This window comes from Glycomyces artemisiae (assembly GCF_003002955.1).
Taxonomy (GTDB): Bacteria; Actinomycetota; Actinomycetes; order Mycobacteriales; family Micromonosporaceae; genus Glycomyces; species Glycomyces artemisiae.
Genome location: NZ_PVTJ01000009.1, coordinates 1 through 54929, shown reverse-complemented (window position 1 = coordinate 54929; position 54929 = coordinate 1). Strand labels below are relative to the sequence as shown.

The window sequence follows — 54929 nt, the reverse complement described above, 5'->3', positions numbered from 1 at the left end:
CCGCGGCGGATCTGTGTGGATTGGGCGCGGAGCTCATCTCGGGTCGCGATCAGTTGGTCCCGGGTCGGAGTGATCGGGTTGACCATGGTGGTTCCCTTCAGGTCAGGCGGTGGCGTCGAGGCGATCGAGGTAGGAGTCCAGGGCGGCCGCGAGCCGCCCGGCGCGGTCGTCGCCGTGGAGTTCGGCGATCCGGTCGAGGTAGGTGTTGAAGAGGGCCTCGCACGTGCCGTAGAAGACGTCGGCCTTGGCGCCGGGGTTGAGTCCCTGCTCGGCGCTCCGTTCGGCGGCGAAGCGGGTGGCGGCTTCGGTGACCACGTCCACGAGGGCGGGGATGTCGGTGTCGGTGTCGGGGATGGTGTCGAGCAGAGTGGCGGGGACCTGGTCGCGGGTGAACATGGCGCTCCTTTGGCGGTGGTGGGCCCCGGTCTCCCGGGGCCCGGTTGGCTAGCGGATGGAGGGGAGGGCGGCGAGGTGGCGGTACTCCCCGCCGAGCCACAGGGCCGCGTTCCAGTCAGCGTCGGTGAGGGTCTTCTGGTTGGACTCGGGGATGAGGATGATCTTGCGGGCGGTGACGAGGTCGGTCAGGGCCTGGTCGATGCGGTCCCGGGCGATCGCGGTGCCGAACTTCGCTCGGAGGCCGGCGAGCGAGGCCCAGGTGCCCGTCTTGATGAGGGTGAGGATCGCGGCCTGAATGTGCTCGGTGCCAGTGGCTCCCTCGACGTGCTCGGGGCCGGCGAACTCGACCTCGGTGAGCGGGTGGCGCTTGAACCACGCGGCCGCGGCGACCTTGGAGCCCTGGGTGGTGGCGTAGCGGTCCTGGTGGAGCGTGGTCCGCGTCCCGTCGTCGCCGGTGCTAGTGATCGTCAGCCAGGAGACGAGCTCGCCGCCAGCCATGGAAAGGGCGGTGGTGATCACGTAGCGGCGGCCGTGACGGTCGATGGCCTGGTGGACGGTCTGGAAGGTGTCGCTCTGGGTGTTCTGCCAGTCCAGGACGGTGGTGGCGGTGGTGGTCATTTCGGGGCTCCTCTCGGGGGGTATGACATAAGCATAGCCCATGAGTTGACCCGGGTCAACTAGAACATGCAGTTCAGGGCAACAATTGACCGAAAGTATGAGAGACCCCAGGTTGACCCGGGTCAACTAATCGGAGTAGGCTCAACCCATGCCACGAACAAGCCCTGAACTTCCCGAACTTGTCTCCATCCCCGGCGCCGCCGCGATCCTCGGCTACTCCAAGCAGTACGTCCACCGCCTCGCCGACCGCGGTCAGCTCGTCGGCACCCGCATCGACGGCAACGGCGGGTGGGCGTTCGTCAAGAAGTACGTCGAGGAGTACGCGAAGATGCTCAAGGGCGCGACCGAGGATGATCGGTAACATGCCCACAAAGGCGCCCGTGAACAGGCCCTCAACAAGCAAGATGCCCCGCTCCCTCATCAGGGAGCGGGGCTTCGTACGTGCGGCGCGGATGTCTCCTATTGGCTGCTGTCGCGGAGGGTCCCAGGGCATCCCCTGGTACTGCTTCGTCGGTCGAGCCGCGTCCAACTACGCCCCTCATCGAGGAGGGCCGGGTTCAAACCGGTTACGCCGCACCCTCCATGATGCACGCCGCTCGCGGGCCGGTCAAGGCCCTTCCGCAGTCGTGGATCTGGGGGCACGAATGAGCCGGGTCGGCCCCACCATGGGGCCGACCCGGCTACTCTGGGTGCTAATGCGTGGTTGTTGCCGTCGTTCGTATGATCCTGCCGGGGGCGCCGGAAGGTCAGCGGGCGGCGCGCAGCAAACTCTCGAAGTCGCCCACGGCGAGCCCGAGGATCGGCGAGTCGTCGCCGAGCTTCGAGTCGCGCACCTGGAACCCCCCGGCTCCCGGCCGCGCCTCGACGCAGTTGCCGCCGTTGCCCTGGCTACGACTCGACTTACGCCATGGCCTAGACGTGCTCATTCAGGTACTCCTCAATCGAAACGGACATTTCCCAAGTCCGCGAGAACGCGAACTCGTACCTAGACGTTACGTCCGCGTCCTCCAAGTACCGGCACCCATCCAGGTGGTCGGTGTAGACGATCGGCGGGAAATCCTCGGGATCGTTGAGGATCACGCAGTTCCCCGCGGCGAGCGGGTGCAGCTGCATGACCACTCTGATCTCAACCCCGGCCATCCGCGCCGTGTCGGTCAGCCGCGCCAGCTGGCCGTCGCGGACCTCCGCGGGCAGCTGCATCAGGGTCCGGATCACCGACTCGCCGAGGAGGAACTGCATCTGCGGCATGTCGGTCCGGTTCGCGAACAGCGCCTGACGGCGCTCGCGCAGCAGCCCGACCTTCTCGGCGACCTCGTGCGGGATCGGCAGCTGCACCCGCTGGAGCCAGCGGAGGTACTCGATGGTCTGGAGGAGTCCGGGGACGAGTTCCGCCTCGTAGCAGCGGATGAGGGTCGCGATCTGCTCGTACTCCAGGAACATCGGGAAGTCCGGCCTCGTACCTTCCTTGGTGCCCTTGTCGATGTAGTCCTCCCACCAGCCGCGCTCGGCGCCGCGGACACGGAGGCCCAGGAGGTAGCTGGCTTCGTCGCCGGGGATCTTGTAGTGCTCGATGAACTTCTCGATGGTGGTCTGCTTCGTGCCCTGGGTGCCTTTTTCGATCCGCTGGATCGACTTGTACGTGTAGCCCAGAAGCTCGGCGACCTCTCTCTCGGACAGGCCGATCTCCTGGCGTCGACGTTGAAGCCGGATGCCCATCCGGCGCCGGGACACCGTGGGCCGCGTCATGGTGGTGCTCATGAGGAGAGTGTCGCACCGCGGCGCCTCAGATGGAACCAGCGCCCTGGACATTTTGTCCCGGGACAAAATGTCCAGGGCGATTCCTCTTCCCAGACCGCGTCATCGGCTCCTACCGTCAGAAGTGGGCCAGCGCCGTCGTGTGCTGGGCGGGCTTCGCGTACCACGCAAGTTGCGAATGCCCGAAGCCCCGCCGGACAGAGGCCGGCGGGGCTCCCATGGCACACGAGAGTTAGGGCCTCTCATGCACAAGAACAGCGTAGAAGCACGACCATCGGAGCCGCAAGCGCCCATCAAGGTGTGGCAGCGCGACTCGACCAGGATCACCCTCGTGCCCGCCGGGGCCGGCGCCGCGGGCCTGGTGGTCGACACGTACTGGGGTGACGGGCCCCGGGATGCCGGGAACGTGGATCTCGTCGACGGCGCGTACGTCGCGGTCCTGAACGAGGTCGGCCACGACCTCGTGGGGCAGGGCTGGGTCGACCGGGTCGCCGAGGAGATCGACACTGCGATGACGGAGTGGATCGCCCGATGAGCCCCGCAACGCCTGCCACTGCGGAGGTCACCTCGGCCCCCGAGGACCTGGACATCGAGACCGAGTGGCCTGCTGAGTCCCCCACGGGCCGACCGGAGATCGTCGAACTGTGGTGCCGCGCCAACGCAACCCGCCGGACCGGTGGCGAGGTCCGCATCGTCAACAGCATCGTGGTCGGGACGATCGCCAAGCTCGGTAGCCCGGACGAGGAGATCACCCCCTCTCCAGCTGCCGTCCGCGCCTATGGGGAGGAGTGGGTCGCCGGGCAGCTGGCCGTCGCGATCGAGAAACTCACGCGGGGTGTCCGGTGAGCGGCCAGGCCGCACGTCGGCGCGGCGCGGACGCCCCGGCTCGTCTGGAGGAAGAGGTCCCGCCGGAGTACCCGCGGCGGTCCCGGGAGTGGTACATCGCCCGCAGGCTCGGCTGCCTCGATAGGTACGAAGCGGAGCACCGCAAGCCGTTCGCCGTCATCGACGCGGTCACCCTGGAGTCGGTATGAGCCGATCCGTCGAAATCTCCGCGTGTGGCCTGGACCTGCGGGTCGTGGACGTCCCGGTGCTTGGGCACGTCCACCCGGGTGACTCCCGCACGATCACGTACGTGTACGAGCGCGGCACCGGGAACGCGCGGGACCCGCTCGTGGCAACGGCGGGCCTCGGCGCCCTCATGCCCACGCAGGCATACCGGCACCTCAACCTCGACGAGCTCTCTGCGGCCCTTGACGAGGCGCTGCGGGTGGCGGCATGACGTCCGTGGTGGAGGAGCTCGCCGACCCGCCCGGCCGGGTCTTCATGGCTACGTGGAGGACCGGCCCCGCGGACGCGATCATCACCGTGCAGGTGTGGGGGCGCCGGGAGCGCCGCGATGCGCTGTTGCGCTTCCGGCACGACGGGGGCCACATAGACGCCGGGACGCTCTCGGGCGGCGGCACTGACGACGCTGCGGTGGTCTGGACCGACAAGGCCAAGGAGGCGTACGCGGAGGACTGGCTCGACACCCAAGAGCGCGAGGCGATCAAGGCGCTCTCGATCAGGTGGGGCACCGTATGACCGTCCTGCGCTTTCCCGACAGGGCCGCCCTGCTGGCGCGGCGGTCCGTCCCTGGGCCGTCGCGCGGCGCACTCGCGTGGCGACCCTCTCAGACTTCGGGTAGTGATTCTCTCCCGGAGCAGGCCGCAGCGGTTCATCCCCGGACCGGCTGCGGCCACCTCAAACTCGGGCGCGGGCGCGGAGTCGCCGTTCGCGTGGGGACCGCGCCCGTGACGTCTGGCCGTGGCGGGGTAAACGCCGCGGCCAGATCGTTGCCGCCCTTGCGCGGCAGTCGCGGCGTCGTCCTCCCGACGGGCCGCCGACCGCGGACGGCCTGGCTGGCGCCGTCTGGCGGTACGAGGGCCTCTGAGCCGCCCTCCCCCGGCGCGGGGCCGCATCTCTTGGCCCCGCGCGCCTTCGGTGGGCCGCCGCTTCCGGGCATTGGCGGCGGCCCACCCCCAGCCCGGGCGCGGCTACTGGTGGGCTTCGGCGGCCGCGCCCGGCCTGTCACTCGACCGGGTGTCATACCCACCGAAGATGATCTTGCATGACATGTCTGGGGAACCCCTCCCAGGCGCCCGAGCCGAAGCGCACGGCGAGGGCAGAGCGGCCCGGGGTCAACTGGGGGTTCAGTCCCCCGGGCCGCTCCTTTTCCCCGCTAAGTGGACGTAACCCGCGGCCGTTCGGTTGATGACAGGTAGCGTTACCAGCGAGGACAGTGAGAGACGGGTACCAGTTGAAAGACTGGGAACAGGGCCGCCGCCCGGCGTTTCGCCGGGCGGCGGTTGTCAGATCCATTCGATCGCGATCCGCTCCGGCTCGAACCGGCCGTACGGGGGCGTCGCGCGCTTCACGGTCACGGATTTGACGAACAACTCCAGGAACGCGCGCTGCTCCAGCAGCTCCATCGAACCCCAGGCGCGCGGGTCCTTGAGCGCGGCCGCGTCGAACCCATCCGGCGGCGGAGGCGTCATCGCAAGCTCTGAGCGCAGGCGCACCTCGTCCTCGTCGAGCCCCCGCTTCATGATCCGCCACTCCTCGGTGCCGAGTTCCCGTGCGCCCCACATCTGGGCGAGCTCGGTCCGGCGGTTCTCGATCGTGCTCAGCTCGTCGGCGAGTTCTTTTCGCCGGTCAGCGTGGTCGTCGCGCAGGAACGCGTCCAGGCGGCCCGGCTTGGCGAGCTCCTCGAACATCTGCTCCACGACGTACTCCTCAAGCTTGGTCCCGTCGATACCCACGCACCCTCTGCCGCCGACCTTCGGGTGGCACGAGTAGTACGGGATCGACTCCTTGCCCTTCTTCTGCTTCAGGCTCGCTACCAGCCGGGCATTGCAGACGCCGCATACGGCCATGCCGCCGGTCAGCAGGTAGCGGCGCCTGGTCCGCCCGGTGCGGTCCATCGGTGCGACCGGGTACATCCGGCCGTTGGGCATGAGCACGTCCCGTGGTGCGTTGAAGTGCGCGCACAAGCGTTGGCGGGTCTCTTCGGAAAGGATCGCCTCCCAGTTGCCCTTCCCGACGATTTCCTTCCTGTAGACGCGCAGACCCGCGATCGACGGGCTGATCAGAGCGTTCCTGAGCATCTGCGCGGTCAGCTTCGATGGCCGGGTTACCGGCTCCCCGGTGGCGAGGTCGATGACCGGCTCCTTCGTTTCGGGGTCGATGACCTTGCGCCGCTTGGGCCCGTGCATCCCGCGCGAACGCAGCTCCTGCGCGCAACGCTCGGTGCTCCACCCGCAGTTGAGGATCATGTCGGCCGCCCATTGCAGCGCCTCAGCCTGCTCGGGCACGATCGCATAGGTCCGGGTCCCGACCGGGGGCCGGTGGTGCCGGTACCCGAATGGGACGCTCCCGGGCGGGAGTCCGCGCATGGCGTTGTCCAGGTTGCGGTCGTTGACGCGCTTCTTGACCCGGCGGACCTCGCCGGCGCCGAGGACGGCGCGGATGCTGGCGACGTCGTCGTCGACGCGGATGATGCCCTCTCGGCGGGTGTGGATCTCGGTGATGCCGGCGGCGTCGAGCTCGACGGCGAATCGGAACCACTCAAGTTCCTGGCGGACGAGCCGAAACTGCTCGATGCTCCAGATCTGGGCGATCATGCCGTCCTTGAGCCAGCGCCGGAGCCGCTCGAACTCGGGACGCTCCACGTTGGGGTCGGCGGCGGTGATGTTGTTGTCGGCGAAGACCTCGATCGGCAGGTCCGGGAAGACGTCGGCCCCGTAGCCGCGGCCGTAGCGTTCCTGGACTTCGACGCCTTCTCTGCGCCCGAACCTGTCAATGGTGATGCGGGCATAGATCGCGAGCACCGCGTTGGGGGAGATCGGCATTTGCCCAGCTTAATCGCTTACGCCTTAAGATGCAATAGGGTGGTTCACCGCTTGAAAAAAGACCTGCGCGGCGGGGGCGGTCCCGGCCGGGACGGTCCCGGCGCCCGCGAGGCGGGCCGCTTCGCCGTTGCCGAGGACGGAGCCGGTGACGTGCGTGCCGTGGCCGGATTCGACGTCGGCGGGGCCGTCGTCGTGGGCGGGCGGGTCGTTCGTGAAGGGCGCGAGCACTGAGCGCGTGGGCCAGGAGGTGATCCCGGCGACGCGGCCGCGCACGTCGGGGTGGAGGGTCTCGGGGTCGCCGTTGTCGAGCCCGGAGTCCGCGATGCCGACGATCTGCCCGGCCCCGGTGAGCCCGACGGCCTCGGCGACGGCGGGCACGCCCATGACGGCCGCGGCGCGGTCGTTGCTGGTCTGCGAGAACGCGTACGGCACGATCGCCTGCACCCCTTGGAGGTCGGCGAGGTCGGCGATGACGGTGCGGGGCAGGCTGGCGACGACGGAGGAGGGCAGCACCGTGAGGACGGTGCCGCCGGACTCGCGGATGCGGCGCACGAGCGCGCCGGAGTCCTCGCCGGGGAAGACGGAGACCTCGACCATCTGGAGGGCGTCGTCGGTGAACGCGTCGGCGTCGACGGCGGCGAGGTAGGCGGCGTCGAGGTCGCGGCGGGGCCGCGGGTGGAGTTTCGGCGAGACCTTCATGGCGGGCCGGTACGGGGTGACCTCCTCGACCCGCGGGAGGTCGCGAATCGCCTGCACGCGTTCGGGAAGCGCGCCGACGAGGAGCGTGAACCCGGAGAGGCTGCCGTGGATCTCGGCGCCCGCTTCGGTGAGCTCGCCGAGCCAGTCGGCGGTGGGCGGGCCGATGAGCTTGACGAGCCAGTAGGCGGTGCGGCCGGGCTCGGGCTCGATCGCGGCGGTCTCCTGGGCGTCCACTGCGGCGGCGAACTGGAAGGAGGCGCCCGCGGTCTGGACGGGCTGCTCGGGGAGCGGCGCGGTCTCGACGCCGCGGTCGGCGAGGTCGCGGGCCTGGCCCGAGGTGGACGTGACGAGCAGGGAGTCGGGGTATTCGGCGAGGACTTCGACCCCGGTGTCGCGCACCGCGTCGCGGTCGCCGGGGGTGCGCAGGGTGACGAGGAGCTTCGGCATGGGTGCCTTCTTCCGGAGGGGAGCGCCGGGTGGCCGTCCTCTCAGGCTACGCGGAGGCGGTGACGGCGTGGGTGCGCTGCGTATCCGCCGAACGGCTGAAACCGGCGGCCGCGTGCGCGGGGAGGGCCCGCTCGGTGCGCAGCAGGAGGAGCCCGCCCGCGAGGACCGCTGCGGCGAGGACGGCCCACAGCTGCCACGTCCCGGCGTCGAGGAGCAGCCCGAGGACCAGGGGCGCGACGGTGCGGCACAGCGACCACGACAGCTGGTAGACCGCGAGGTAGCGACCGCGGACGTGGTCGCGCGCGGCCTGGACGGAGAGGCTCTGCGCGGGCGCGGAGTGGATGAGCTCCCCTGCGGTGTAGACGATCGCGACGATGAGGACCGCGACGATGCCGCCGCCGAGGGCGGGCAGTGTTGCGAAGGCGGCGAAGGAGGCGGCGAAGACGGCGGTGCCGAGCGCGGCGCCGCGGGCGCGGCGGGCCCGGGCCATGGCGCGGGCGACGGGCACGCCGAGGACGGCGACGAGCGCGGTGTTCACGGCGAACACGCCGCCCGCCAGCGCGCCGGGGAGGCCGACGTCGCGGGTGAGGAACACGGGCAGGGCGATGGCCTGCGCGGTGTAGCCGAAGCCGATGAGGAAGTTCGCGGCGGTGATCGCGAGGTAGGGCCGGTCGGCGAGGACTTCGCGGTAGCCGCCGCGGGCTTCGCGGGGCGCGGCGGTGACGCGGCGTCGGACCGGGATGGTGGTGACGGTGAGCGCGGCCGCGGCGCAGGCGGCGGCGAGGAGCGCGGCGGCGGCGAAGAAGCCGGCGTCGCCGTCGACGGCGAGCATCCCGGCAGCGGCGAGGGCCCCGAATCCCATGCCGCCGTTGCGCAGGCTCCGGTCCCAGGCGAGGAGCCGGTCGCGTTCCGCGCCTTCGGCCATGTCGCCGATGAGGGACTGCTGGCTGGGCGGGGCGGCCCACATGGCGACGGCCACGACGAGCGCGACGGCGAGGAACGCGGGGTAGGAGTGGGCGAGGGGGTAGAGCGCGAAGCCGATGGCGCGCAGGGCGAGCGCGGCGGCGTAGACGCGCTTGCCGCCGAAGCGGTCGACGAGGGCGCCGACGGCGGGCATGGAGGCGAGCGCGCCGAGCCCGGCGAGGGTGAGGCCGGTGCCGATGGCGGTGAGGGTGAGTCCGGTGAGGGCGTGGACGAAGAGCATGGTGAGGGGCACGTAGACCCCTTGGCCGAGGGCGTCGGTGAAGCTCGCGGCGATGAACCGGCGGCGCGCCGAGGAGGAGTTGTCTTCCATGGAAGACATTTTATCTTCCTTGGAAGGTAGAATGCAAGCCATGCCGAACGACAGGAACGACGCCGTCGCCGACATGGTCGCCCAGTGGCACCGCGAGCGCCCCGACCTCGACGCCTCCCCGATGCTGGTGGTGGGCCGCCTGTTCCGCCTCGCCGACGGCTTCGACCGGGAGCTGCGCCCGCCCTTCGCCGAGGCCGGGCTCGGCAACGGCGACTTCGACGTCCTCGCGGCGCTGCGCCGCTCCGGGGAGCCGTACGCGCTCTCGGCGGGCGACCTCTCGCGCACGGTGCTCGTCACCACCGGCGCGATCACCAAGCGCGTCGACCGGCTCGAAGCGAAGGGCCTCGTGGAGCGGTCGGTGGCCGACGAGGACGCGCGCGGCCGTCAGATCTCCTTGACGCGCAAGGGGAAGGAGATGACCGACCGGCTCATGGGCGTGCACCTCGCGAACCAGGCGCGGCTCCTGGAGCCCCTCACCGCCGCCGAGCGGCAGACCCTCGCCGGGCTCCTCGCGAAGCTCGCGCGGGCCGCCGGATAAGGCGGCCCGGAGCCGCTCGGCGAGGCGCCGCAGCTCCTCGCGGAGCTCCTGGGGCGCTTCGACGCTGAACGGCAGGCCGAGCCCGGCGGTGAACCGCGCCAGGTCCTCCAAGGAGTCGCTGCCGGTCTCCCACAGGCACGCGTCCGCCCCGGCCGCTTCGAGCACGCCGCTCCCGATGGGCAGCCGCTCGGCGGCGGCCTCCAGCGGCACGTGGAACCGGACGCGGGCCCGGTGCTCCCAGGCGGTGCGCCCGATCCCCTTGAGCACGTGGTCGACCGCGCCCTCCGGGGGCTCGCGCGGGGCGAACCGGGGGCCGTTGGGAATCCGGGGCCGGATGCGGTCGGCCCGGAACGTGCGCCAGTCCCCGCGGTCGACGTCCCAGGCGAGGAGGTACCAGCGCCGCCCGGTGTACACGAGGCGGTGCGGCTCCGCGCGCCGCCGCGTCTCCTCCCCCGCCCGGTCGAGGTAGTCGAAGCGCAGCTGCTCGCACCGGTGCGCGGCTTCCGCGATCGAAGTGAGCACCTCGGCGTCCACCGCGGGACCCGCCGCGGTCGCCGCGGCCGTGGCCGACCGCAGCACCTCGATGCGCCGCCGCAGCCGCGAGGGCATCGTCTGCTCCAGCTTGGCGAGGGCCCGCAGCGAGGTCTCCTCGATGCCCGCCACCGACCCCGACGCCGCCGCGCGCAGCCCCAGGGCGACCGCCACGGCCTCCTCGTCGTCCAGCAGCAGCGGCGGCAGCTCGCTGCCCGCTTCGAGCCGGTACCCGCCCGCGCTCCCGGTCGTGGAGGCGACCCGGTACCCGAGCTGCCGCAGCTTGTCGACGTCGGCGCGCACGGTCCGCGTCGACACGCCGAGCCGTTCGGCGAGGTCGGGCCCGGTCCGGTCGCGGCGGGCCTGGAGGAGGGCGAGGAGGCGCAGCAGGCGCGCGGAGGTCTCCAGCATTCCCGGATTCTCGCACGCATTGCGGAAGCTGATCTTCCGCAATGGCCCATAGCGTGGGGTGCAACGACAACGAAGGAGCACCAATGCTGCGGGGATTCGCCACCATCACCTACTTCGCCGAGGACCTGGAGGCCGCGAAGGCCTGGTACGCCGAGCTGCTCGGCCTCGGGCCCTACTTCGAGGTCCCGGGCGGGTACGCCGAGTTCCGGATCGGCGACCACAGCCAGGAGCTGGGGATCATCGCCGGGGCCTGGGCGCCCCACGAGCCGCGGCCCGGCGGCGCCATCGCGTACTGGCACGTCGACGACCTCGACGCCGCGATCGAGCGGCTCACCGCCTTGGGCGCCAAGGAGTACGAGCCGCGGAAGGTCCGCGGGGAGGGCTTCGAGACCGCCTCGTTCACCGACCCGTTCGGGAACGTCCTCGGCGTCATGTTCAACCAGCACTACCTGGACGTCCTTGCGGGAGAGGCGAAGTGACGCCCCTGGAGTTCGCGGACCGCGCCGCGTGGGAGGACTGGCTCGAAGCGCACCACGCGGACGGGACCGAGGCGTGGCTGCGGATCGGCAAGCGCCGCACGGCCCTCGCGCTCGTCCGCATCGAGGAGGCGCTCGACGCGGCCCTGTGCTTCGGCTGGATCGACGGGCAGCGCAAGGCCCTCGACGCCGACTCGTTCCTCCAGCGGTACACCCCGCGGCGGCCCGCCAGCGCCTGGTCGCAGGTCAACCGCGCCAAGATCGAGGCGCTCACGGCCGCGGGCCGGATGCGCCCGGCGGGCCTCGCGCGGGTCGCGGAGGCGAAAGCCGACGGCCGGTGGGCGGCGGCGTACGAGCCGCAGTCCACGGCCGCCGTCCCGCCCGAGCTGACCGCGGCGCTCGACCCGGCCGCCGCGGCGGCGTTCGATGCGCTCCCCCGCAGCGAGCGGTACACGCTCATGCTCCCGCTGCTCCAGGCCCGCACCGCGGCCTCGCGGACGCGGATCGCGGCCCGCATCGCCGCATCGCTGGGGGCGGCGGCGCCGCGACGCGACTGAGCGGGAATGATGGCCGGGTCCGCTAAGGAGGCGCTTCATGGACCGCACGGGCCCGGCCGTACCCCAGACCACGATCTTCACCGTCATGTCGGCGCTGGCGCTGGAGCACCGCGCCGTGAACCTCGGGCAGGGCTTCCCCGACGAGTCGGGCCCCGCCCGCGTGATCGAGGCCGCGGCGGCCGCGATGCGGGAGGGCCGCAACCAGTACCCGCCGCTCGCGGGCGTGCCCGAGCTGCGCGAGGCGATCGCGGCGCACCAGCGGCACTGGTACGGGCTCGAACCGGATGTCGACGACGGGGTCGTGGTGACCGCGGGGGCCACGGAGGCCGTCGCGGCGGCGATGCTCGCGTTCGTGCGGCCCGGCGACGAGGTCGTGGCGATGGAACCGTTCTACGACTCGTACAAGGCGTCGGTGGAGCTGGCGGGCGGCACGATCGTGCCGTGGCGCCTGGAGGCCCCCGCGTTCCGTCCGGATCTGGTGCGGCTCAAGGAGATCGTCACGGACCGGACCCGGGTGCTGCTGCTGAACTCGCCGCACAACCCGACCGGGACGGTCCTCGACCGCGCCGAGCTGGAGGCCGTGGCGCGCGTCGCCGCAGAGCGGGACCTGCTGGTGGTCACCGACGAGGTGTACGAGCACCTGGTGTTCGACGGCCTCGCCCACGTGCCGTTCGCGTCGCTGCCGGGCATGTGGGAGCGGACGGTGAGCATCGGGTCGGCCGGGAAGACGTTCTCGGTGACGGGTTGGAAGATCGGCTGGGCGACCGGCCCCGCGGACCTGGTCGGCCGGCTCAAGGGCGTCAAGCAGTACCTGACGTTCGCGTCGGGCACGCCGTTCCAGTACGGGATCGCCGAAGCGCTCGCCTCGGGCCCGGAGTTCTACGAGGAGTACGTCGCCGACTATGCGGAGCGGCGCGACCTGCTCGCGTCGGGGCTCGCCGACCTCGGGTTCACCGTGCACCGCCCGCAGGGCACCTACTTCGTGACGGCCGGCGCCGCGCCGCTCGGGTACGCGGACGGCCTGGCGCTCTGCCTGGAGCTGCCCGAGCGGTGCGGGGTCGTGGCGATCCCCAACCAGGTGTTCTACGCGGACCCCGCGACGCCGCGGCCGGAGGTCCGCTTCACGTTCTGCAAGCCGCGGGAGGTCCTCGAAGAGGGCCTCAAGCGGCTGCGGGACGGCCTGCCTAGATGATCGTCGACAGGATCACGAAGAAGATGACGAACAGGATGATGACGGCCGCGCCGGTCACGAGGACGGCCGGCTCCTGCGTCAGCGGGCGCTTCGCGGGCTGCTGCTGGTAGACCGGCTGCGGCTGGGGCGCGGGCTGGTAGTTCGTCTGCGGCGGCAGCATCTGCGGCGGGGCCTGCGGGGCCTGCATCGACGGCGCCTGCATGGGCGGGCGCGGCACCGAGTGCCCGGCGGGCGAGACGGGCCCGCCGGAGGTCGGCCGGGTCAGCGGCTGCTGGTCGGTCGGGGCCGGGCCGGACGCGGCGCGCACGGCCCCTTCGACGACGACGGTCTCCGGCTGCTCGAACGTCTGCGGCGGCACGCCCAGCTTCGAGTGGATGAGCTGGGAGATCATCGGGATGCGCGAGGAGCCGCCGACGAGGAAGATCCCGACGAGGTCGGCGGGGTTCATGCGCGCGGCGCTGATGGCCCGCTGGAGGCAGTCCACGGTCCGCTCCAGCGGCGGGCGGGCGATGTCCTCGAACTCGGCGCGCGTCAGGTGCGCGTCGACTTCGAGCGCGGGCAGGTGGATGTCGGCGCTCGCGGTGCGCGAGAGCGTCTCCTTGGCGCCGCGCACGTCCTCGTAGAGCATGCGGCGGTAGCGGCGGTCGCGGTCGTCGGCCGGGCTCAGGAGCCGCTGCCAGTCGGCCGCGTGGGACGCGCCGTAGGTCTTGCCGAGGTGCTCGACGATCCCGTGGTCGAAGTCGAGGCCGCCGATGTCGCCGACGCCCTCTTCGGCGAGGACCTCGAAGCCGGTCTGGGTGCGGCGCACGACGGTGGCGTCGAACGTGCCGCCGCCGAGGTCGTAGATCGCGAGCGAGCGCCCGGGCGGGACGGCGGTGCCGAGCACCGACGTGAAGTAGGAGGCCGCGGCCACCGGCTCGGGGATGAGCTGGGGGGCGGGGAGCCCGGCGAGGCGCGCCGAGTCCACGAGGATCGCGCGGCGCCGCTCGCCCCAGCGGGCGGGGTGGGTGAGCCGGACCTGGCCGGGCATCTGGCCGGCCTGGCGCTGCGCCTCCAGGGCCACCTGCTGGAGCACGTACGCGAACACCTGCGGCACCGGGATCTCGGAGGTGCCGAGGAACAGCGAGCCGTCGTCGATGCGGCGCTTCGGGTTCGGCTCGAACCGCGCGGGGTCCATGCGGGCGTTGCGCTCGGCGTCGCGGCCGACGAGCATGCGGCCGTCGGAGTTGTAGTAGACGGCCGAGGGCAGGATCGGGGCACCGTCGAACAGCAGGGGGCGTACGCGTCCGTCGGCCGAGCGGAGCACGGCGACGGTGTTCGAGGTTCCGAAGTCGATTCCAAGCACGTGCATGTGAGAACTCCTTGTCTGGTGCACACCTTACTGTGCGCGTCCCCGCCGGATGCGACCCGTTCGAGTTCACCAGTCGCTCACGCACCGTTCGCACCGCATTCTTCCCGGTTGCGAGCGGCATCTCACGTGCTCGCCCGCGCGGATCGGGGCCCGTGTTGTGTCACACTTCAAGGGGACGCCCGTGGCGGCCGCGGCCGCGCCGGGCCACACTTGGGGGTCCGCGTCGGAACGGCTGCATCAGCGGACGGCGGTGCCGGGAAGGATCCGGCCAGGTCCCGGCGTTGTACGAAGCGAAAGCCCCCCGATTCGGCGTGATCGGCGGGGCGCGCAAGCAGCGGGGGCCGACCGGTCCGGCTGCGAGGGTCAGGGCAAGTGCTCAAAGGAAGTGCAGGGGAACATGGGCGACAGAATGCTGAGGGGCTCCCGTCTCGGCGCCGTCAGCTACGAATCGGACCGCAACACGGAGCTGGCGCCCCGCCAGACCCGTGATTACGTCTGCCCGCAGGGCCACCGCTTCGAGGTGCCCTTCGCAGTCGAAGCGGAGATCCCGCTCACGTGGGAGTGCCGCCTGGACGGGACGACGGCCAAGCTCGTCGACGGCGAGGAGCCGGAGACGAAGAAGGTCAAGCCGCCGCGTACCCACTGGGACATGCTGCTGGAGCGCCGTTCGATGGAGGAGCTCGAAGAGATCCTCGACGAGCGCCTTCAGGAGATGCGCGCCCGCCGCGGCGAGCGCTAAGTCAGCGAGGCTCACGGACCCTGGTCGATCGACCGGGGTCCGTTGTCGTACCGCTTGGGCTCGTCGTCCGGGAACGGCGTGTCCGCGTAGTCCCGCTCGTCGACCACCTCGCCGTCGATGACGTCCCCGCCGAAGCGCATCACGGGCGTGCGGGCCGCGATCCAGCGCCCCAGGCCCCGGAACAGGAACCGGGTCGGCGGGAACAGCAGGAGCAGGCCGATGAGGTCGGTGACGAAGCCCGGGATGATGAGGCAGAACGCGCCCGCGAGCGCGTACCCGTTGGGGAGTTCGCGGGACGGGTCGCCGCCGGAGTTCAGGTAGTCGCGGGCGGCCCGGAAGGACTTCGCGCCGACGTACTGGATGAGCGCGATCCCGAGGAAGGTCGTGCCGATGAAGATCATCAGGGTGTACGCGAAGCCGATGAGGTAGGCCAGCCCGAAGAAGGCGGCGGCCTCGGCGACGATCCACACCGCCAGCGCGAGCCTGACGGCGAACGGGGCCCGTTTGGGTGCCTGCGGCGGCTGCTGGTGCGTCACTCCTCGATTCTGCCACGCGTGAAGGCGCGCCGCAGTTGCCGTGCGCGGTGGGCGAACCCCCACACGGTGACGTTCCACAGGGCTTCGATCGTGATGGCGCCGTTCATCTTCGACGCCCCGGCGCGCCGCTCGGTGAACACGATCGGGATTTCGCTGATGGTAAAACCGGCCTTGACGGCCCGCCACGTGAGGTCGATCTGGAAGCAGTACCCCACGGAGTTGACGGTGTCGAGTTCGAGCTTCTGGAGCGCGTCGAGGCGGTAGGCGCGGTATCCGGCGGTGACGTCCTGGACGCGCAGGCCGAGCATCGCGCGCGTGTAGATCCCCGCGCAGCGGGAGAGCGCGAGCCGGTGGAGCGCCCAGTTGCGCACGGACCCGCCGGGGATGTACCGCGACCCGATGGAGAGTTCGGCGCCCTCTGCGATGGCGTCGAGGAGCCGCGGCAGGTCGGCGGGGTCGTGGGAGCCGTCGGCGTCCATCTCGACGACGACGCGGTAGCCGCGCTCGGCGGCCCACGCGAACGCGGCGAGGTAGGCGGCGCCGAGGCCCTGCTTCTCGGCCCGGTGGAGGACGTGGACTCGGGATTCGCGGTCGGCGATGGCGTCGGCGATCTCGCCGGTCCCGTCGGGCGAGCTGTCGTCGACGACGAGCACGTCGATGCCGGGGCAGCCGTCGAGGGCGGCCCGGACGGCGGACTCGATGTTGTCGCGCTCGTTGTACGTCGGGATCGCGACGACGGCCGGACCGGCATCGCTGCCGGGGGTGTTCCGGTCCGGGTTCTGGGACATGGCGTCGGCTTTCTAGACCTGGCCGCGGCGGTGCCGGATGTTGATGGCGATTGCGCAGGCCAGTGCCACCAGTGCCGCTCCGGTGAGGACCGCTTCAGGCAGGATACCCACTACAGCGGCGGGAGTCGAGGCGTCCGAGAGCGTCAGGTCCGACTGGATGACGGCGGCGGTGTTGAACTCCGTGGCCTGCGAGACCGCTCCGGTGTGGTCGGTGAACGCGGAGACGCCCACGGTGGAGGCCATGAGGCCGTCGCGGCCGTGCTCGATGGACCGGATCTGGACCATAGCGAGCTGCTGCTGCGCCTCGTTGGTGTCGAAGGTCGCGTTGTTGGTCTGCACGACCATGAGCTGCGCTCCGTTGAGGACGGAGTCGCGGGTCTCGGCGTCGAAGGCGATCTCGAAGCAGATGAGCCCGGTGATCTCCGCGCCGTCGACGGGGATCACGCCGTCGCTCTCCCCCGCTTCGAATCCGGCGACGCTGTCGAGGCCCTCGGACATGCGCGGGTCGATCCAGCCGGCGACGGTGGAGAAGAAGTCCTTGTAGGGCACGAGTTCGGCGAACGGCACCGGGTGGCGCTTGGAGTACATGTGGACGGGCCCGTCCTCGGGGTCCCACACGATGCTCATGTTGGAGACGGTGCCGTCGTCGTTGTGGACGATGCCGCCGAGGACGATCGGCGCGCCGATCGCGGCCGCGGCCAGGCTGATCTCGTCGTAGGCGTCCTGGTTCTCGATCGGGTCGATGTCGGAGGCGTTCTCGGGCCACACCACCAGGTCGGGCCGCTCGGCGCGGCCCTCGTTGACGGCGTCGGCGAGATCGAGGGTGGCCTGCACGTGGTTGTCGAGCACGGCGCGGCGCTGCTCGTTGAAGCCCAGGCCCAGGCGCGGGACGTTGCCCTGGACAACGGCGACGTTGACGGTCTCCCCCGCGGGCGCGGTGGTCCCGATCGGCAGCGCGAGCGGCGCGATGGTGGCGACGGCGGCCGCGGCGATGAACGCGGCGGCCTTGCGGAGCCCGCCGAGGCGGCGCGTCACGACCGCGTACCCCGCGACGAGGAAGAACCCGCCGGTGAGCGCCACGAGGAAGCTGAGGAGCGGCGCGCCGCCGAGCCAGGCGGCGGCCGCAGTGGGAGCGTCCGCCTGGCTGAACGCGAGGCGGGCCCAGGGGAAGCCGCCGAAGGGCTGGCGGTCGCGGAGCGCCTCCTGGGCGACCCAGGCGACGCCGGTGAGCGGGGCCCAGGTCCAGCGGTGGCGGTCGATGAGGCGCGAGCAGACGGCGAGCCCGGCGCCGAGGATGCCGGTGCCGAGCGCTTCGAGCGCGGACAGGAAGATCCAGGGCCACTGGCCGACCTGCGTTGAGGACCAGGCCAGGAGCGGCATGAAGAACGCCATGCCGTACACGAAGCCGACGCCGAGGCCGCCGCGCAGGCGCCTGCGGTGGACGGCCGCGCCGAACCCGGCGACCGAGACGGCCGCGAGCGGCCAGACCCCGTAGGGCGGGAACGCGAGGACGGCGAGGAGGCCGGAGGCGATCGCGAGGACGAGCGCGGCGGGGAGGCTCAGGTGGCGCCCGAGCGGCGAGTCGACCAGGAGGAGGCCGCGGCGGGCCTTGACGGGCTGCGGCGCGGGGGCGTCCTCCGAGGGAGGCGCGTCGCGGTCGTCGTCGATCACGGTGCTCAAGAAGGGCGCTCCTCGCTCGTGCGCTGGCCTGGGATGCGACCGGCGCGAGCGGAATTCGCGCCCGGTGGGGCTCTAGCGTACTGCGGACACGGCAAAGGGGCGTAGCTGTGTCCGGCTACGCCCCTCGCACGGGTTTCTCCCAGTCCCTGTACGGCCGGTGTCCCCTGCCGCGTTCACCGGTGATCTTCGGACCAACTCGCACCCGTCTGGCTGAGCGTCTACGAGCTGTTGTCTAGGGATCACCTGCATCCGCCGCGGGTCCACCACCGGCGACCGGCCCGCCTTCCTCCGCCGACCCCCGCGATCTGGACCTGGCCGCCGGTGACAGTGCGGCCGCGCTGTCACCTTGTCCAGTCTGCGTGGGAGCAAAGCAAGTCGAGTCGCCCCCGACGTTCGGCGGGCCACCGTTTCAGGTCGTCCGCCGAGGACCAGACCACCGTAAGCCAAACAGCGCCGAGGGCGTCGACCGGGTCGGAATTTTGGTCCAGCAATTTTTCTCGCGTCAGCACCGCCGCAAGCGCAGTGCCAGGTCAGGCGCGCGTGTACACGAGCGATCCTTCGGCGACCGTGAGGCGGCACTCCGGCTCGGGGGCATCGGGATCACTCAAGTCGGGGAGACCGGTCCCGGTGAGGTCCCACACTGTGAAGTTCGCTCGGGTGTTCGGGACGAGCGACCCGGAGTCGTCGATCCCCAGGGCCCTCCAGCCGCCTCTGGTGGCCGCCGCGAACGCCGCGGCCATCGGGAGCCGCGACACCGGGTTCCAGTGCCGCACGGCGGCCCTCACACCGCCCCACGGGTCCAGTGCGGTCACCGGCGAGTCCGATCCGAACGCCAGCGGCACGCCGACCCCGGCGAGCCGCGAGAGCGGGTTCGCCGCCAGCGCCCGGTCGCGCCCGAGCCGGGCCGCGTACATGCCGTCGGGGCCGCCCCAGGCGGCGTCGAACGCGGGCTGCACGGACGCGTGGACGCCGTGGTGGACCATCCGGGCGATGAGCTGCGCGTCCAGCAGCTCGGCGTGCTCGATGCGGTGGCGGGCGTGCCGCACGGCGTCGAGCCCGATCTCCGCTTCGACCCGGTCGAGGCCGTCCAGGACGGCCGCGATAGCGCCGTCCCCGATCGCGTGGAATGCGGCGGAAAGCCCGAAACGATGGGCATCGCGAAGATGAGCCGCAACGTCAGAGGCGGTCAGATACTGCGCCCCGAGGGTGTCCTCGTCGGCGTACGGAGTCCGCAGGAACGCCGTCCGGGCCCCCAGGGACCCGTCCGCGGAGAGGTCGCCGCCGCTGCCGTGGGCGCCGAGGTCGCGGGCCTTCTCGGTGGCCCGCAGCTCGCCCCACCAGCCGTAGACGGCGGGGTTCCCGGGCTCGCGGCCCAGCTTGACGAGACCCGAGAACTCGGCCTCGGTGAGCGGGTCGGCGTCGTTCGGGATCGCCATCTCGGCGATGGCGGCGATGCCGAGGCTCGCGGCATGGGTCAGCCCGGCCTGGGCGATGGCGAGGCGCTGGCTGAGCGGGACGGCCGCGTTCAGGGTGGCGCGGGCGGCGCGGTGGGCGGCGCGGGTGAGGAGCCCGGACGGGTCGTAGCCGTCGAGGGCGGCGAGCTCGGGGTGCTCGGCGAGGAGCCGGGGCGCGGCGACGCCGGTGTGGCCGCAGGTCCGCGACAGGTACGCGAGGCGGCCTCCGGCGGCCTTGCCGAGGGCCTCGGAGGTGAGCGGCGCGGGGTCGTCCCAGGCGGTCTCGTCCCAGCCGTGGGCGAGGACGATCCCGTCCGCGGGCAGGCTCGCGGCGAAGCTGTCGACGCGTTCGAGGACGACGGCCGCCGACGGCAGCCCGGCGAGGTGCAGGCCGATGAGTGCGGCCCCGGTGCCGGTGAGGTGGACGTGCGAGTCCACGAACGCCGGGGCCGCCAGGCCCCCTTCGAGGTCGACGGTGCGGCCGGCGGCGGGCGCATCCGTCTCGTCGCCGATCCAGGCGATCCTGTCGCCGTCGGTGAGCAGGGCGGTCGCGGCCGGGTGGGTCGGGCTCAGGACCCGCCCGCCGCGCCACAGTGTCCGTGCCGAGGTTCGCTCGGTGCTGTCGAGGAGGCTCATGCCCCCAATGATGTCAGTCCGCCGGGTGGAGGACGCGGTGGAGGAAGCTGCGCGCCCGCTCCGTCTGCGGGTTCGCGAGGACTTCCGAGGGCGGCCCCTGCTCGACGATGACGCCGCCGTCGAGGAACAGGACCCGGTCGGCGACCTCCCGCGCGAAGCCCATCTCGTGGGTGACCACGAGCATCGTCATCCCTTCGGCCGCAAGGCCCTTCATGACGGCGAGGACCTCGCCGACGATCTCGGGGTCGAGGGCGCTGGTGGGCTCGTCGAAGAGCATGAGCCGGGGTTTGACGGCCAGCGCGCGGGCGATGGCGACGCGCTGCTGCTGCCCGCCCGAGAGCTGCGCGGGCTTGGCCTTCTCCTTGCCTTCGATGCCGACCTCGGCGAGCAGGCGCCGCGCCGTCTCGACCGCTTCGGCCTTGGGGGTCTTGCAGACGCGCCGCTGGGGAATGACGAGGTTGTCGAGGATCGTCATGTGGCTGAACAGGTTGAACTGCTGGAACACCATGCCGATGTCGCGGCGGGCGAGGTCCAGGTCCGCGTCGGGCCCGGTCATGTCGTGACCGGCGGCCTCGATGGTCCCTTCGGTCGGCTCTTCCAGGAGGTTGACGCAGCGGAGCAGCGTGGACTTGCCGGACCCGGAGGGCCCGATGAGGCACACGACCTCCCCCTCGTTGATCTCCAGGTCGATGCCGCGCAGGACCTCGTTGTCGCCGAAGCGCTTGTGCAGTCCTTCGACCTTGACGATGGGCGCGTTCACCGGTGGTCCTCCCGGTTCTCAAGGCGGCGGGCCAGGAGGCCCAGCGGGATCGTCAGCAGGAGGTAGAGCAGGCCGCCGACGAGCAGCGGGGTGGCGTTGGCGGTGTCGGTGAGCTCGTTGCGGGCGAACTTCGACAGCTCCATGGTTGCGGTGGTGACGCCGAGGACGAACACGAGCGAGGAGTCCTTGGTGAGCATGACGAGCTCGTTCGTCAGCGGCGGCACCACGATCCGCAGCGCCTGCGGGAGCACGACGGTGACCATGGTGCGGGTGCGGCTCATGCCGAGCGACCTGGCGGCCTCCACCTGGCCCTTGGGGACGGCCTGGATGCCGGCGCGCACCGATTCGGCGATGTACGCGGAGGAGGTGAGGCCCAGGCCGATGGCGACCTGCCCGTAGACGCCGCCGGGGTACTGGATGCCCGGGAACGCCTGCGGGACGCCGAAGCCGACGAGGAACAGCACGAGCAGCGCGGGCAGGCCGCGGAAGACCTCGACGTACACGGTCGCGAACCAGCGGTAGGGCGCGAACTCGGAGACGCGCATGAGCGCGATCGGCACGCCGACGACCATGCCGAAGGCGAACGCGAGCAGCGTGTAGACGATCGTGTTCCAGAACGAGGTCCACACCTCGGGGAACATGTCCGCGGCGATGTCGAACTGGAAGAACGACTCGGCGATGCGGCCCCAGTCGGCGACGGCGGCGAGCACCGCCACGACGGCGACGATGACGGCGTACTGGACGCCGCGGGCGAGGCGGCGCCGCTGCCGGGCCGTCATGCGGCTCCGGGCGGGCGCGGCGTCGGTGGTGGCGGCGTCCACTACTGGTCGAGGTCCCCGGTGTAGGGCTCGCCGATCCACTTCTCGTACAGCTCGGCGTAGGTGCCGTCGGCGAAGATCTCGTCGAGCATGGTGTTGACCTCGTCGAGCAGCTCGGTGTCGTCCTTCTGGACGGCGAAGCCGTAGTGCTCGGCGGTCTCGATGGTCTGCACCAGCTGGAGGTCGCTGGCGGTCTCGATCATCTCGTTCCAGGTGGCGAGGTCGGCGATGGAGGCCCCGACGGCCCCGGTCGAGAGCGCGGACGCGATGTCGCCCATGGACTCGAAGGCCCGCACCTCGAAGCCGTACTGCTCGGCGTTGTCGTTCGCGTACGCCTCGCCGGTGGAGCCGGACTGGACGGCGACCTGGAGCCCGGAGAGGTCGTCGAGGCTCGCGACCGCGGAGCCGGTCGGCACGACGAGCGCCTGGTCCGCGCGGTAGTAGGCCTGGGACATGCCCATGGCGTCCTGCCGCTCCTCGGTGATCGAGAGCCCGGCGGCGGCGATGTCGCAGGTCCCGGCGTTGAGGGCCTCGCCGGAGCTGATGGACTCGAAGCTGATCTCGACCACTTCGACGGTCTGGTCGAGGCGGTCGGCGAGCCGGTTCATGAGGTCCATGTCGAAGCCCACGTACTCGTCGCCGTCCTTGTACTCGAACGGCGCGAAGGGGACGTTCGTGCAGACGGTGAGCGTGGAGTCGTCGTCCGATCCGGACGTGCAAGCGGCTGCGGCGAGCCCGGTCCCGATCAGGGCCAGGGCTGCCGCGGCGCGGCGGGTGTGCTTGTTCACCTGAAGGCTCCTATGCGTTTGCGGATTCGCCGATCATTCCGGTCGGATGCACCCATACTCATGCCACCTGGTCCGCAATGTGGCAGGTTTCGCAGTTCGGACCGGCCGAATCGCCGTTGGCGCGCGCTGTCGTCCCGCCGTGAGAGAGTGGTCCGATGCTGATGCTCATCGACGCCGCGTCCCTGTGGTACCGCGCCTACTACGGGCTCCCCTCCTCGATCAAGGCCCCCGACGGGCGGCGCTCTGGGGCGGTGCGGGGCTTCTTCGACGGCCTGGCGGTCCTCGCCCGCCGCTTCTCCCCCACCGGCATGGTCTGCTGCCTCGAAGGCAACTGGCGCCCCGGCTGGCGCCTGGAGCAGCTCCCCGCCTACAAGGCCGAGCGGGCGAACCCCGACGGCTCCGAAGCCACCCCCGAGGGCCTCGACGACCAGGTCGCCGCCATCGAAGCGCTCCTCCCGGCCCTGGGCGTCGCCACCGCGACCCATCCCGAGTACGAGGCCGACGACGTCATCGCCACCCTCGCCGCCCGCACCGCCGAACCGGTCCTCGTCGTCACCGGCGACCGCGACCTCTTCCAACTCGTCGACGACGACCGCGCCCGCCACGTCGTCTACCTCGCCAAGGGCATCTCGAAAGCGGAACTGTTCGACGGCGAGGCGGTCGCCACGAAATTCGGCGTCGCCCCCAGCCACTACGTCGACTTCGCCGTCCTCCGCGGCGACCCCTCCGACGGCCTCCCCGGCGTCAAGGGCATCGGCGCAAAAACCGCCGTCTCCCTCGTCAACACCTTCGGCGGCATCTCCGGCATCCGCGCCGCCGCCGCCGACCCCGCCTCCGACCTCCCCGCCCGCCAGCGCGCCGCCATCACCGACGCCGCCGACTACCTCGACCGCGCCGTCAAGGTCTCCTCGGTCGTATCCGACGTCGAGGTCCCCCTCACCGACGCCGCCCTGCCCACCGCACCGAAAGACCCCGCCCTCGTCGAAGCCCTCGCAGCAGAATGGAACGTCACCTCAGCCCTCACCCGCTTCCAAGAGGCCATCTCCACACCCGCCACCTGACCTCCCCCACCCGGGGGACGGCCAAGCCGCAAACTGTCGGCCCCCGCAGGCACGCTTGCAAGCGGGGGCGACATTGAACGCGAGCAGGGCTCGCTTCCCTGGTCCTACACGTCGGCGACCACGCCGCGGCGGATCGCGTCCACCGCGTCGAACGCCGAATCGGCGAGCTTGTTCGAGGACTCCGTGCCGAGGAACCGCGCGGCGGTCCCCATCTGGTGCAGCAGGTCCGCGGTGCGGCGGGCCCAGCGGACGAAGTCGCCGCCGGGCATTGGCCACGGCCCGTCGGCCGCGGCGAGCGCCTTCGAGAGCTCCTCGCCGCTGGTCCACCGGTAGATCGGCCACGCCAGGCCCAGCTGCGGCCGCGAGATCAGCGACAGGCCGCGCTGGTTCTCGGTGCGCCGGATCGCCTCCCACCGCCGCACGGTCTTCGCCACATGCTCGGTGATCTGCCCCGGCACGGCCACGAAGAACTCGTCCTCCTCGAACCGCGACTCGTAGATCACCGTCGACGCCACCGCGGCCAGCGCCGCGGGTTCGAGCCCCTCCCAGATCCCGTCGCGCAGGCACTGCGCGACGAGCAGGTCGGTCTCCACGAACAGGTTCCGCAGCAGCCGCCCCGAATCCGTGACGGTCTCGCCTTCGAGGTACCCGAACTCGGTGAGCACCTCCCGCACGGCCGTGAACTGCCGCGCCAGCGAGTGCTCGCGCCGCTCGGACCGGCGCCGCAGCGCGTCCTCCTCGCGCTTGAGCCGCGACCAGCGGGACGCGTGCACGGTGTGCTGCCCGGCGTCGGGGCAGGTGCGGCACGGGTGGTTCTTGACCTCCTCGCGCAGGCGCGCGATCTCGGGGGTCTCGGCGGCCCCGCCGCGGCGCGTCGGCCGCGAACGGTCCCTTGTGGCCTCGCGCAGGCTCGCCGCGAGGTCGTTGCGCGAGCGCGGATCACGCCGGTCGAAGCGCTTGTCGACGCGGATCTTCGTCACGACCTCCAGGCCGCCGTCGAACGCGGAGGTCTCCAGCGTCCCGGCCCACCCGTCGGCCGTGAGCACCGCCCACCGCGGGTCGTGGTGCCGCGAGCCGCCGGTGGGCCGCAGGAACACCGCCCACCCGGCGCGCTTGCCGCGCGAGATCCACACGACGTCGCCGGCGCGCAGCTCCTCCAGGCGGGTGCGGGCCTCGTCGCGCAGGGCGCCCTTGCGGCGCTTCTGGTTCGCGCGCTCGGCCTGCGAGAGTTCATGCGTCAGTTCGAAGTACGCGAGGAAGTCGCCCTTGTGGCACTCGGCGCCCTTCGCGGCCTCAGCGGCGCGGCGCCCGAGCGACCGGGCCTGCTCGGCGATGTGGACGGCCTCGGCGTCCGATTGGAACTGCGCGAACGAGGACGCCAGGACCTCTTGCGCGCGTTCGACTCCGGCCGCGCCGATGAGGTTCACGGCCATGTTGTACGACGGCGCGAACGAGGAGTTCAGCGGATAGGTGCGCTTGGACGCGAGCCCCGCGAGCTCCTTGGGCCGCACGTCCTCGGCCCACACGGTCACCGCGTGCCCCTCGACGTCGATGCCGCGGCGCCCGGCGCGCCCGGTGAGCTGCGTGTACTGGCCGGGCGTGAGCATGACGTGGTCGGAGCCGTCGTACTTGATGAGCCGCTCCAGGACCACCGACCGGGCGGGCATGTTGATGCCCAGCGCGAGCGTCTCGGTGGCGAACACCGCCTTGAGCAGGCCGCGCTCGAACAGCTTCTCGACGACCTCCTTGAACACCGGCAGCAGCCCGGCGTGGTGCGCGGCGATCCCGGCCGCGAGGCCCGCGAGCCACCGGTCGAAGCCGACCGCGTCGAGGTCGGCGGGGTCGATGTGGGCGACCGACGCAGTCGCGTAGTCGACGATCTCATCGCGCTCGCGTCCGTCGGTGAGCCGGAGCCCGGCCCGCACGCATTCGTCTACGGCCGCATCGCATCCGGCGCGCGAGAAGATGAAGTAGATCGCGGGCAGCAGCGCGGCCTGGTCGAGCCGGGAGACGACCCGGCCGCGGTCCACATGGGGCCGTCCGCGGCGGCGACCGCCGCCCGCGCGCTCCCCGCGCTCGCGCATCCGCGCGTCCTTCTTCAGCAGCTCTTTGGAGACGTAGTCGGCGCCGGGCTCGAACAGGTCGAGCAGCGCGCCGCCGATCATCATGTGCTGCCACAGCGGGACCGGCCGCGTCTCGGAGACCACGACCTCGGTGGAGCCGCGCACGCTCTTGAGCCAGTCGCCGAACTCCTCCGCATTGGAGACCGTCGCCGACAGCGAGACGACCCGGACCTCCTGCGGGAGTTCGATGATGATCTCCTCCCACACCGCGCCGCGGAACCGGTCGGCGAGGTAGTGCACCTCGTCCATGACCACGTACCGCAGCCCCTGGAGGGTCGCCGAGCCCGCGTAGATCATGTTCCGCAGGACCTCGGTCGTCATCACGACGATCGGGGCCTCGCCGTTGACGACCGTGTCCCCGGTCAGGAGTCCGACGTTCTCAGCGCCGTGGGCCTCGACGAGGTCGTTGAACTTCTGGTTCGACAGCGCCTTGATCGGGGTCGTGTAGAAGCACTTCGCGCCCTCCGCGAGCGCGAGGTGGACCGCGAACTCCCCGACGACGGTCTTCCCGGCGCCGGTGGGCGCGCACACGAGGACGCCGTGCCCCGCTTCCAGGACGCGGCACGCCTGGACCTGGAAGTCGTCGAGTTCAAAGGAGTAGTCCCCCGCGAATGCCGCCAGCTGGGGCCACTGCCGACGCGCCTGGGAGGCGGCGTGGCGTTCGGCCGGGGAGCGGTCGTCGGCGTAAGGCACGTCGGCGTTAACCATGGTCCCAACACTAGTCTGCCGCCCCGACAAGAGCATCCCGGTAACGCGCCCGGCGCACCCGGCTGTGACGACGCCTACACGGCCGGGTATCGTCCCGGATGTGCACCGTGATTCCTCACCAGGAGACGACGATGCGGGACGCGGAGGGGTCGACGCGGTCCTGTTCGACTTCCACGGCACCTTGGCGCAGCTCGAACCCCTGACCAGGTCGGTCGCGCTGGCCGCGGACGCCTGCGGGAAGCAGCTCTCGCCGCTCGCGGTGACGGCGCTGGCCGACGCCATCGGCGCGCAGGGCTGGCTCGGTTCGGGCATGGAGCCGCGGGTGCGGCCGCACTTCGCCGAGGCGTGGGCGGAGCGGGACCTCGACGAGGACGCCCACCGCGAGGCGTTCACGGCCCTCGCGGCGCAGGCCCACGGCGTGTTCGACGGCCTCGCGGAGGCCCTCTACGACCGGCTCGCCTCCCCCGAGGGCTGGGTGGCGTTCGCCGACACGCTCGCGACCCTGGTGTCGCTCAAGGCCCAGGGCTACCCGATCGCGCTGGTGTCGAACATCGGCTTCGACGCGCGCCCGATCCTGCGGCGCCTGGGCATCGACCGGTTCATCGACGCGTGGGTGCTGTCCTACGAGGTCGGCTACTGCAAGCCGGACGAGAAGATCTTCTACTCCGCGTGCCATGCGCTGGACGTCGAGCCGGGCCGGGTGCTCATGGTCGGCGACACGATGGCCGACGCGGGCGCGGCCCGGGTCGGGGCGCGCTGCTACCTGCTGCCGCACGCCGAGGCGGGCCGGGCGGTGGGCCTGGACGCGGTCCTGCGCCTCGTCCGCGCGGGCTGCTAGGCGCTTCGGAGACAGCGGAAAGGCCCCGGGTCGAACCCGGGGCCTTTCGCTATCGCTCTACCTGCGTCCCAACCGGACTCAGGTGATGTCGTCGTAGCCGTCGACGCGCCTGCCGAGCCGGTTGCGCCGGTCGTTGTCGGCCGGGTAGTCCTCGTCGTCGAGGCCGCCAGCGCGGATCGAGGTCGCCGCGTCGACATCGCTGGAGGAACCGATGTCGCTGGCCTCCTCGTCGTCCCAGTTCTCCTCGTCGGTGATGCCCTTGCGCTTGTCGTTGAGGTGGGCGATGATCAGCGCGAGTCCATAGAGGAAGAGCATGCAGATCGCCAGCGCCGTCATGCCGAACGGGTCGGGCGTGGGCGTGAAGATCGCGGTGAAGATGAAGCTCACGACGACCACGATGCGCCACCAGCCGCGCATCCGCTTGGCCGTGACGATGCCCATGACGTTGAGCATCAGCATGATCAGCGGGAACTCGAAGCCGACGCCGAAGACCACCATCACCGTGAGGTAGAAGTTGATGTACTCCTCTAGGTTCAGGGCGATCGTGAACCCGGTGCCCTCTTGGAGCACCATGATGAACTGGATGCCGTGGCTGACCACGAAGTACGCGAGGGTCGCGCCGCCGAGGAACAGCGGCGCGGCGATCCCGATGAACGTGTAGGCGTACTTGCGCTCGTTGCGGTGCAGGCCGGGGGCGATGAACGCCCACAGCTGGTACAGCCAGATCGGCGAGGTCGCGACCAGGCCCATGTACAGCGACACCTTGAGGTACAGGGCGATGTGCGAGGCCGGCGAGTTCAACGTGAAGTTGCAGAGCACTTCCTCGCCCGACTCGACGTTCGTGCCCGACGTGTTGCAGTAGGGCTGCGCGAGGAACTCGATGGCCTGCTTGGAGAAGATCAGGCCCAGCGCGGTGCCGACCAGGATCACCAGGACCGCGATCATCAGGCGCGATCGCAGGTCCATGAGGTGCTCCATGAGCGTCATGGAGCCGTCGGCGGCGCGCTGGAACTTGGTCTGCCGTTTGCCCTTGCGGCGCGGTGGTTCGTCCGCCATGTCCGTAACGGTCGAATCCGGGTTAGCGGGTCTGCTTGCGGTCGACCGATTCGCCGTCGATCACGGACTCGTTGACCGGCTGCGGCGGCTCCAGCGGCTCGCGCGTGTGCTTGGGCTCGGCGCGGGTGTCGCCGTCCTCGTCCGGGTTGGTCCCGTCCTTCTTCATGGCCTCGGTCTCGGACTTGAGGATGCGCATGGAGCGACCCAGACCGCGGGCCATGTCCGGGAGCTTCCGGGAGCCGAACACCAGCAGGATGACAACGACGAGAATGATGATGTGCCAGGGCTTCAGTGCACCCATTGTTCGGTCCCTCCGGATATCTGTCGGTGACGATTACCATCGTATGCCTCGGTCGAGGCTGCCGCCACGGAGCCTGAGACCGGGTTCACCCCGTGGTCACCGTTGGTAGGCGCGGCTACGACGTCGTCGAGCCGGACAAGCATGACCGACGTTTGACACTTCCGTCAACACTGGAGCCTTCGGGATCGCCGATCTTTATCAGAATGTGGCGAGTGCGACCGGCCCGTGTCATTTCTCGGGCAGCGCGGCGGTCGTGCGCTGCACTTCCGCCATCGTCTCGTTCAAGCGTTCTTGCAGGTCCTGTACCTGGCCGGCGCGTTCTTGGACGCGGTCGAGCCCGGATTTGAGTTCGCTCAGGCCGCCGAGGAGGCGCCACGCCGCGACGGCGAGGAGCACGAGTCCGGCGAGTGCCAGCACGACCGATATCGCCCAGATCATCGGGACATTCTAAGCGGACGCGGGCCCGGCTCAGGCGGCCGGGGCGTAGCGGGCGAGCGCGGAGGCCGCGGTCTGGCGGACCGCGTCGCGCAGCTCGGCGGGGGCGACGACCTCGGCTTCGCCGCCGAGCCCGAGGACGAAGCGGCGGGCCCAGTCGAGGTCGCGCACGCGCATGACGACGCGGCGGCGCCCGTCGGGCTCCCCGGCGACCTCCTCGCACGGGTAGGAGTCCGAGACGCCCTTCGCGCCGGGCCCGAGCAGCAGCTCGATGCGCGGCAGCTCCGAGGCGAGGAACGCGGTCGGCGCGGGCTGGTTGGTGAGCCGCAGCGGCTCGGAGGGCTCGTCGAGCTCGCTGCACGCGTCGATCCGGTCGATGCGGAACTGGCGGATCTCCCCCGCGGTGCGGCACCAGGCCCGCAGGTAGGCGTGGCCTTCGGCGACGACGATCTCGATGGGGTCGACGACCCGCTCGGAGGTGGTGTCGCGGTGCGCGGAGTAGTAGGTGATGCGCGCGGCGTGCCCGGAGGCGACGAGCGCGGCGTACTTCTCCGCGGCCGGGTCGGTGACGGTGTCGCGGACGGTGACGTCGGCGGGCGCCTCCCCCGCGGCGGCGGCGAGCTTGTCGAGCGCGGAGGCGATGGCGGCGCGGTCGCCCACGCCGGGCGTGTCGGCGAGGACCCGCAGGGCCACCGACAGGGCGAGGGCCTCGTGGGCGGCGAGGCGCACGGGCCGGTCCATTCCGGCGGCGAACAGGACCCGCACGGCGTCGGCGTCGAACGCGATGTCGATGAGGTCGCCGGGCCCGTACCCGGGCAGGCCGCACATCCACAGCATCGTCAGGTCGGCCTGCACCTGCTCGACGTCCACCCCGAAGTCCGCGGCGATCTCGGACATCGGCACCCCTTCGGGGCGCGCGACCAGGTACGGGACGAGGTTGAGCAGCCGGGCCAGGCGGTTGGTCACCATCAGTGGTCCCCCTCTTCGGCCGCGAGCGCCTGGAGGCACGCGACGGTCTCCTTGACGAGCTCGGGCGGGTCGACGACGAGCACGTCGGGTCCGAACGACGCGAGCCACGCGGCCGTCGGCGCGGTCTCGGTGTACGAGAAGCACACCTGGTCGCCTTCGGGAGTGCGCGGCCCGATCTGGTCGGCGCGGCGGCGCACGCCCCAGGCCCGCTTCGGGCGGACCATGACCGTGGCGCGCACGGGCATGAGCCGGGACTCGGACTCGGAGGCGAACGCGAGCACGTCGACGTCCTCGGGGATCGTGTACGCGCCTTCGGGGCCGGTGAGCCGGACCTTCCCGCTGATGCGCGAGAGCCGGAAGCACCGCTGCGCGTCCCGGTCGAGGTCGAGCCCGGCGACGTACCAGCGGCCGCGCCAGGCCGCGCAGCCCCAGGGCTGGATGCGGCGCTGCTGCGCGGACTCGTCGCGCGAGCCCAGGTAGTCGAAGACGACGGCGCGGCGCACGGCGATCGCCTCGAAGAACGGCGACAGCGCCGCTTCGGCGCCGGGCAGGGACTTGACCGTGGCGGTCGCGGCGTGCGACTCGACGTCGATCCCGGCGGCGCGCAGCTTCAGGAGCGCCTCGGCGCTCCCGGACTGGAGCTCGGGCTGCTGCCACAGGCGCGCGGCGGCCGCGACGGCGGCGGCCTCGGCGTCGGTGAACTCGATCTGCGGCAGCTCGAAGTCCGAGCGCGCGATCCGGTAGCCGGGCTCGCCGTCGGCGAGGAAGTCGTTGCCGGACTGGAGCGGGATGCCGATGCGGCGCAGCTCGGCCTTGTCGCGCTCGAACTTGCGCTGGAACGCCTCGTGCGCCTTCTTGTCCTCGGGGTCGTGCTCGTATCCGGGCACGGTCCGGGCGATCCTGCCGGCGGTCTGGAAGCGCCGCGAGGACAGCAGGCAGAGCACCAGGTTCACCAGTCGTTCAGTGCGATCGTTGGACACCCGCCCAGCCTATGCCAGCGCCCTCGCGCGCCGCCATCACGCCCGGCCCCGCGGCGGCGCCGGCTTGCGGGCGGCACGGTCGGGCCCTCGGGCTCCGCGCCCGCTTTGATAGTGTCCGGGCGTGATCAGATGGCGATACGGGACCGTCTCGGGCGTGCGCGGCGGCTGGAACGGCTGCACCGAGCTGGAGGTCGACGTCGAGGCCCGCGAGGGCGAGGACGCGTTCTCGTGCCGGGGCCTCGCCTATGACGGCCTCGTCGGCGTCCCGGAGGTCGGCGACCGGGTCCTCCTCAACTGCAACGCCATCGCCAAGGGCCTCGGCACGGGCGGGTACGCGCTGGTCATCGCGGTCCCCGACCGGCTCCCCGCGGACGTCGACGTCCCCGGCCACATCGTCAAGGCCCGCTACACGCCGATGCAGGCGATGCGCCTGGCGGTCGACGAGGACGACTCGCCGCACCGCGCCGCAGTAGAGGCGTGCGACGACCTCGGCGGGATGCCGGTGGTGGTCGCGGACCTGCATTCGGCGCTCGCGCCGGTCCTGGCGGGGATCCACGCGACCGCGCCGGGCGCGAAGGTCGCGTACGTGATGACCGACGGCGGGGCGCTCCCGGCGTGGTTCTCGCGCCAGCTCGACCAGCTCTCTGACCGGATCTGCACGGTCGTCACCGCGGGCCAGTGCTTCGGCGGCGACCTGGAGGCCACGAACATCCACAACGCGCTCATCGCGGCCCGCGTCGTCGGCGGCGCCGACATCGCGATCGTCGCCCAGGGCCCGGGCAACCTCGGCACGGGCACCGTGTGGGGCTTCTCGGGCACTGCGGCGGGCGAGGCCGTGAACGCGGCGTCGGTCCTCGGCGGCCGCCCGGTCGCTTCCCTGCGGATCTCGGAGGGCGACGCCCGCGAACGCCACCGCGGCGTCTCCCACCACTCGATGACCGCCTACGGCAGGGTCGCCCTGGCCCCGGCCGACATCCCGGTCCCCGACGAGCTCCCCGCCGACCTCGAACCGAAGATCCGCGCCCAGCTCGCCACCCTCCCCGAGCGCCACCGCCAGATCGAGGTCGACTGCTCCGGCCTCGTCGAGGCCATGGAGTCCCTCCCGGTCAAGCTCTCCACGATGGGCCGCGGCCTCGACAAGGACCGCGTCTACTTCGTCGCCGAAGCCGCAGCGGGCCGCCACGCGGCCCACCTCGCCAAGCGCCGCTAGAGCACGAACAGCACCACGACCCACAGGCCGATCACGCCCGCCAGCGCGAGCGCCAGGACCCAGGTCGGAACCTTGTACTCGCCGCGGCGGTTGCGGGCGATCTCCTCGCGGATGCGGGCGGTGCGCCGCTCGTAGGCGGCCATGGGGTCGAGCGAGGAGAGCAGGCCGGACCGGCCGGCCTGCTCGCGCTCGTGGGGCCGCCGCTCGGCGGCCGTGTCGGTCTCAGGGGTCTCGGAGGACATGCCCCAATGCTCACATGCTGGCGATGAGCTTGTCCACGCGCTCGTCGCGCGAGCGGAACGGGTCCTTGCACAGGACGGTGCGCTGCGCCTGGTCGTTGAGCTTCAGGTGCACCCAGTCGACGGTGAAGTCGCGGCGCTTCTCCTGCGCCTTGCGGATGAACTCGCCGCGCAGGCGCGCGCGCGTGGTCTGCGGCGGCACCTCCTTGGCCTCGAACACCTCGACGTCCTGCGTGATCCTGTCGGCCTCGCCGCGCTTCTCCATCAGGTGGTGCAGGCCGCGCCCGCGCCGGATGTCGTGGTAGGCGAGGTCGAGCTGGGCGACGCGCGGGCTCGACAGCGGCAGGCCGCGCTTCTCGCGGTACCGCTCGATGAGCTTGTACTTCGCGACCCAGTCGATCTCGCGCGAGATCGTGTCGAGGTTGCCGTCCTCGACGGCCTGGAGCACGCGGCCCCACAGCTCGATGACGCGCTTGGTGGTCGCGTCGGCGCCGCGCTGGTCGACGAAGTCCATCGCCTTCTCCAGGTACTCGCGCTGGATGTCCAGTGCGGACGCCTCGCGTCCGCTCGCGAGGCGCACCAGGCGCTTCCCGGTCGTGTCGTGGCTGATCTCGCGGATGGCCCGGATCGGGTTCTCCAGGGTGAGGTCGCGCATGGTCACGCCGGTCTCGATCATCCGCAGCACCAGGTCGGCGGAGCCGATCTTGAGCATCGTGGTGATCTCGTTGATGTTCGAGTCGCCGACGATGACGTGGAGGCGGCGGTACCGCTCGGCGTCGGCGTGCGGCTCGTCGCGGGTGTTGATGATGGGGCGCGAGCGGGTGGTCGCGGAGGAGACGCCCTCCCAGATGTGCTCGGCGCGCTGCGACAGGCAGAAGCGCGCGCCCCGCGGGGTCTGGAGGACCTTGCCGGCGCCGCAGATGAGCTGGCGGGTGACGAGGAACGGGATGAGGACCTCGGCGAGGCGCCCGAACTCGCCGTGGCGGCTGACGAGGTAGTTCTCGTGGCAGCCGTAGGAGTTCCCGGCGGAGTCGGTGTTGTTCTTGAACAGGTAGATGTCCCCGGCGATGCCCTCGTCGTGGAGGCGCTTCTCCGCGTCGATCATGAGGCCTTCGAGGATGCGCTCGCCGGCCCGGTCGTGCTTGACCAGGTCCTCGACGGAGTCGCACTCGGGGGTGGCGTACTCGGGGTGGGAGCCCACGTCGAGGTAGAGGCGGGCGCCGTTGCGGAGGAACACGTTGGAGGAGCGGCCCCAGGAGACCACACGCCTGAAGAGGTATCGGGCCACTTCGTCCGGAGACAGGCGGCGCTGTCCCCTGAAGGTGCAAGTGACCCCGTATTCGGTCTCCAGTCCGAAAATGCGCCTGTCCATGTCGAAACCCTACCCCGATTCGGTTGAGGAGAACACCCCTCGCGGTCGAACGGTTTCGCTCCGCGACGGGCGTGTTGACGGTCTTGGCGGGGTCGCGGGGGCGCTGGCGCCCCCGCGACCGTCCACTTGCGTGCGGGAGTTTCGTTTTCCGTGAATGCGGCTCGGGCCGTTGCTATTCGCTCGGCTCGGGCCTTTCGCCCTTGTCGGGCGTGTCCGGCTCGGCGGCCGGGTCGTCGTCCCCGATGACGTCGTCGGGGTCGACCTCGGAGGGCTCGTCGTCGGCGCGCGGCATGAGCGCGTCGAGGGCGAGGCCCTCGATGCGCCGGAACGCGCGGCCGGGGCGGGCGCGTTCGAGGACGGCCACTTCGAGGACGTCGGTGGTCAGCTCGCGGCGGGTGCCGTTGCCGCCGTCAGAGGAGAGCGCCCGCAGCGCCAGCGCGAACGCGTCGGCGAGCGGGGCGTCGGCGTCGTGGCCTTCGGAGAGAACCTCGACGAGCTGCTCGGCGGCGCCGCCCATGGCGAGGTAGCCCGGCTCGTCGTTGATCGAGCCGTCGAAGGTGAGCCGGTAGAGCTCGTCGGCCTCGGGGGACGCCCCGACGCCGGCGACGCAGATCTCGACCTCGAAGGGCTTGGTCTGCTCCGAGAAGATCGCGCCGAGCGTCTGCGCGTAGGCCTTGGCGAGGCTGGCGGCGGTGACGTCGCGGCGGTCGTAGGAGTAGCCGCGCAGGTCGGCCATCCTCACGCCCGCGGTGCGGAGGTTCTCGAACTCGTTGTACTTGCCGACGGCGGCGAAGCCGATGCGGTCGTACAGCTCGTAGACCTTGTGGAGCGCCGAGGAGACGTTCTCGGCGACCAGGAGGACCCCGTCGGCGCACGAGAGCACGACGACGTTGCGGCCGCGGGAGATGTTCTTGCGGGCGAACTCGGCCCGGTCCCGCATGATCTGCTCGGGACTGGTGTAGAACTGCATGGCCATGTCAGGCTCCTCTCCTTATCCGTAGGGGTTCTCGGTGCGGGCCGCGATGACCGAGCGGGCCAGGTCGGCGACGACGGCGTCGTCGATGCGCCTGGAGCCTTCGGCGGTGGCGGACATGACCACGGGGTAGAGGTCGCGGATCGGGTCGGGTCCGCCGGTGGCGGAGTCGTCGTCCGCGGCGTCGTAGAGCGCCTCGACGGCGGCCTTGACGGCGTCCTCGGTGCTGAGGCCGCGCCGGTAGCGCTTCTTCAGCGAGCCCTTGGCGAAGATCGAGCCGGAGCCGATCGAGTCGTAGTCGCGTTCGGCGTAGACGCCGCCGACGACGTCGAAGCTGTAGATCTTCCCGGCTTCGGCGACGGAGGGCGCGTCGTTGTCGAACCCCGCGAACAGGGGGACGACGGCGAGGCCCTGCATGGCCATGCCGAGGTTGCCGCGCAGCATGGAGGCGAGGCGGTTCGCCTTGCCGTTCAAGGTGAGCGGTGCGCCTTCGAGCTTCTCGTAGTGTTCGAGTTCGACCTGGTAGAGCTTGATGAGCTCGATGCCGAGCCCGGCGGTGCCGGCCATGCCGACGAGCGAGTAGCCGTCGGCGGGGAAGACCTTCTCGATGTCGCGGCTGGCGATGTAGTTGCCGGACGTGGCTCGCCGGTCGCCGGCCATGACGACGCCTTCGGCGGTCTTGAGCGCGACGATCGTGGTCGCGTGGGCGCTCATCTCGGCGAAGTCGCCGGGGGGCAGGGGCCTGCGCCCCGGCAGCATTTCAGGCGCCGTCTGCATGAGGAACTCCGAGAAGGAGGAGGTTCCAGCCGTCATATACGCGTTGGGCAGTTTGCCTGGGAATCCTTGACCTGTCACGACATGACCTCCCTGATTCTCTATTCTTTTCGACGCTCGGCCGAGTTCCGACTGGACGGTGCCAGGCCCCGGTGCGCCTGTGCGTCACACCAGGTCCTGTCGACCGCAGGTGCGGCTACTGGCCGCCCTTCTGCACGAACGAGCGCACGAACTCCTCGGAGTTGGTCTCCAGGACCTCGTCGATCTCGTCGAGCAGGTCGTCGACTTCTTCGGTCATCGCCTCGTGGCGTTCGGCGATCTCGGGGTCTACAGCGGCCTCGGTGGTCTCGGCGTCTGCTTCCTGCCGTGACCGCTGCGACTGCGACTGCCCGCCGGAGTCCTTCGCTGCCATAGCTGTTCCCTTCTACCTCGACGGTGCATAAACCGTACCGCGAGAGTACGACAGCACGCCAGATACGACGCTGTACCGCTCTGTAATATTCCCGCGGCGGAGCGGTGTCGGCTAATCGGCGGTGATGACGTCGAGGAGGTCCTTCGCGGCCTCGCAGCGCTCGAACAGCTCTCCCACATGGGCTTTGGTGCCCTTTTCGGGCTCCATCATGGGCACTCGCACGAGCGAGTCGGCGCCGACGTCGAAGATGACGGAGTCCCAGGAGGCCGCGACGACCTCGGAGGGGTAGCGCGAGAGGCACCGGCCGCGGAAGAACGCGCGGGTGTCGGCGGGCGGCTCGGTCATCGCGTTGATGATCTCGGTGTCGGTGAGCAGCCGCTTCATCTTGCCGCGGGCGACGAGCCGGTGGTAGAGGCCCTTCTCGGGGCGCACGTCGTGGTACTGGAGGTCGATGGCCTGGAGCTTCGCGGCGCCCCAGTCGAGGTTCTCGCGCTGCCGGTACCGGTCGAGCAGGGAGAGCTTCGCGGGCCAGTCGAGCATGTCGGCCAGCTCCATGGGGTCGCGGGCCAGCGCGTCGAGGACGTACGCCCACAGGTCGAGGACCTCGCGGGTGTCGGGGTCGGCGTCGGCGCCGCAGTAGGCCTCGGCCTGCTCCAGGATGGACTGCTGGAGTTCGACCGCGGTGAGCCGCTTGCCGTTGCGCAGTTCGATCTTGTGCGTGAGCGTGGGGTCGTGGGACACGGCGCGGAGCTCGGCGACGGGCTCGGCGATGCCGAGGGAGCCGTCGAAGGCGCCCGATTCGATCATCGCGAGGACGATCGAGGCGGTGCCGGTCTTGAGGAACGTGGCGTGCTCGGCGAGGTTGGCGTCGCCGATGATGACGTGGAGGCGGCGGTACCGCTCGGCGTCGGCGTGCGGCTCGTCGCGGGTGTTGATGATGGGCCGCTTCAGGGTGGTCTCCAGGCCGACCTCGACTTCGAAGAAGTCGGCGCGCTGGGAGATCTGGTAGCGGTGCTCGGAGGCGTCCTGGCCGATGCCGATGCGCCCGGCGCCCGCGAAGACCTGGCGGGTGACCAGGAACGGCGTGAAGTGGGCGACGATGTCCGCGAAGGGCGTCTGGCGCGACATGAGGTAGTTCTCGTGCGCGCCGTAGGAGGCGCCCTTGTTGTCGGTGTTGTTCTTGTACAGGTTGATCGGGCCGATGCCGGGCGTGTGGGCGGCCCGGAGGGCGGCCTCGGCCATGGTCATCTCGCCGGCCTTGTCGAACAGCACGATCTCGCGGGGGTTGGTGACCTCGGGCGTGGAGTACTCGGGGTGCGCGTGGTCGACGTAGAGGCGCGCGCCGTTGGTGAGGATGACGTTGGCGAGCCCGGAGTCCTCGTCGGCGAGGTTCTCGGCGGGGTCGTAGAGGGCCCCGGTGTACGTGAAGCCGCGGGCGTCGCGCAGGGGGGTCTCCTCCTCGTAGTCCCACCTGGCCCGTCCGCCCTTGGACAGCTCGGGGCGGGCGGCGTAGGCGTTGACGATCTGCGAGGAGGTCACCATCGGGTTGGCCCCCGGCTGGCCCGGCACGGAGATCCCGTATTCGATCTCGGTGCCCATGATGCGGCGAACGGTCATGCCTTCGAGCCTAGTCCGTCCCGGCCCCTTTGCGCCCCCTCGGAGTGCGCTCGACTGGATTTCCGCGGACTCGATGTGCACGTTGTTCAATGGCTGCGGCTTCATGGACGGCGGTTACCCGGATGCGTGCGCGCGACACGCCGGACGCAGGAGGGATCGGCCGGCGGACGAATCCGCCGACCGATCCCTCTGAGCTGGTATTACTGAATTACAGGTACTGTCCGGTGTTCGACACGGTGTCGATGCTGCGGCCGGAGTCCGCGCCCTTGCCGGAGACGAGCGTGCGGATGTAGACGATCCGCTCGCCCTTCTTGCCGGAGATGCGGGCCCAGTCGTCCGGGTTGGTGGTGTTCGGCAGGTCCTCGTTCTCGCGGAACTCGTCCACCGTGGAGTCGATCAGGTGGCTGAGCCGGATGCCCCGCGACTGCGAGGTGAGGAAGTCCTTGATGGCCATCTTCTTGGCGCGGGCCACGATGTTCTCGATCATGGCGCCGGAGTTGAAGTCCTTGAAGTACAGGACCTCCTTGTCGCCGTCGGCGTAGGTCACTTCGAGGAAGCGGTTCTCGTCGACCTCGGAGTACATCCGCTCGACGACCGCCTGGATCATCGAGGCCACGGTGGCGTCCCGGTCCTTGTCGTGCTCGGCGAGGTCGTCGTCGTGCAGCGGCAGGGTCGGGGTGATGTACTTCGAGAAGATGTCCTTCGCGGACTCGGCGTCGGGCCGCTCGATCTTGATCTTGACGTCCAGGCGGCCGGGCCGCAGGATCGCCGGGTCGATCATGTCCTCGCGGTTGGAGGCGCCGATGACGATGACGTTCTCCAGGCCCTCGACGCCGTCGATCTCCGACAGGAGCTGCGGGACGATCGTGTTCTCGACGTCGGAGGACACGCCCGAGCCGCGGGTGCGGAAGATCGAGTCCATCTCGTCGAAGAACACGATGACCGGCATGCCCTCGCTGGCCTTCTCGCGGGCCCGCTGGAAGACCAGGCGGATGTGCCGCTCGGTCTCGCCGACGTACTTGTTCAGCAGCTCCGGGCCCTTGATGTTGAGGAAGAAGCTCTTGGAGGAGGTCTCCTCGCCGCGCATCTCGGCGACCTTCTTGGCCAGCGAGTTGGCGACGGCCTTGGCGATGAGCGTCTTGCCGCAGCCGGGAGGGCCGTAGAGCAGGATGCCCTTCGGCGGGCGCAGCTCGTGCTCGCGGAAGAGGTCGGCGTGCAGGAACGGGAGCTCCACGGCGTCGCGGATCATCTCGATCTGCCCGTCGAGGCCGCCGATGTCGTAGTAGTCGACGTCGGGGACCTCTTCGAGGACGAGCTCTTCGACCTCGCTCTTCTGGATGCGCTCGTACGCGTAGCCCGCGCGCGGCTCGATCATGACCGAGTCGCCGGCGCGCAGCGGCCCGTTGATGAGCGCGTCGGAGAGCAGCACGACCCGCTCCTCGTCGGCGTGGCTGGTGACCAGGGCCCGGTCGGGAGGTCCGCCGCTCGGGTTCTCGATGAGCTCCTTGAGCGTGACGACCTCGCCGATGCGCTCGTAGTCGAGGACCTCGACCACGTTCATGGCGTCGTTGAGCAGGACCTCCTGGCCGCGCTCCAGCTCCTCGGGGTCGATCGAGGGGGCGAGGGACACCCGGAACTTGCGACCGGAGGTGAAGACGTCTACGGTGCCGTCCTCGCGCGCGCCCAGGAACACGCCGTACCCGGACGGCGGCTGGGCGAGCCGGTCGATTTCCTCTTTCAGTGAGACGATCTGCTCGCGGGCCTCTTTCAAGGTCGCCACGAGGCGCTCGTTCTGCTCCGACAGGCGGTCGATCTGGGATTGGGCGGCGGCGAGCCGCTCCTCCAGGATGTGCATGTGTCGGGGCGTTTCGGTGAGACGGCGCCGTGCCGCGGCCAGTTCTTCCTGGAGCTCTTCGACCTGTCCTGACAGTTCGTCGCGCTCTGAGCCCTGGCCCAGGTTCTGTCGACGGTCATCGTTGCTTCGTGCCACGGGTCACACCTCCCAGGAGAGTGTTGCTACTCCAACCGTAGCTGGCTGGGGAGGCCAATAGTAAGGCTCGCCACCGACATTGCGCTACATTCTCGATGCGATTTAATGTGGGAGCCATGGCTGTGGAACGTGAACTCGAAGTCTCGATCGACCAGGACGCGTGCACCGGGGACGGGCTCTGCGTGCAGTACGCCCCCGACGTGTTCGAGTTCGACATCGACGGCCTCGCGTACGTGAAGGACACTCAGGGAGAGCTGTTGACTACGGCGGGTTCGCAAGTCAGCGTGCCTGAGCACCTGCGACTGGACATTGTGAACGCCGCGCACGACTGCCCCGGCGAGTGCATCTACGTCCGCGACCGCGCGAGCAAGGAGGCCGTCGCCGGACCCGGCGCCGACGACTAGACCGAACGACCGAAGCGCGGCCCCGCTTATACGGAGCCGCGCTATCTTGTTTCAGCACTTGGGAAGTCGTGAATCCGACTCTCGAAAACCGCGGATTGTTACTGTTCCGTTACTTCTTCGTCGGGGGCCGCCCCGGCTTCGGCGGCGATCCGCGCGTTCCGCTCCCGCAGCGCCTGCTGGCCCTTCGAGGGCTTCAGCTTCCGCGCCGGGGCCACCGTCCCGGGGGCGAGCTTGCGCGCGGTGATGAGGAACGCGGTGTGGGCGATCATGCGGTGGTCCGGGCGGACCGCCAGGCCCTCCAGGTGCCAGCCGCGGATGAGCGACTCCCACGCCTCGGGCTCGGTGAAGGTCTTGCGCTCGCGCAGGGCCTCGACGAGTTCGGACATCTGCGTGGTGGTCGCGACGTATCCGATGAAGACACCGCCGGGCCGCAGGATTCGCTCTACTGTGTCCAGTACCTCCCACGGGGAGAGCATGTCGAGCACGACCCGGTCGACCGGCGCGTCGAGCTCGGCCTCGGCCACGTCCCCCACCGTCAGCGTCCACTGCTCGGGCAGCTCCCCGTAGTAGCCCGCGACGTTCTCCTGCGCGATCTTCGCGAAGTCCTCGCGCAGCTCCCACGAGAACACGCGGCCGGTCGGGCCCACGGCCCGCAGCAGCCAGTTCGTGAGCGCCCCGGAGCCCGCCCCGGCCTCGACGACGCGCGCGCCCGGGTAGATGTCGCCGAACGTGAGGATCTGCGCGATGTCCTTGGGGTAGATGACCTGGGCGCCGCGTCGCATCGACAGGCCGTAGTCCGGCAGCAGCGGGCGCAGCGCCAGGTAGGCGGTGCCTCCCTCGGTGGTGACCGTGACGCCGTCGGGCCTGCCGATGAGGTCGTCGTGGAACAGCCTGCCCCGGTGGGTGTGGAAGGCGCCGCCCTCGGCGAGGGTGATCGTGGCCTTCCGGTTCTTCGCGTCGGTCAGTTGGACGCGGTCGCCCGGCGCCAGCAGGTCAGATGCCACTTTGCCTCGTGTCTCCTTCGGTTCAGGTCCGAAGCATCTTAACGGAGGGCTTTGACCACGTCGGCGGTGTAGAGCAGCCCTGTCAGGCGCCCCTCATCGACCACGAAGAACCGGTCCGCGCCGCTCTTGCCGATCGCGTCGACGAGCGCCTGGCCGGTCAGGCCGGCCCCGAGCCCGGGGATCTGCTGCGCCGAGCGCAGGAGCCCGGCCAGGGGCATGGCGTCGACCTGGTCGGGCGGCACGGCCTCGGCGCTGGCGCGGTCGAGGACGCCCACCGGGCGTCCGTCGACGGCCACCACCTCCTTGTCCCCCGCCGCGGCGAGGGCCTCGCCGAGGGTCGCCGAGGCGCTCACGACGACGACCGGGCGGGCGAGCCGCGCGGCGTCGAGGGCCTTGACGCGCGGGCCCATGCGGGCGGCGCGGATCGCGCCCGTGGCGCCGCGCCACAGCTCGAACGCGACCATGAGCAGCAGGATCAGGCCGATCCAGGAGAACATGCGGTTGGAGAACAGCCACAGGCCCGCGCCGACGGTGCCGACGGCGACGACGCGCCCGGCCCACCCGGCGACCCGGTAACCACTCCAGCGGTCGCCCGTGGCGGCCCAGATGCCCGCCTGGAGGGCCTTGCCGCCGTCCAGAGGCAGGCCCGGGAGCAGGTTGTAGGCGGCCACGAGGAGGTTCGCCACGCACACCTGGAAGCTCAGCTGCCAGCCGAGCGTGCCCACGTCGATGACGGCGACGCCCGCGAGCCCCGCCAGGCCCAGCAGCAGCGAGACGGCCGGGCCCGCCAGCGCGATGGCGGCGGCCGTCGAGGGCTTCGGCGCCTCGCGGTCCATCTCGGTGAAGCCGCCGAAGGCGTCGAGGTTGATCTGGCGCACGCCGATCCCGGCGCGCAGGCTCACCAGCGCGTGGCCGAGCTCGTGCAGGAACACCGACAGGAGCAGGGTGAGCGCGAACAGGGCGGCGACCGCGAGCGAGGCGCCCGCGCCGATGCCGGGGACCGAGCGCTGGACGATCGGCGCGTAGACGGCGACGACCATCGCGGCGAGGATCAGCCACGTGTAGCCGAGCGTCACGGGGATGCCCTTGACGCGGACGAGCGTGAAACCGGAGCGGCGGAAGGCCAGGACGTTGGTCGACATCGGCGGCAATGCTACGCGCACTCTTGGCGAAGCTCGCGAGCCATAACTGTGCACAGGCGCAGGAGTCCGGGCGCGGTTCAGAGCATTCCGATGAGTTCAGACGGGCCTGACGCGGAAGGCGTGGGTCCGGTAGGGCATCGCGAAGGTCTCGCGTCCAGCGAGGTCGGGGTGGGTGGCGATGAGGTCCTCGACGCGGGCGACGAGGTCGCGCCGGCGGTCGGCGTCGGCGGTGAGGTAGTAGGAGCGGGACTGGACGAGCCGGATCAGGCCGTCGGCGTCGAGGGGCTTCTCGTGCCGGAAGACCCGCACCTCGGGTTCGCCGAAGCCGGGCTCGAAGTAGCCGGGCTCGGCGGCGCGGGTGGCCATCTGCTCGCCTTTGGAGGAGCCGACGATCTCGGTGAGGCGCTCGACCCAGTCGACGGACTCGTCGCGGAGGTTCCAGATCGGGGCGAGGACGCCGCCGGGGCGCAGGACGCGGCGCAGCTCGGGGAGGGCCTTGGGGCGGTCGAACCAGTGGAAGGCCTGGCCGGCGGTGATGACGTCGGCGCTCGCGTCGGGGAGCGGGAGCGCTTCGGCGCTGCCGACCCGCGCGTCGACGAGGCCGGTGGTGGCGGCGGTGAGCTTGGCGAGCATCTGCTCGTCGGGGTCGACGGCGGTGACGCGGTGGCCGAGGGCGATGAGGCCGCGGGTGAGCAGGCCGGTCCCGGCGCCGACGTCGACGACGTCGGCGGGCGCGTCCCCGGCGAGCCAGGCGAGGGCCTCGGCGGGGTACGTGGGGCGGGCGGCGTCGTAGAGGTCGGCGGCCTGGCCGAAGGAGCGCGCTTGCTGCTGGTTCGTCATACCTAAACCGTACGTGCGTTATGTTAAAAAGTCCAGCGGCCCGAAGGCGTGTCGGCGCCCCGTCCTATGCTCAAGGGATGTCGAACGCCACCCGACCGACCCAGCTGTCCCCTTCGCGCGCCGGGGATTTCAAGCAGTGCCCGCTGCTGTACCGGTTCCGGGCGGTCGACCGCCTGCCCGAGCCGTCCTCAAGGGCGCAGGTGCAGGGGACGCTCGTCCACGCGGTCCTGGAGCGGCTGTACGAGCTGGAGGCGGGGCGGCGCACCCCGGAGGAGGCGCTGGCGCTCATCGAGCCGGAGTGGACGCGCCTGAACGCGTCCCAGGAGTACTCGGAGCTGTTCGACGGCCTGAGCGACGAGTCCGACTGGCTGCGCGGCGTGCGGCGCCTGGTCGAGACGTACTTCGCGATGGAGGACCCGCAGCGCCTCCAGCCGCACCGCACGGAGTGCCTGGTGACGACCACGCTCGACGACGGCACGCAGCTGAAGGGGTTCATCGACCGGGCCGACGTGAACCCGGCGGGGCTGGTGCGCCTGGTGGACTACAAGACCGGGAAGCGCCCGCCGGACCGGTTCGCGGACAAGGCGCTGTTCCAGATGAAGTTCTACGCGCTGGTGTGGTGGCGCACCCGCGGGAAGGTGCCGACGCTGCTGCGGCTGATGTACCTCGGCGACGGCCAGGTGCTCGACTACACGCCGACCGAGCGGGAGCTGGAGCAGTTCGAGCGCACCCTCAAGGCGCTGTGGGCGTCGATGCGGGAGGCGATCGCCACGGGCCTGTTCCGGCCGCAGAAGTCGAAGCTGTGCGGCTGGTGCGCGCACCAGAAGCTGTGCCCGGAGTTCGGCGGGGAGCCCCCGGCGTATCCGCTGACGACCGTCCTTTCAGGACTGGAGATGCCTCCTCCCTGAGACGGATCCGCGAATCATTCCCACGTTCGATGAAACGGGAGTGACCGGCGGATACGGTATAGAGCGTGCACGCCGCCTCCGCCTTCCACCGCTTCCGCTACTGGCTCCACGAGCGGCCCTTCCTCGCCGACTGCCTGCTCGCGGTGGTCCTCGGGGTCATCTACACGGGGTTCTTCGCCGCGACGGCGCAGCTCGCGCCCGACTACGCGCTTGAGTGGCCGCAGTCGCTGCTGATCCTGGCGCCGTTCTCGGTCATCGCGCTGCGGCGGCGGTCGCTGTGGGCGGGCGTGGTCCTCGGCCTCGTGATCATGGGCGTCGCGGTGTTCTGGGAGCCCGCGCAGGTCATGGGCGCCGACAGCGGTATCGGGTTCTTCGTGCTCACGTACACCGCGGCCGCGTGGCGGCCGGTGAAGACGGCGCTGCTCGCGTCGGCCGCGATCTGGGTCCCGGTCGCGGGGGTCATCTACGCGGGCGTCGGCGCCGAGCTCGACCACATCACCGCCACGATCCTCGTCATGGTCAACCTCGTCATGGCCGCCACGGTGTTCTGGATCGGGTGGGTCGTGCGGAACCGGCGCGAGAAGGTCGAGGAGCTGTCGGACCGGGCCCGGTTCGCCGAGGAGCGGCAGGAGGCCCTCGCGGCCCAGGCCGTCGCGGACGAGCAGCGGCGCATCGCCCGCGAGCTGCACGACGTCGTCGCGCACCACATCTCGGTCATCGGGGTGATGTCGGAGGGCGCCAAGCGGGTCCTGCGCACCGACCCCGACGCGGCCGAGGAGGCGCTGACGACGGTGAACCAGACCGCGCGCACCGCGCTGCGCGAGATGCGCGACATCCTCACCGTCCTGCGCAACGGCCATGAGGAGAGCGACCGCGCAGAACTCGAACCGCAGCCTACAGTGGACTCGCTGCGGGCGCTGGTGGCGCAGACCAAGGAGGCCGGCCTGCCGGTGCGATACACCGTCCGCGGCGAGGAGTACCCGCTGCCGACGGGCGTGAGCCTGGCGGTCTACCGGATCGCGCAGGAGGCCCTGACGAACACGATCAAGCACGCCGGGCCCCACGCGAGGGCCGGCGTCGTCGTCGACTACGGCGACCAGGAGTTCCGGATCTCCGTGGGCGACTCCGGGACCGGGGCGCCGACCGCCTCCGGGTTCTCCGGCGGCCACGGCCTGATCGGCATGCGCGAGCGCGCCACGCTGTACGGCGGCACGCTTGAGGTCGGGCCCCGGCCCGGCGGCGGGTACCTCGTCGAGGCCCACTTCCCCAAGAACGCCCACCTCCAGGGAGTGACCACATGAGCGACCGGCCGATCCGCCTCCTCCTGGCCGACGACCAGCAGCTGCTGCGCGCCGGCTTCAAGATGGTGCTCGGCGCCGAGACCGACATCGACATCGTCGGCGAGGCCGGCGACGGCGTCGAGGCGTTCGAGCTGACCCGCAGGCTGGTGCCGGACGTGGTCCTCATGGACATCCGCATGCCGCGGCGCGACGGCGTCGCCGCGACCGCCGACATCGTGCAGGCGAACCTGCCGACGCGGGTCCTGGTGCTCACCACGTTCGACCTCGACGAGTACGTCGTGGGCGCGCTGCGGTCCGGGGCCGCCGGGTTCCTCACCAAGGACGCCCCCGCCGCCGACCTCGTCGAGGCGATCCGCACCGTCCACCGCGGCGGCGCCGTCGTCGCCCCGCACATCCTCTCGACACTGCTGGGGCGCTTCGCGCAGCACCGCGGCGCCGACGACGACCGCACCCCCGCGATCCTCGGCGCGCTCACCGCTCGCGAGAAGGAGGTCCTCATGCTCCTGGCGAAGGGCCTCACGAACGCCGAGATCGCCGACTCCCTCACCGTCGGCGAGACCACCGTCAAGACGCACGTCGGCCACCTGCTCACCAAGCTCGGCGTCCGCGACCGCGTCCAGGCCGTGGTCCTCGCCTACGAGACCGGCCTCGTCAAGCCCGGCACGACCGGCTGACCTGCCCGGCCTCCTCCCCCGGTGCCGCCCCCTCCGCCTGCGGGCGTAGGCGAAGACCGTTCTCGAAGCGGATGCGGGCGGCCCGGGGAACGCATATCGTCGAAACCGATGATGCGGGCCACGATGCCGAATGACATCAGCTATGATGTCAGAATCCGGCGTTTCGACGTCACAGGTTCGCATCGCGAACAGCAGCAAGGCTCCACGGGGCGGCGCCCCGCGGAGCGCAGGAAACCAGCACACCGAATCCCTCGGAACCCGACACCTTCACCCGAAAGCGAGAGCGTCGTGTCCACCGCATCCCCCGTCAAGACCACCGCCGTATCGGCCGAAGGCGTCTGGAAGGCCTACGGCACGGGCGAAGCCCAGGTCGTCGCCCTCCGCGACGTCTCCGTCCAGTTCGCCTCCGGCGCGTTCACCGCGATCATGGGCCCCTCCGGGTCCGGCAAGTCCACCCTCATGCACTGCCTCGCCGGGCTCGACACCACCGACCGCGGCACCGTCCACATCGGCGACACCCCCGTCACCGGCCTCAGCGACAAGGCCCTCACGAAGCTCCGCCGCGACAAGATCGGCTTCATCTTCCAGCAGTTCAACCTGCTGCCCACGCTCACCGCGGAGGAGAACATCACGCTCCCCGCCGCCATCGCGGGCGCCAAGGCCGACCCGGACTGGATCAAGAAGATCATCCACACCCTCGACCTCACCGACCGCCTGTCGCACAAGCCGACCGAGCTCTCGGGCGGCCAGCAGCAGCGCGTCGCCTGCGCCCGCGCGCTGGCCTCGCGGCCCGAGGTCGTGTTCGCCGACGAGCCCACCGGCAACCTCGACACGCGCTCGGGCGCCGAGGTCCTGCGGTTCCTGCGCACCAGCGTCGACGAATTCGGGCAGACCATCGTCATGGTCACCCACGACCCCAGCGCCGCCGCGTACGCCGACCGCGTGGTCTTCCTCGCCGACGGCCAGATCGTCGAGGACATGACCGAGCCGACCGCCGACAAGGTCATCGACAAGATGAAGCACTTCGAGGAACTCGTCGCCGCCGCCCAGGAAGCCGCCGCCTAGCCATGCTCCGTGCCACCCTCAAGGGGATGGCGAGCCGCAAGGCCCGCCTCGTCCTCACCAGCCTCGCCGTCGTCCTGGGCACCATGTTCGTGGCCGCGGCGATGGTCCTCACCGCGACCATGGAGAAGTCCGTCTCCGGGGTCATCGCCGACGCCTTCACCGGCGTCGACGCGGTCGTCACCTCCGCGGAGGACCCGGCCGCCGCCCAGGGCAACACCCCCAGCGCGACCCTCATCCCCGCCGACGTCCTCGACACCGTCCGCGGCGTCGACGGCGTCGACACGGCCGACGGCGACGTCTCCGGCCAGGTCAACGCCATCGGCGACGACGGGAAGCTCGTGGGCGCCTTCGCCCCCACCATCGGCTTCAACTGGAACGACCAGTCCACCGGCTACAACGAGATCCGCGACGGCCGCGGCCCGCAGGCCGACGACGAGGTCATCGTCTCCGCCCAGTTCGTCACCGACGCCGGACTGTCCATCGGCGACACCGTCACCGCCTACTCCTACTCCGCCGACCGCGCCGACTACGAGATCGTCGGCGTCTTCGGCCTCAGCGGCGACCGCGACTCCCTCGCCGGGGAGACGCAGATGGGCTTCACCACCGCCGAAGCGCAGCGCCTGCTCACCCAGGGCGAGAACGCCTACATGACGATCTACGTCACCGGTGACGCCGCCACCGGCGACATCGCCGACGCGATCGGCGCCGACTACCGCGTCCAGACCGGCGAGGAGGCCTCGGAAGAGGCCGCCGAGGGCTTCGCGGCCGTCGCCGACATCATGGGCTACATCTTCCTCGGCTTCGGCCTCGTCGCGGTGTTCGTGTCGGTGTTCCTCATCATCAACACCTTCACCATCATCGTCGCCCAGCGCCAGCGCGAACTCGCGCTCCTGCGGGCCATCGGCGCCGCGCGCGGCCAGGTCGTCGGCTCGGTCCTCGCCGAAGCCGCCGTCATCGGCGTCATCGCCTCCATCGCCGGCCTCGGCCTCGGCGTGCTGCTCGGCTGGGGGCTGTCCCAGCTCGTCAGCTCCTCCGCGATGGGCGGACTGCCCGTGGAGCTCGAAGTCCCGCCGACGTCCCTGTGGGCGCTCGCGGTCGGCATCGGCGTCACCGTCCTGTCCGCCATCATCCCCGCCGTCAGGGCCTCCGGCGTCCCGCCGGTCGCCGCCATGCGCGAGGCGGTCAACCCGCCGAAACCGCTGCGCGGCATCACCATCGCCGGGCTCGCGGTCACCGCGGTCGGCGGCGTCCTGGTCGCCCTGGGCCTCACCGACAACCTCGGCGACCTCGGCCTGACCGGGTTCCTCACCGGCGTGGGCATCGCGTTCGTCGGCATCACGCTGCTGACGCCGATCCTGTCGCGCCCGCTCGTGGCGCTCCTCGGCGCGGTCATGTCGTGGTCGTTCTCGGGCCGCCTCGGCAAGCTCAACGCCGGGCGCAACCCGCGGCGCACCGCGATCACCGCCTCGGCGCTCATGATCGCCGTCGCGCTGGTCACCGGCATCGCCACGATCGTCTCCAGCTTCAAGGAGACCACCGCCGAGCTCGCGGACCAGAACCTCGACTCCGACCTCATCGTCATGGGCCAGCAGGGGGCCAACATCCCCACGTTCGCGCCCGAGACGCTCGCCGAGATCAAGGCCCTGCCCGACGTGTCCGCCGTCGGCGACATGTACGGCGAGTTCTTCGGCGCCGAAGTCGACGGCCGCCAGACCGCGCTGCTCGCAAGCGAGGACCTCCCCACGAGCCTGGGGATCTTCTCCGGGACCGTCGCCGAGGGCTCGGCGGACCTCCCCGACGACGGCCTCGCCGTCAACGAGTCCGCCGCCGCCGACTACGGCGTCGAGCTCGGCGACACCGTGCCCGTGACGTTCGCCGACGGCACCGAGGTGCCGCTGCGCGTCTCGGCGATCCTCGACGACGCGCTCCTCACCGACGGCTGGTGGGTCGCGCCCGCGCAGATCGAGCACTTCACCGTGCCGAAGCCGATGCAGGCGTACATCCAGGTCGCCGACGGCGCCGACGTCGACGCCGTCCAGGACCAGGTCGACGACATCCTCGCCGACGAGCCCGAAGTGAGCGTCACCAACAACGCCGACTTCGTGGAGCAGCAGACCTCGCAGCTCGACATCCTGCTGAACTCGGTGCAGATCCTGCTCGCGCTGGCGATCATCATCGCGATCATCGGCGTGGTCAACACCCTGGTCCTGTCGGTCCTCGAACGCACCAGGGAGCTGGGGCTCCTGCGCGCGATCGGCATGACCCGCGGCCAGGCGCGGCGCATGATCACCGTCGAGTCGGTCATCATCTGCCTGTTCGGCGCGGTGCTCGGCATCGCCGTCGGCATCGGCCTGGGCTGGACGGTCCAGCAGGCGCTCGAAGAGGAGGGCCTCACCAGCTTCGCGCTCCCGTGGGACCTCATCGTCACGTACCTCGTCGCGGCCGTCGCGGTGGGCCTGCTCGCCGCGATCGCCCCGGCGGCCCGCGCGGCGAAGCTGAACGTGCTCAACGCCATCGCCTACGAATAAGCCTTCACCCCAACAGGAAACCAGGAGAGGGGCGGCGCCGGAAGGCGCCGCCCCTCCCGTCTGCCCGCTCCCCCTCGGCCGAAAGACGGAGGCCGCGCGCGGGGCTCCGACCTGCGGAGGAGCCGAGCTCTGGCCCGCGGGCCGAAGCGCATATCCGGGCGCGTCCATAGCCTTGAAAGGACAGTCACCCGATCAGAAAGGCGCTCCCGTGCCACTCGCGAATCCCCCCGCCCCGCAGCTCACCAGGACCCGCTCCGCCGTCACGGCCGCCAACCTGTGGCGCGCCTACGGCTCCGGCGAGGCCCAGGTCGTGGCCCTGCGCGACGTCTCGGTCCAGTTCGCCTCCGGCGCGTTCACCGCGATCATGGGCCCGTCGGGCTCGGGCAAGTCCACGCTCATGCACTGCCTCGCCGGGCTCGACACCACCGACCGCGGCACCGTCCGCATCGGCGAGACCGCGATCACGGGCCTGAACGACAAGGCCCTCACGAAGCTCCGCCGCGACAAGATCGGCTTCATCTTCCAGCAGTTCAACCTGCTCCCGACCCTGACGGCCGAGGAGAACATCCTCCTGCCGGCCTCGATCGCCGGGACGAAGGCCGACCCGGAGTGGATCGCCCGCATCATCGCCACGCTCGACCTCGCCGACCGCCTCACCCACAAGCCGACCGAGCTCTCCGGCGGCCAGCAGCAGCGCGTCGCCTGCGCCCGCGCCCTCGCGACCCGCCCCGAGGTGGTCTTCGCCGACGAGCCCACCGGCAACCTCGACACCCGCTCCAGCGGCGAGGTCCTGCGGTTCCTGCGCCGGTCCGTCGACGACTTCGGGCAGACCATCGTCATGGTCACCCACGACCCGAGCGCCGCGGCCCATGCCGACCGCGTCGTGTTCCTCGCCGACGGCCAGATCGTCGAGGACCTCCACCGGCCCACCGCCGACGCCGTCATCGACACCATGCGCGGCTTCGAGAACCGCGTCCCGCTCGCCGGAGAGGCCCGCTAAGCACATGCTCCGCGCAACCCTGAAGGGCATGGCGGCCCGCAAGGCCCGCCTGATCCTCACCAGCCTCGCCGTCGTCCTCGGCTCGGCCTTCATCGCCGCCGCCCTCGTCCTCACCGCGTCCATCCGCGCCACGGTGGACGACCTCAGCGGCGACGCCTACAAGGGCGCCGACGTCATCGTCCAGCCCGTCGAGCCGGAGAACCGCGGCGACCGGCTCGTCCGCGACGGCGTCGCCGCCGAGACCCTCGCCGCGATCGAGGCGAACGGCGACGTCGCCGACGTCAGCACCACCGTCACCTGGATGGTCAACGCCCTCGGCGAGGACGGCAAGATCGTCGGCGGCTTCGCGCCGACCATGGCCGTCAACTGGGGCGACGAGTCCGTCGAGCGCGAGATGCGCGAGGGCCGCGCCCCCGAGGCCGACGGCGAAGTCGCGGTCTCGGCCCAGTTCGTGACCGAATCAGGGCTCGGCCTCGGCGACACCGTCACCGCCTACTCCCTGTCCACCGACGAGACCCCGTACGAGATCGTCGGCGTCTACGGCTACGCCGGAGGCCGCGACTCCCTCTCGGGCTCAACGGAACTCGCGTTCACCACGACCGAGGCGCAGCGCCTGGTCTTCGGCGGCGAGGACGTCTACTCGGCCGTCGCGGTCACCGCCGCCGACGGCGTGGACGCCGACGAGCTGCTCAAGGCCCTCGAACCGGCCGTGGGCGCCGAGTCCGAGGCCATCACCCACCAGGCATACGTGGACGACCTGAACGCCGAGAGCGCCGAAGTCACCAGCGTCATCGGCTACTTCCTGCTCGGCTTCGGCCTCATCGCCGTGTTCGTGTCGGTGTTCCTCATCGCGAACACCTTCTCCATCGTGATCGCCGGGCGCCTCAAGGAGATCGCGATGATGCGCGCCATCGGCGCGGGCCGCGGCCAGATCATCCGCTCCGTCCTCGCCGAAGCGGGTCTGCTCGGCGCGGCCGCCGCGGCCGTCGGCGCCGGCCTCGGCGTCGCCGCGGGCGCGGGCCTGACTTCGGTGATCGCCAACGGCTTCCTCGACACCGCCACCACAAGCGTCGCGATCCCCTGGAGCGCCCCGCTCGCGGCCGTCGCCGTCGGCCTCGGCGTCACCGTCCTCTCCGCGCTCGTCCCGGCCGTGCGGGCCTCCAAGACCCCGCCCGTCGAGGCCATGCGCGAAGCGGTCAAGGCCGACAAGCCGATCACCGGCATCACCGTCACCGGCCTCGTCGTCACCCTGCTCGGCGCCGCCGGGATCATCCTGGGACTCAACGAGACCTTCGGATCCGACGACGCCAACCTCATCGCCGCCGCCGTCGGCGCGGGCGTCGTGTTCATCGGCGTCGCGCTCCTGACGGCATGGCTGTCGAAGCCCGTCGTCGCGCTCCTCGGCGCGGTCTGGTCCTGGTCCTTCGCCGGGCGCCTGGGGCGCCTCAACGCCTCCCGCAACCCGCGCCGCACCGCGGTCACCGCGGCCGCGCTCATGATCGGCGTGACCCTCGTGACCGCCACGGCCACACTGCTCACCAGCGTCAAGGAGAGCCTCGCCGAACGCTTCGACACCACCATCAAGGCCGAGCTGTTCGTCACCGGCCCGGTCACCGCCTCGGTGCCGGCCACGTTCGACCCCGAGGTCATGGACGAGATCCGGGCCGTCGACGGCGTCGAGGCCGCCGTGGACCTCTACTACGACCTCGCCCAGATCGACGGCACCGAGCAGTACGTCAACGCCAGCTCCGACATCGAAGGAGCCGTCACCCAGTTCGGCGGGGTCGTCGCCGAAGGGTCCATGAAGGACCTCGGCGAAGGCGAGATCGCCGCCAACGACGCCGCGGCCGAGCAGCTCGGCATCGGCATCGGCGACACCGTCACCGCGACGTTCAGCCGCGGCACCGAGGCCCACGAGTTCACCCTCGTCGCGATCATCGCCGACAACGAGGAGAGCGACGGCTTCTACGTGGACCCGGCCTACACCGCCGAGTTCTACACGCCCAAGCCGAACATGGCCCTGGTCGACGTCGCCGACGGCGCCGACGTCGGGGACGTGACCGCCGAGGTCGAGGACCTCATCGCCGACCAGCCCTCGGTGAGCGTCCAGAACCACGAGGAGTACCTCTCGCAGGTCACGGTGTTCTTCGACTACGCCATCATCGCGATCCAGCTGCTGCTGGCGCTGGCGATGATCGTCGCGGTCATCGGCGTCGTCAACACGCTGGTCCTGTCGGTCCTCGAACGCACCCGCGAGCTCGGGATGCTCCGGGCGATCGGCATGACCCGCGGGCAGACGACCCGCATGGTCACCGTCGAGAGCGTCACGATCGCCCTGTTCGGCGCCCTCCTGGGCATCGGCACGGGCCTGCTCCTCGGCTGGATCGTCCAGCAGGCGCTCGCGCCCACCGGCATCGAGTCCTTCGCGATCCCGACCGCGCTCATCGCCGCTTACCTCGCGGCGTCCGTCCTCGTCGGACTCCTCGCGGCCATCGCCCCGGCGGTGCGGGCCTCCAAGGTCGACATCCTCGGCGCGATCTCCTACGAGTAGGGCCTTCCTCGGCAGCGGGGGAAACAGAAGCGGGGCGCCCGAAAGGGCGCCCCGCTTCACTATGCGTGCGTCAAGTGGCGAGCTCGCCCCGCTCCAGGCTCTCCATGTCCTCCAGCTCGATGCCCTTCGTCTCCCGCACCATCTTCCAGACGAAGACGAACGAGATCAGCGCGAACAGCGAGTACAGGCCGTACGCCAGGAACAGGCCGGTCTGGGCCAGTTCGGGGAACGTGACGGTGATGAGCCAGTTGGAGATCCACTGCGCGGCCGCGGCCACGCCGAGCGCGGAGGCGCGGATCCGGTTGGGGAACATCTCCCCGAGGAGCACCCACACGACCGGACCCCACGTGAACGCGAACCCGAACACGAACACGTTCGCCGCGATCAGCGCGGTCACGCCGGCCCCGTCGCTCAGGACCGGGTTGTTCTCGGCGTCCACCGGCGACGACGCGAAGATCACGGCCATGGTGCCGAGCGCGACGAACATGATCGCCGAGCCCGACAGCAGCAGCTTCTTGCGGCCGATCCGGTCGACCAGGTAGATCGCGAGGATCGTACCGGCGATGTTCACGATCGAGTTGATGACCGAGGTCAGGAACGCGTCGTTCTCGCTGAATCCGACGGACTGCCACAGCGACGTCGAGTAGTAGAAGATGACGTTGATGCCCACGAACTGCTGGAACATCGACAGGAAGATCCCGACCCACACGATCGGCAGCAGGCCGAGGCGCGGACCGCGCACATCCGAGATGCGCGGCGGATGGTCGCTGGAGAGCGTCCCCTGGATCTCGATGATCTTGTGGTCGACGTTGCCGCCGACGTACTTCAGGAGCACCTCGCGCGCCCGGTCGAGCTGCTGCTTCGCCACCAGGTAGCGAGGCGACTCGGGGATGTTCAGCGAGAACATGAAGTACACGAACGCGGGGATCGCGGCGGCCGCGAACATCCACCGCCACGCGGTCCCGCCCCACGGCACCTCGCCGCTCGCGCCGCCGGCCGAGGCCTGTATGCCGAAGTTGACGATCAGCGCGCCGAAGATGCCGAGCACGATCGCGAACTGCTGCAGCGAACCCAGCCTGCCGCGCAGGTGCGCGGGAGAGATCTCCGCGATATACGCGGGGGCGATCACGCTCGCCGCGCCGATCGCGAAACCGCCGATGATGCGCCAGATCGTGAGGTCCACCGGGCCCGTCGCCAACGCGCTGCCCAGCGAGGTCACGAAGAAGACGATCGCCGCGAGCATCATGACCTTGGGCCGGCCGATCCGGTTCGCAAGGGAGCCCGCGAACCAGGCGCCGACCGCGCAGCCGAGCAGGGCCGAGGAGACGACGATGCCGGTCTCGACCGAGCCGATCCCCCACTGCCGCTCAAGCGCCCCGGTGGTGCCGTTGATGACCGCCGTGTCGTATCCGAACAGGAAGCCGCCCAGGGCCGCGGCGATCGACACGAACAGCGCCGACCCGGTCGGCCCTTCGGGTTCACCGCGCAGCAGACCCTCATTGTCTGTCGTCATCACTCACTCCCGTACGCGACTAGAACCGATACCACACGTGCACGAATCCTAAGCCGCTAATGCCTTGAAGATCACGAATTGCCGGAATCCGAGACCTACCCTGGGCCGGAGTGGATCAACCCCGATCGGCCGCGCAGCGGCTCATCGATGGAAGCGGAGCGACGGAGAAGCACGAGATCAGACCAGAGTCGACTACTGTGACCCATCTAACTTGTGATGCCCACCATCATTGATTTATCGATGTGGGACAATACCTGAAGGGCAACACCCAGAGCCTGCAACGGAGGAGGCCAACGTGAGCACATTCTTCAGTGTCGTCGGTGCTATCGGAATCGCGATCGCGCTAGTGACAGTGTCGCTACTGACATTCCTGGTGACCGGCGCGATCTTCGGGATCGGCGTCGGAGTCGCCAAGGTCAGAGACGCGCTCTCGACTTCTTCGTAGGCATGCGAGAAGGCCCCCACCTTGCGGTGGGGGCCTTCTCTGTACGTTTCATGTTTGGCGGTGTCCTGCTCTCCCACACCCCCTCGGGTGCAGTACCATCGGCGCTGGAAGCCGTAACGACCGGGTTCGGAATGGGACCGGG

At 70.7% G+C, this 54929-nt stretch carries 56 protein-coding genes, 1 rRNA gene and 1 pseudogene (1 of these 58 running past the window's edge); 23 read left to right on the top strand and 35 right to left on the bottom strand.

Annotated features, from left to right (window positions below; all coding sequences use genetic code 11):
• The 3 genes in view from B0I28_RS21110 to B0I28_RS21100 are tightly spaced (at most 48 nt apart) and all read right to left on the bottom strand, a layout consistent with a single transcriptional unit that may run on beyond the window.
• A protein-coding gene (locus B0I28_RS21110) for a hypothetical protein (RefSeq protein WP_106365839.1) crosses the window boundary here: on the bottom strand, nt 1-86 show its 5' end (the start). 103 nt of this gene lie to the left of the window's left edge; 86 of the gene's 189 nt are visible here — the first part of the coding sequence; its start codon is at nt 84-86; its stop codon lies off the left edge, out of view.
• A 16-nt stretch (nt 87-102) separates the two neighbouring features.
• Complete coding sequence (locus tag B0I28_RS21105; protein WP_106365838.1) at nt 103-396, bottom strand: hypothetical protein; 294 nt, start codon at nt 394-396, stop codon at nt 103-105.
• Between the two features lie 48 nt (nt 397-444).
• Entirely contained in the window at nt 445-1014 is a 570-nt protein-coding gene (locus B0I28_RS21100; protein ID WP_106365837.1) for a hypothetical protein, read from the bottom strand.
• Between the two features lie 148 nt (nt 1015-1162).
• On the opposite strand from B0I28_RS21100, the gene B0I28_RS21095 reads away from it, so the two are divergent.
• Nucleotides 1163-1375, top strand: coding sequence for a helix-turn-helix domain-containing protein (locus B0I28_RS21095; RefSeq protein ID WP_106365836.1), 213 nt, complete (start codon nt 1163-1165; stop codon nt 1373-1375).
• Nucleotides 1376-1760: 385 nt separating this feature from the next.
• Here B0I28_RS21095 and B0I28_RS21090 read toward each other — a convergent pair whose 3' ends face one another.
• Together B0I28_RS21090 and B0I28_RS21085 are read right to left on the bottom strand one after the other, a co-directional pair.
• Nucleotides 1761-1940 (bottom strand): DUF397 domain-containing protein, encoded by a 180-nt coding sequence (locus B0I28_RS21090; protein WP_106365835.1) that lies wholly within the window; start codon nt 1938-1940, stop codon nt 1761-1763.
• Nucleotides 1927-2772: a helix-turn-helix domain-containing protein gene (locus tag B0I28_RS21085; RefSeq protein WP_181245886.1), complete on the bottom strand. Its 846-nt coding sequence runs from the start codon at nt 2770-2772 to the stop codon at nt 1927-1929. The genes B0I28_RS21090 and B0I28_RS21085 overlap by 14 nt, the downstream gene beginning before the upstream one ends.
• Before the next feature lie 241 nt (nt 2773-3013).
• On the opposite strand from B0I28_RS21085, the gene B0I28_RS21080 reads away from it, so the two are divergent.
• From B0I28_RS21080 to B0I28_RS21060, 5 genes are read left to right on the top strand one after another with little or no spacing between them, the layout of a single operon-like run.
• Entirely contained in the window at nt 3014-3304 is a 291-nt protein-coding gene (locus tag B0I28_RS21080) for a hypothetical protein (RefSeq protein WP_146148181.1), read from the top strand.
• Nucleotides 3301-3615 carry a hypothetical protein gene (locus B0I28_RS21075; RefSeq protein WP_106365832.1) on the top strand — a complete coding sequence of 105 codons (315 nt, stop codon included), beginning with the start codon at nt 3301-3303 and terminating at the stop codon, nt 3613-3615. The genes B0I28_RS21080 and B0I28_RS21075 overlap by 4 nt, the downstream gene beginning before the upstream one ends.
• Nucleotides 3612-3803: a hypothetical protein gene (locus tag B0I28_RS21070; protein WP_106365831.1), complete on the top strand. Its 192-nt coding sequence runs from the start codon at nt 3612-3614 to the stop codon at nt 3801-3803. The genes B0I28_RS21075 and B0I28_RS21070 overlap by 4 nt, the downstream gene beginning before the upstream one ends.
• The gene (locus tag B0I28_RS21065; protein ID WP_106365830.1) at nt 3800-4051 is read left to right on the top strand and encodes a hypothetical protein; all 252 of its coding nucleotides are present in this window, start codon (nt 3800-3802) and stop codon (nt 4049-4051) included. The genes B0I28_RS21070 and B0I28_RS21065 overlap by 4 nt, the downstream gene beginning before the upstream one ends.
• Nucleotides 4048-4353: a hypothetical protein gene (locus tag B0I28_RS21060; protein ID WP_106365829.1), complete on the top strand. Its 306-nt coding sequence runs from the start codon at nt 4048-4050 to the stop codon at nt 4351-4353. The genes B0I28_RS21065 and B0I28_RS21060 overlap by 4 nt, the downstream gene beginning before the upstream one ends.
• A 767-nt stretch (nt 4354-5120) precedes the next feature.
• Here the strand turns inward: B0I28_RS21060 and B0I28_RS21055 are convergent.
• Genes B0I28_RS21055 through B0I28_RS21045 form a run of 3 tightly spaced genes read right to left on the bottom strand, consistent with a single transcriptional unit; the run spans nt 5121 to nt 9108 of the window.
• Nucleotides 5121-6659, bottom strand: a complete 1539-nt coding sequence (locus B0I28_RS21055) for a recombinase zinc beta ribbon domain-containing protein (RefSeq protein WP_106365828.1) — start codon at nt 6657-6659, stop codon at nt 5121-5123.
• 24 nt (nt 6660-6683) lie between these two features.
• Entirely contained in the window at nt 6684-7805 is a 1122-nt protein-coding gene (locus B0I28_RS21050) for a S8 family serine peptidase (RefSeq protein ID WP_106365827.1), read from the bottom strand.
• Between the two features lie 46 nt (nt 7806-7851).
• Nucleotides 7852-9108 carry an MFS transporter gene (locus tag B0I28_RS21045; RefSeq protein WP_181245885.1) on the bottom strand — a complete coding sequence of 419 codons (1257 nt, stop codon included), beginning with the start codon at nt 9106-9108 and terminating at the stop codon, nt 7852-7854.
• Between B0I28_RS21045 and B0I28_RS28530 the strand changes: the two genes are divergently transcribed.
• Nucleotides 9062-9637 (top strand): MarR family winged helix-turn-helix transcriptional regulator, encoded by a 576-nt coding sequence (locus tag B0I28_RS28530; protein ID WP_219926920.1) that lies wholly within the window; start codon nt 9062-9064, stop codon nt 9635-9637. The genes B0I28_RS21045 and B0I28_RS28530 overlap by 47 nt on opposite strands.
• On the opposite strand, the pseudogene B0I28_RS28525 reads toward B0I28_RS28530, so the two are convergent.
• A pseudogene (locus B0I28_RS28525) lies at nt 9635-10579 on the bottom strand (helix-turn-helix transcriptional regulator); the annotation flags it as partial. The gene B0I28_RS28530 and the pseudogene B0I28_RS28525 sit on opposite strands and share 3 nt — an antisense overlap.
• An 83-nt stretch (nt 10580-10662) precedes the next feature.
• Between B0I28_RS28525 and B0I28_RS21030 the strand changes: the two are divergent.
• The 3 genes from B0I28_RS21030 to B0I28_RS21020 are packed head-to-tail and all read left to right on the top strand — an operon-like array spanning nt 10663 to nt 12804.
• Nucleotides 10663-11058 carry a VOC family protein gene (locus B0I28_RS21030; RefSeq protein WP_106365825.1) on the top strand — a complete coding sequence of 132 codons (396 nt, stop codon included), beginning with the start codon at nt 10663-10665 and terminating at the stop codon, nt 11056-11058.
• Nucleotides 11055-11612 carry a YdeI/OmpD-associated family protein gene (locus B0I28_RS21025; protein ID WP_106365824.1) on the top strand — a complete coding sequence of 186 codons (558 nt, stop codon included), beginning with the start codon at nt 11055-11057 and terminating at the stop codon, nt 11610-11612. The genes B0I28_RS21030 and B0I28_RS21025 overlap by 4 nt, the downstream gene beginning before the upstream one ends.
• Before the next feature lie 37 nt (nt 11613-11649).
• Nucleotides 11650-12804, top strand: coding sequence for an aminotransferase class I/II-fold pyridoxal phosphate-dependent enzyme (locus B0I28_RS21020; protein ID WP_106365823.1), 1155 nt, complete (start codon nt 11650-11652; stop codon nt 12802-12804).
• Here B0I28_RS21020 and B0I28_RS21015 read toward each other — a convergent pair.
• Nucleotides 12797-14155, bottom strand: coding sequence for an Hsp70 family protein (locus B0I28_RS21015; protein ID WP_106365822.1), 1359 nt, complete (start codon nt 14153-14155; stop codon nt 12797-12799). The two genes, B0I28_RS21020 and B0I28_RS21015, sit on opposite strands and share 8 nt — an antisense overlap.
• A 397-nt stretch (nt 14156-14552) precedes the next feature.
• Between B0I28_RS21015 and B0I28_RS21010 the strand changes: the two genes are divergently transcribed.
• Complete coding sequence (locus tag B0I28_RS21010; protein ID WP_091028371.1) at nt 14553-14894, top strand: RNA polymerase-binding protein RbpA; 342 nt, start codon at nt 14553-14555, stop codon at nt 14892-14894.
• A gap of 11 nt (nt 14895-14905) precedes the next feature.
• On the opposite strand, the gene B0I28_RS21005 is transcribed toward B0I28_RS21010, so the two are convergent.
• From B0I28_RS21005 to B0I28_RS20975, 7 genes are all read right to left on the bottom strand, one after another.
• Nucleotides 14906-15430, bottom strand: a complete 525-nt coding sequence (locus B0I28_RS21005) for an FxsA family protein (protein WP_181245884.1) — start codon at nt 15428-15430, stop codon at nt 14906-14908.
• Nucleotides 15427-16218 carry a polyprenol monophosphomannose synthase gene (locus B0I28_RS21000; protein ID WP_106365820.1) on the bottom strand — a complete coding sequence of 264 codons (792 nt, stop codon included), beginning with the start codon at nt 16216-16218 and terminating at the stop codon, nt 15427-15429. The genes B0I28_RS21005 and B0I28_RS21000 overlap by 4 nt, the downstream gene beginning before the upstream one ends.
• Nucleotides 16219-16230: 12 nt before the next feature.
• Entirely contained in the window at nt 16231-17889 is a 1659-nt protein-coding gene (gene lnt / locus B0I28_RS20995) for an apolipoprotein N-acyltransferase (RefSeq protein WP_245889065.1), read from the bottom strand.
• Between the two features lie 539 nt (nt 17890-18428).
• Entirely contained in the window at nt 18429-19988 is a 1560-nt protein-coding gene (locus tag B0I28_RS20990) for an amidohydrolase (protein WP_106365819.1), read from the bottom strand.
• A 13-nt stretch (nt 19989-20001) separates the two neighbouring features.
• Nucleotides 20002-20748, bottom strand: coding sequence for an amino acid ABC transporter ATP-binding protein (locus tag B0I28_RS20985; RefSeq protein ID WP_106365818.1), 747 nt, complete (start codon nt 20746-20748; stop codon nt 20002-20004).
• On the bottom strand, nt 20745-21527 hold the full coding sequence (locus B0I28_RS20980) for an ABC transporter permease subunit (protein WP_106366023.1): 783 nt from the start codon (nt 21525-21527) through the stop codon (nt 20745-20747). Before B0I28_RS20980 ends, B0I28_RS20985 begins: the two co-directional genes overlap by 4 nt.
• A 41-nt stretch (nt 21528-21568) precedes the next feature.
• Nucleotides 21569-22354: a transporter substrate-binding domain-containing protein gene (locus tag B0I28_RS20975; RefSeq protein WP_106365817.1), complete on the bottom strand. Its 786-nt coding sequence runs from the start codon at nt 22352-22354 to the stop codon at nt 21569-21571.
• A 155-nt stretch (nt 22355-22509) separates the two neighbouring features.
• Between B0I28_RS20975 and B0I28_RS20970 the strand changes: the two genes are divergently transcribed.
• The gene (locus B0I28_RS20970; protein WP_219926906.1) at nt 22510-23415 is read left to right on the top strand and encodes a 5'-3' exonuclease; all 906 of its coding nucleotides are present in this window, start codon (nt 22510-22512) and stop codon (nt 23413-23415) included.
• Nucleotides 23416-23519: 104 nt separating this feature from the next.
• On the opposite strand, the gene B0I28_RS20965 is transcribed toward B0I28_RS20970, so the two are convergent.
• The gene (locus tag B0I28_RS20965) at nt 23520-26246 is read right to left on the bottom strand and encodes a DEAD/DEAH box helicase (RefSeq protein WP_106365816.1); all 2727 of its coding nucleotides are present in this window, start codon (nt 26244-26246) and stop codon (nt 23520-23522) included.
• Here B0I28_RS20965 and B0I28_RS20960 point away from each other — a divergent pair.
• Nucleotides 26245-27084 (top strand): HAD family hydrolase, encoded by an 840-nt coding sequence (locus tag B0I28_RS20960; RefSeq protein WP_106365815.1) that lies wholly within the window; start codon nt 26245-26247, stop codon nt 27082-27084. The genes B0I28_RS20965 and B0I28_RS20960 overlap by 2 nt on opposite strands.
• 78 nt (nt 27085-27162) lie before the next feature.
• Here the strand turns inward: B0I28_RS20960 and tatC are convergent, their stop codons facing one another.
• From tatC to B0I28_RS20935, 5 genes are all read right to left on the bottom strand, one after another.
• On the bottom strand, nt 27163-28140 hold the full coding sequence (tatC, locus tag B0I28_RS20955; protein WP_106365814.1) for a twin-arginine translocase subunit TatC: 978 nt from the start codon (nt 28138-28140) through the stop codon (nt 27163-27165).
• 22 nt (nt 28141-28162) lie between these two features.
• Entirely contained in the window at nt 28163-28441 is a 279-nt protein-coding gene (gene tatA / locus B0I28_RS20950; protein ID WP_106365813.1) for a Sec-independent protein translocase subunit TatA, read from the bottom strand.
• A 228-nt stretch (nt 28442-28669) separates the two neighbouring features.
• Nucleotides 28670-28879 carry a hypothetical protein gene (locus tag B0I28_RS20945; protein WP_106365812.1) on the bottom strand — a complete coding sequence of 70 codons (210 nt, stop codon included), beginning with the start codon at nt 28877-28879 and terminating at the stop codon, nt 28670-28672.
• Nucleotides 28880-28909: 30 nt separating this feature from the next.
• Entirely contained in the window at nt 28910-29845 is a 936-nt protein-coding gene (locus B0I28_RS20940; RefSeq protein WP_106365811.1) for a helix-turn-helix transcriptional regulator, read from the bottom strand.
• Nucleotides 29845-30825: a helix-turn-helix transcriptional regulator gene (locus B0I28_RS20935; protein ID WP_106365810.1), complete on the bottom strand. Its 981-nt coding sequence runs from the start codon at nt 30823-30825 to the stop codon at nt 29845-29847. Before B0I28_RS20935 ends, B0I28_RS20940 begins: the two co-directional genes overlap by 1 nt.
• A 121-nt stretch (nt 30826-30946) precedes the next feature.
• Here B0I28_RS20935 and B0I28_RS20930 point away from each other — a divergent pair, with 121 nt between their 5' ends.
• The gene (locus B0I28_RS20930; protein ID WP_106365809.1) at nt 30947-32035 is read left to right on the top strand and encodes a DUF3866 family protein; all 1089 of its coding nucleotides are present in this window, start codon (nt 30947-30949) and stop codon (nt 32033-32035) included.
• On the opposite strand, the gene B0I28_RS20925 is transcribed toward B0I28_RS20930, so the two are convergent.
• From B0I28_RS20925 to arc, 7 genes are all read right to left on the bottom strand, one after another.
• A complete protein-coding gene (locus B0I28_RS20925) occupies nt 32032-32277 on the bottom strand; it encodes a hypothetical protein (RefSeq protein ID WP_106365808.1) in 246 nt (81 codons plus the stop codon). The two genes, B0I28_RS20930 and B0I28_RS20925, sit on opposite strands and share 4 nt — an antisense overlap.
• Before the next feature lie 10 nt (nt 32278-32287).
• On the bottom strand, nt 32288-33646 hold the full coding sequence (pafA, locus tag B0I28_RS20920; protein ID WP_106365807.1) for a Pup--protein ligase: 1359 nt from the start codon (nt 33644-33646) through the stop codon (nt 32288-32290).
• Nucleotides 33647-33818: 172 nt separating this feature from the next.
• Nucleotides 33819-34622, bottom strand: a complete 804-nt coding sequence (prcA, locus tag B0I28_RS20915; RefSeq protein WP_106365806.1) for a proteasome subunit alpha — start codon at nt 34620-34622, stop codon at nt 33819-33821.
• 15 nt (nt 34623-34637) lie between these two features.
• Nucleotides 34638-35432 (bottom strand): proteasome subunit beta, encoded by a 795-nt coding sequence (prcB, locus tag B0I28_RS20910; protein WP_106365805.1) that lies wholly within the window; start codon nt 35430-35432, stop codon nt 34638-34640.
• Nucleotides 35433-35589: 157 nt separating this feature from the next.
• Complete coding sequence (locus B0I28_RS20905; protein ID WP_106365804.1) at nt 35590-35805, bottom strand: ubiquitin-like protein Pup; 216 nt, start codon at nt 35803-35805, stop codon at nt 35590-35592.
• Nucleotides 35806-35916: 111 nt separating this feature from the next.
• Nucleotides 35917-37422 carry a depupylase/deamidase Dop gene (dop, locus tag B0I28_RS20900; RefSeq protein ID WP_106365803.1) on the bottom strand — a complete coding sequence of 502 codons (1506 nt, stop codon included), beginning with the start codon at nt 37420-37422 and terminating at the stop codon, nt 35917-35919.
• Nucleotides 37423-37630: 208 nt separating this feature from the next.
• Complete coding sequence (arc, locus tag B0I28_RS20895) at nt 37631-39412, bottom strand: proteasome ATPase (RefSeq protein ID WP_106365802.1); 1782 nt, start codon at nt 39410-39412, stop codon at nt 37631-37633.
• Nucleotides 39413-39528: 116 nt separating this feature from the next.
• Here arc and B0I28_RS20890 point away from each other — a divergent pair, with 116 nt between their 5' ends.
• Nucleotides 39529-39816 carry a ferredoxin gene (locus B0I28_RS20890; RefSeq protein WP_106365801.1) on the top strand — a complete coding sequence of 96 codons (288 nt, stop codon included), beginning with the start codon at nt 39529-39531 and terminating at the stop codon, nt 39814-39816.
• 98 nt (nt 39817-39914) lie between these two features.
• On the opposite strand, the gene B0I28_RS20885 is transcribed toward B0I28_RS20890, so the two are convergent.
• The 3 genes from B0I28_RS20885 to B0I28_RS20875 all read right to left on the bottom strand — a co-directional run bounded on the left by B0I28_RS20885 (nt 39915) and on the right by B0I28_RS20875 (nt 42802).
• Nucleotides 39915-40820, bottom strand: a complete 906-nt coding sequence (locus B0I28_RS20885; RefSeq protein WP_146148180.1) for a tRNA (adenine-N1)-methyltransferase — start codon at nt 40818-40820, stop codon at nt 39915-39917.
• Nucleotides 40821-40858: 38 nt separating this feature from the next.
• Entirely contained in the window at nt 40859-41962 is a 1104-nt protein-coding gene (locus B0I28_RS20880; RefSeq protein WP_106365800.1) for a M50 family metallopeptidase, read from the bottom strand.
• Between the two features lie 96 nt (nt 41963-42058).
• Nucleotides 42059-42802 carry a class I SAM-dependent methyltransferase gene (locus tag B0I28_RS20875; RefSeq protein WP_106365799.1) on the bottom strand — a complete coding sequence of 248 codons (744 nt, stop codon included), beginning with the start codon at nt 42800-42802 and terminating at the stop codon, nt 42059-42061.
• Nucleotides 42803-42879: 77 nt separating this feature from the next.
• Between B0I28_RS20875 and B0I28_RS20870 the strand changes: the two genes are divergently transcribed.
• From B0I28_RS20870 to B0I28_RS20840, 7 genes are all read left to right on the top strand, one after another.
• Nucleotides 42880-43710, top strand: a complete 831-nt coding sequence (locus tag B0I28_RS20870; RefSeq protein ID WP_106365798.1) for a RecB family exonuclease — start codon at nt 42880-42882, stop codon at nt 43708-43710.
• A 65-nt stretch (nt 43711-43775) separates the two neighbouring features.
• Entirely contained in the window at nt 43776-45011 is a 1236-nt protein-coding gene (locus B0I28_RS20865; RefSeq protein WP_106365797.1) for a sensor histidine kinase, read from the top strand.
• A complete protein-coding gene (locus B0I28_RS20860) occupies nt 45008-45685 on the top strand; it encodes a response regulator (protein WP_106365796.1) in 678 nt (225 codons plus the stop codon). The genes B0I28_RS20865 and B0I28_RS20860 overlap by 4 nt, the downstream gene beginning before the upstream one ends.
• A gap of 288 nt (nt 45686-45973) precedes the next feature.
• Nucleotides 45974-46750 (top strand): ABC transporter ATP-binding protein, encoded by a 777-nt coding sequence (locus B0I28_RS20855; protein ID WP_245889059.1) that lies wholly within the window; start codon nt 45974-45976, stop codon nt 46748-46750.
• A gap of 2 nt (nt 46751-46752) precedes the next feature.
• Complete coding sequence (locus tag B0I28_RS20850; RefSeq protein ID WP_106365795.1) at nt 46753-49278, top strand: ABC transporter permease; 2526 nt, start codon at nt 46753-46755, stop codon at nt 49276-49278.
• A gap of 208 nt (nt 49279-49486) precedes the next feature.
• Nucleotides 49487-50278, top strand: coding sequence for an ABC transporter ATP-binding protein (locus B0I28_RS20845; protein WP_245889058.1), 792 nt, complete (start codon nt 49487-49489; stop codon nt 50276-50278).
• Nucleotides 50279-50282: 4 nt separating this feature from the next.
• Nucleotides 50283-52829, top strand: a complete 2547-nt coding sequence (locus tag B0I28_RS20840) for an ABC transporter permease (protein WP_106365794.1) — start codon at nt 50283-50285, stop codon at nt 52827-52829.
• A 70-nt stretch (nt 52830-52899) separates the two neighbouring features.
• On the opposite strand, the gene B0I28_RS20835 is transcribed toward B0I28_RS20840, so the two are convergent.
• Complete coding sequence (locus B0I28_RS20835) at nt 52900-54342, bottom strand: sugar porter family MFS transporter (protein ID WP_106365793.1); 1443 nt, start codon at nt 54340-54342, stop codon at nt 52900-52902.
• Between the two features lie 295 nt (nt 54343-54637).
• Between B0I28_RS20835 and B0I28_RS27380 the strand changes: the two genes are divergently transcribed.
• A complete protein-coding gene (locus tag B0I28_RS27380; RefSeq protein ID WP_157974657.1) occupies nt 54638-54787 on the top strand; it encodes a hypothetical protein in 150 nt (49 codons plus the stop codon).
• Between the two features lie 52 nt (nt 54788-54839).
• On the opposite strand, the gene rrf is transcribed toward B0I28_RS27380, so the two are convergent.
• Nucleotides 54840-54929, bottom strand: a 5S ribosomal RNA gene (rrf, locus tag B0I28_RS28670); the annotation flags it as partial.

Excerpts from the sequence above, each read along its gene's own strand:
- B0I28_RS21020 (WP_106365823.1), top strand. The coding sequence starts at position 11,650 with ATGGACCGCACGGGCCCGGCCGTACCCCAGACCACGATCTTCACCGTC.
- B0I28_RS21030 (WP_106365825.1), top strand. The coding sequence starts at position 10,663 with ATGCTGCGGGGATTCGCCACCATCACCTACTTCGCCGAGGACCTGGAG.
- B0I28_RS21045 (WP_181245885.1), bottom strand. The coding sequence starts at position 9,108 with ATGTCTTCCATGGAAGACAACTCCTCCTCGGCGCGCCGCCGGTTCATC.
- B0I28_RS21000 (WP_106365820.1), bottom strand. The coding sequence starts at position 16,218 with ATGTCCCAGAACCCGGACCGGAACACCCCCGGCAGCGATGCCGGTCCG.
- B0I28_RS20940 (WP_106365811.1), bottom strand. The coding sequence starts at position 29,845 with ATGGTGACCAACCGCCTGGCCCGGCTGCTCAACCTCGTCCCGTACCTG.
- B0I28_RS21065 (WP_106365830.1), top strand. The coding sequence starts at position 3,800 with ATGAGCCGATCCGTCGAAATCTCCGCGTGTGGCCTGGACCTGCGGGTC.
- B0I28_RS21090 (WP_106365835.1), bottom strand. The coding sequence starts at position 1,940 with ATGAGCACGTCTAGGCCATGGCGTAAGTCGAGTCGTAGCCAGGGCAAC.
- B0I28_RS21015 (WP_106365822.1), bottom strand. The coding sequence starts at position 14,155 with ATGCACGTGCTTGGAATCGACTTCGGAACCTCGAACACCGTCGCCGTG.
- B0I28_RS20945 (WP_106365812.1), bottom strand. The coding sequence starts at position 28,879 with ATGATCTGGGCGATATCGGTCGTGCTGGCACTCGCCGGACTCGTGCTC.
- B0I28_RS21085 (WP_181245886.1), bottom strand. The coding sequence starts at position 2,772 with ATGAGCACCACCATGACGCGGCCCACGGTGTCCCGGCGCCGGATGGGC.
- pafA (WP_106365807.1), bottom strand. The coding sequence starts at position 33,646 with ATGGACAGGCGCATTTTCGGACTGGAGACCGAATACGGGGTCACTTGC.
- B0I28_RS20880 (WP_106365800.1), bottom strand. The coding sequence starts at position 41,962 with ATGTCGACCAACGTCCTGGCCTTCCGCCGCTCCGGTTTCACGCTCGTC.
- B0I28_RS20980 (WP_106366023.1), bottom strand. The coding sequence starts at position 21,527 with ATGACGGCCCGGCAGCGGCGCCGCCTCGCCCGCGGCGTCCAGTACGCC.
- B0I28_RS21055 (WP_106365828.1), bottom strand. The coding sequence starts at position 6,659 with ATGCCGATCTCCCCCAACGCGGTGCTCGCGATCTATGCCCGCATCACC.
- B0I28_RS20860 (WP_106365796.1), top strand. The coding sequence starts at position 45,008 with ATGAGCGACCGGCCGATCCGCCTCCTCCTGGCCGACGACCAGCAGCTG.
- B0I28_RS20870 (WP_106365798.1), top strand. The coding sequence starts at position 42,880 with ATGTCGAACGCCACCCGACCGACCCAGCTGTCCCCTTCGCGCGCCGGG.
- B0I28_RS21010 (WP_091028371.1), top strand. The coding sequence starts at position 14,553 with ATGGGCGACAGAATGCTGAGGGGCTCCCGTCTCGGCGCCGTCAGCTAC.
- B0I28_RS21075 (WP_106365832.1), top strand. The coding sequence starts at position 3,301 with ATGAGCCCCGCAACGCCTGCCACTGCGGAGGTCACCTCGGCCCCCGAG.
- B0I28_RS20850 (WP_106365795.1), top strand. The coding sequence starts at position 46,753 with ATGCTCCGTGCCACCCTCAAGGGGATGGCGAGCCGCAAGGCCCGCCTC.
- B0I28_RS20835 (WP_106365793.1), bottom strand. The coding sequence starts at position 54,342 with ATGACGACAGACAATGAGGGTCTGCTGCGCGGTGAACCCGAAGGGCCG.
- B0I28_RS28530 (WP_219926920.1), top strand. The coding sequence starts at position 9,062 with ATGAACCGGCGGCGCGCCGAGGAGGAGTTGTCTTCCATGGAAGACATT.
- B0I28_RS21100 (WP_106365837.1), bottom strand. The coding sequence starts at position 1,014 with ATGACCACCACCGCCACCACCGTCCTGGACTGGCAGAACACCCAGAGC.
- B0I28_RS20875 (WP_106365799.1), bottom strand. The coding sequence starts at position 42,802 with ATGACGAACCAGCAGCAAGCGCGCTCCTTCGGCCAGGCCGCCGACCTC.
- B0I28_RS21060 (WP_106365829.1), top strand. The coding sequence starts at position 4,048 with ATGACGTCCGTGGTGGAGGAGCTCGCCGACCCGCCCGGCCGGGTCTTC.
- prcB (WP_106365805.1), bottom strand. The coding sequence starts at position 35,432 with ATGACGGCTGGAACCTCCTCCTTCTCGGAGTTCCTCATGCAGACGGCG.
- B0I28_RS20965 (WP_106365816.1), bottom strand. The coding sequence starts at position 26,246 with ATGGTTAACGCCGACGTGCCTTACGCCGACGACCGCTCCCCGGCCGAA.
- dop (WP_106365803.1), bottom strand. The coding sequence starts at position 37,422 with ATGACCGTTCGCCGCATCATGGGCACCGAGATCGAATACGGGATCTCC.
- B0I28_RS20890 (WP_106365801.1), top strand. The coding sequence starts at position 39,529 with ATGGCTGTGGAACGTGAACTCGAAGTCTCGATCGACCAGGACGCGTGC.
- B0I28_RS21050 (WP_106365827.1), bottom strand. The coding sequence starts at position 7,805 with ATGCCGAAGCTCCTCGTCACCCTGCGCACCCCCGGCGACCGCGACGCG.
- tatA (WP_106365813.1), bottom strand. The coding sequence starts at position 28,441 with ATGGGTGCACTGAAGCCCTGGCACATCATCATTCTCGTCGTTGTCATC.
- B0I28_RS20970 (WP_219926906.1), top strand. The coding sequence starts at position 22,510 with ATGCTGATGCTCATCGACGCCGCGTCCCTGTGGTACCGCGCCTACTAC.
- B0I28_RS20840 (WP_106365794.1), top strand. The coding sequence starts at position 50,283 with ATGCTCCGCGCAACCCTGAAGGGCATGGCGGCCCGCAAGGCCCGCCTG.
- B0I28_RS21105 (WP_106365838.1), bottom strand. The coding sequence starts at position 396 with ATGTTCACCCGCGACCAGGTCCCCGCCACTCTGCTCGACACCATCCCC.
- B0I28_RS21080 (WP_146148181.1), top strand. The coding sequence starts at position 3,014 with ATGCACAAGAACAGCGTAGAAGCACGACCATCGGAGCCGCAAGCGCCC.
- tatC (WP_106365814.1), bottom strand. The coding sequence starts at position 28,140 with ATGGCGGACGAACCACCGCGCCGCAAGGGCAAACGGCAGACCAAGTTC.
- B0I28_RS20990 (WP_106365819.1), bottom strand. The coding sequence starts at position 19,988 with ATGAGCCTCCTCGACAGCACCGAGCGAACCTCGGCACGGACACTGTGG.
- B0I28_RS20925 (WP_106365808.1), bottom strand. The coding sequence starts at position 32,277 with ATGTCCTCCGAGACCCCTGAGACCGACACGGCCGCCGAGCGGCGGCCC.
- prcA (WP_106365806.1), bottom strand. The coding sequence starts at position 34,622 with ATGGCCATGCAGTTCTACACCAGTCCCGAGCAGATCATGCGGGACCGG.
- B0I28_RS21095 (WP_106365836.1), top strand. The coding sequence starts at position 1,163 with ATGCCACGAACAAGCCCTGAACTTCCCGAACTTGTCTCCATCCCCGGC.
- B0I28_RS20960 (WP_106365815.1), top strand. The coding sequence starts at position 26,245 with ATGGTCCCAACACTAGTCTGCCGCCCCGACAAGAGCATCCCGGTAACG.
- B0I28_RS20905 (WP_106365804.1), bottom strand. The coding sequence starts at position 35,805 with ATGGCAGCGAAGGACTCCGGCGGGCAGTCGCAGTCGCAGCGGTCACGG.